This window comes from Photobacterium angustum (assembly GCF_002954615.1).
GTDB lineage: Bacteria > Pseudomonadota > Gammaproteobacteria > Enterobacterales > Vibrionaceae > Photobacterium > Photobacterium angustum_A.
On record NZ_MSCJ01000001.1, the window covers coordinates 1845488 to 1903158 of the forward strand.

Sequence of the window (57671 nt, forward strand, 5' to 3'; positions counted from 1 at the left end):
CATCTTTATCAACTTCCACAATAATTGGCGGAATATCGCTATCTTTATTCATCTCAGCCACCGTTTCTGCCGTGGTTGTTTGTGGTAGATCCACATCCACACCTTGACTCACAAACGGCGCTGTTACCATAAAGATAATAAGCAATACCAACATTACGTCGATATAGGGAACAACGTTAATTTCCGCTGTCATTTTGCGCTTTTTCGGTTGATAAGCCATTGCTTACTTCTCCTGATTAGCGGCAAATGCTTGGCGGTGTAAAATACTTGAAAATTCTTCCATGAACGTTGCGTATGTATGTTCTAGCTTTGATACTTTATTGGTTAAACGGTTGTAGAACATTACAGCAGGAATCGCAGCAAACAAGCCCATCGCCGTTGCAATCAATGCCCCAGCGATACCGGGTGCAACGGTTGCTAATGTTGGCTGTTTCATCGCACCAAGTGCAATAAATGCAGTCATGATACCTAGTACCGTACCAAATAAGCCGATATACGGACTAATTGAACCTACCGTTGCTAAAAACGGTAGATTGGTTTCTAATTCATCAACTTCTTTTGACAGAGATACACGCATTGCTCGACTTGTACCTTCCATCACCGCTTCTGGCACTTTATCGTTACTACGGTGTAGACGTGCAAACTCTTTGAAACCTGAATAGAAAATTTGTTCAGAACCTGTTAGGTCATCTTTACGTGCTTGTACTTCTTTATACAACTGAGATAAATCAATACCTGACCAAAAACGATCTTCAAATTGTGCTGCTTTACGGCTAGCCTCTGACAATACTTGAGAGCGCTTGATGATCATTGTCCATGATGCAATCGACATGCCTAACAAAATAAGCATCACCATAATTTCAAGCGCACCTGAATTTAGAATAATGTCTAAAACCGTCAACTCTGAGTTCACTTAATTTATCTCCAGCTTTAATTGTTCAGGAAGTGCAATAGGCTTCATCTTTGTCGGATCGACACAAGCAATTTTCACCAATGCCTTACACAGCACTTCGTTGTTATTGTTTACTAACTCTTGGCTAAACTCGATTGAAGCTCGTCGTGTATTTTGCACCACTGAATGTACCATTAACTGATCATCAAGTTTTGCACCACGAAGAAAATCAATATTTACGCTACGCACAACAAAACTCATATTTTGTGAAAGTAACTGTTGCTGATTTAGCCCAATTTTTCTCAAGTATTCTGTTCGTGCTCGCTCAAAAAACTTCAAATAGTTAGCGTGGTATACCACCCCACCAACATCGGTATCTTCATAGTAAATGGTTACTGGCCACTTAAAAACATTAAGTTGTGTCATTTTGTTACCATTGAGCCGTGGCTATCATCTATATATGCAAAAATATATTACCGCTACTGTACATCAACTTAATGTAAGTTTGTTACTAAGTGATGCTTTCAAGGCGTTATTTTATAGAAAATTAACGCTTACGTGTCCATTCTGACAATCAAATCACATTTCTGTTCACATACCATGCGCAACAAGCGAAATGAATGTAGTACATACCTAATTTTTATAAAAAAACGGCTTACTACCACAGTAGTAAGCCGTTTGATTATTCTACAAATCGTCTTCTATTAAAAAAAGTACAATTTAAGAACATAAATTAATATCGGAAGTGCGATGATTGGCGAGAAAAATAACTGCCAATACCAACGATGAGGCACAAAACTCATACCAAAAACCATGGCACTACATGTTGCCCAAATCATCAACGGCGCAATCACAGGACCAAAGCCACCAATTGCATCAGCAAACTGGTGTGGTTCCCACATAAGTAAGCCTGCAACAGTCACTGCCATTGCAATCGCTAATAACTTTAGTGGCAACATCATCAATGGCGCATGTATTGCTTTTATCGCACGATCCATATTACTCACTGTCGTTATCCATGTTTTCGGTCGTTTCAAGCCATAACGCGTTGACGATACCAAAAGAACAAGCCAGTAGAACACCTAAAATCCAAGCAAAATACCACATTGTTCGTCTACTCCTTAGTACAGTGAAGTTTTGTTGTCTTCGATATATTTAGTATCTAGACGACCAAACATTTTGTAGTAACACCATGAGGTGTAAGCCAAGATCACTGGAACCATAATAAAGGCAACTACAGTCATGATCTTCAATGTTAACTCAGAGGATGTTGCATCCCAAATCGTCAAGCTAATGTTTGGATCTAGGCTTGAAGGCATAATGAATGGGAATGTTGCAAAACCAAACGTTAAGATCACACCTACAACCGTAAGGCTTGAGAATAAGAAAGCAAAACCAGCACGGTTAGCACGTGAACAAAGCGCTGTCAGTAACGGCATCACTACAGCAAGGATTGGCGCAATCCATAGTGCAGGGTAGTTCGCATAGTTAATGAACAATGCACCTGTCTGACGCATTACTTCTTTCGTTGTTGGATCTGAAGGTGCATTTTTAATGATTTCAGATGTAATCACGTAACCATTAATGCTTTGAGATACAAAACCAGCAATAACAAATACAACAGCCATCGCTACAGCAGACATCGCAGCTACGTTACGAGAACGCGCGTGAATTGCATCTGTTGTTTTCATTTGTAGGAATGTCGCACCTTGCGTCACGATCATCAGCAAGCTAACCACACCACACAATAATGCGAATGGATTTAGCAGACCAAAGAATGAACCCTTATAAGTTGGGATCATGAACTCGTTTAGCTCAAATGGAACACCTTGCATTAGGTTACCGAATGCAACACCGAAGATCACAGGTGGTACAAAGCTACCTACGAAGATTGCTTTATCCCAAAGGCTACGCCATTTTGGATCTGTCAGCTTTGAACGGTAATCGAAGCCAAGAGGACGAAGCCAAAGTGCAGCTAGCGTCAGGATCATTGCAACATAGAAACCTGAAAATGCTGTTGCATAAACAAGTGGCCATGCTGCGAACAATGCACCACCAGCGGTGATTAACCATACTTGGTTACCATCCCAGTGAGGCGCGATCGAGTTGATCATTACTCGACGTTCATTATCTGTTTTACCAATAATATGAGATAGAATACCTACACCCATATCGAAACCATCAGTGATTGCAAAGCCGATGCATAATACACCGATTAATAACCACCAAATTAGTCGCAAGCTTTCATAATCAAACATTATTTGTTTCTCCCTGCTTACGCTTCAACCTGACGTGAAACCACATCTTGTTTTGTGTCATTTTGTTCGAAATGGTAGCGACCTGTTTTCAAGCTACTTGGACCAAGACGAGCGAATTTAACCATTAGGTAAACTTCAGCAACTAGGAATGCTGTATAAAGCGCTAAAATTGCTGCTAGTGAGAACCAAATATCAGATGGAGCCAAGTTAGAAGCTGCCATATGAACCGGTAAAATTTCACCTACTGCCCATGGTTGACGACCATACTCTGCAACAAACCAACCTGCTTCAATTGCAATCCAAGGTAGTGGAATACCAAATAGCGCAGCTTTTAGTACTAGTTTATTACCCGTGATCTTATGACGACAAGACTGGATGAATGCAGCACCAATAATGGCAAACATTAAGAAACCAGCACCAACCATGATACGGAAGCTAAAGAATAACGGCCATACTTGAGGGATTGAGTCATCTACTGCTTTTTGAATTTGTTCAGGTGTCGCATCAACAACTTTATCGGTGTAAGGCTTAAGTAGTAAACCGTAACCTAGGTCTTTTTTCACTTCATCGAAAGCTGCAATGTTTGCTGGTGTCTTATCACCCGCACGTAATTTCTCTAGTAGGCCGTATGCAACCATACCGTTACGAATACGTACTTCGTGCTCTTTCTTAAGATCACGGATACCCGTTACTTGAGTGTCAAGAGAACGCGTTGCAATAATACCCATTAGGTAAGGGATCTTAATTGCGTAATCGGTTTCCATTGTTTCTTGATTAGGGAAACCAAACGCAGTAAATGCCGCAGGTGCTGGCTCTGTGTGCCACTCTGCTTCAATCGCTGCAAGTTTTGTTTTCTGAACGTCGCCTAGCTCGTAACCTGACTCATCACCAAGGATCATTACAGAAACGATAGATGCCATACCGAACGCTGCTGCAATTGCAAATGAACGGCGAGCAAAAGCAATGTCACGGCCTTTCAGCATGTAGTATGCACTAACACCTAGAATAAACATTGAGCCACATACATAACCTGACGCTACAGTGTGAACGAACTTCACCTGTGCTACTGGGTTAAATATTACGTCTGCAAAGCTCACCATTTCCATACGCATTGTTTCAAAGTTGAAATCAGCGCCTACTGGGTTTTGCATCCAGCCGTTAGCAATAAGAATCCATAGTGCGGAGAAGTTTGAGCCAAGAGCTACTAGCCAAGTGACAGTAAGGTGCTGACGCTTGGATAGACGATCCCAACCAAAGAAGAACATGCCGACTAACGTTGATTCTAAGAAGAATGCCATTAGTGCTTCGATTGCCAACGGCGCACCGAAGATATCACCAACATAGTGAGAGTAGTATGCCCAGTTTGTACCAAACTGGAACTCCATAGATAGGCCAGTAGCCACACCAAGAGCAAAGTTAATCGCGAAAAGCTTACCCCAGAACTTAGTCATGTCCTTGTAGATTTGCTTTCCGGTCATTACATAAACGGACTCCATGATGGCTAGTAAAAAAGCCATACCTAGAGTTAGTGGAACGAACAAAAAGTGATACATCGCTGTTAGAGCGAACTGTAACCGCGATAGTTCGACGACATCAGTTAACATTGATAACTCCTTTATTCACCAGCTGACTGGTGACAGTACTACATACGTACCGATTATTGGGCTTAGCTTCGTATAGAACACTTATTGCAATCTTGCCGACCTTCCTGATCACTTGCTAATAATTACAAGCGTCCATGTTGTGTTGCAATATTGTTTAAATAAATTTAAATATACGTAATTCTATAGCTAATTTAGTCGTCGGTAATATTACAGATATTAATTGCAATCTTCAAAGAGTTTATTACGCGTTTTGCTTTGACAAATATCAAGAAAAAATGAGCTTGATAGCCAGTACGCCGATATTTTTGATTTAGATCAATTTACGAAAGATTTTGATAGGAAGAATGAATTTGGAAGGAGAAAACAATGAATTATAATTGTTCGTATTCTGAAATATTGTTCTTTTTCCTGTTCTTATTTAATCATGATAGCTAAACGAAGTGTATCAATATTTTGCTTTAAATTTGTTATAACTTGATAAATTTCATGAATAATCTACAAAGTTCACAAATCAACTTCTAGACTGTCATTCGTTGTCTTGTAAGGTGTCGTAACTGCCCCTCAAATATCTAAACTTACGAATGTATAAATATCTAAGTTAAACGAAACGTTTTTTATTTTTTACTAAATATCAGCCCGTTAATGTATAAAGTTAAACCGTCTAAACAATACAAATAAAAAGCAACGAATTTGAGATATTACCTCGTTTTATATTTCTGATTAGTTTTCACCTAATAAAAATGAAAACTATAATCATATTTTTGATAATAAGAAAAATATATAGATCCTATTTGAATCATGAATAAACAGTCTAATTGATATTTAAATTACCAACATGAAAAATAAATAACAATCAACCATAACAATAAATTTACAATATGACAAAATTATTAAACAAAAAAGCGTGGCTTTAATCACCACGCTTTATATTCTCGAATAGTTTTTGCTACTTCGTATTTTCAGGGAGGTCTAAACCAAAATGGAGATATGCGCGGTGTGTCGCAATACGCCCTCTTGGTGTCCGTTGCAGATAACCTTGCTGAATCAAATAAGGTTCAAGTACATCTTCAATTGTATCTTTCTCTTCACCAATAGCTGCAGCTAAGTTATCTAAACCGACAGGGCCACCCATAAATTTTTCAATAATAGCTAATAGAAGTTTACGGTCCATATAATCAAAACCGCTGCTATCAACATCGAGCATATCTAATGCTTTATTGGCAATATCAGGGCAAATATGTCCGTTACCTTTTACTTCAGCATAATCTCGCACACGCCGTAATAAACGATTAGCGATACGTGGCGTACCACGAGCACGCATGGCCATTTCCATCGCGCCGCCTTCTTCCATTGATAGCCCTAAACATTTAGCACTTCGGCCTACAATGTCTTTGAGATCTTCTACTTTGTAATACTCAAGGCGTTGTGTAATACCAAAACGATCACGTAGAGGTGAAGTTAATGAGCCCGCTCGTGTCGTTGCACCTATTAAAGTAAAGGGTGGCAAATCAATTTTAATTGAGCGTGCGGCTGGGCCTTCACCTATCATAATATCTAATTGGTAATCTTCCATCGCAGGATAAAGTACTTCTTCAACCTGAGGACTTAGACGATGTATTTCATCAATAAACAATACATCGTTTTCTTCAAGGTTTGTGAGTAGCGCAGCCAAATCACCGGCTTTTTCAAGTACAGGGCCTGAGGTTGTACGAATACTTACCCCCATTTCATTTGCCACTATATTTGCAAGCGTTGTTTTACCTAACCCCGGAGGGCCAAAGATCAATAAATGATCTAAGGCTTCATCACGCATCTTTGCCGCTTTAATAAATATTTCCATTTGATCGCGAACATGATCCTGCCCTTGATAATCATCAAGTAATTTAGGTCGTATTGCGCGATCAATTATATCGTCTTCACGGGTTGTTTCGAAATTACCAGAAACCAGTCGATCAGCTTCAATCATACTTTAATGCCTATACCCAACTTACAGGGTTATACCATTGAGCGTAGTGCATCACGAATAATCGCTTCACTACTCATCTCTGGTTGTGTGACTTGAGAAACCACTTTCGCGGCAATTTGTGGCTTATAACCTAGCGCAACCAATGCACTCACCGCTTCATCTTCAGCGCGAGCTTGATTTGATGGATCTTGGATCGGAGCGTTTGATGCCGCAGTATCAAGTGCAGGCGTAAATAAGTCACCTTCCCCCCACCCTTTCAAGCGATCTTTCATTTCAACAACTAAACGCTCTGCTGTTTTCTTTCCGACACCGGGAATTTTAACTAGCGTAGTAACATCTTCTAATTCAACGCTGCGAACAAATTGACTTGCAGTCATAGCAGATAAAATTGCTAAGCCTAATTTAGGCCCAACACCGTTAGCTTTAATTACTTCACGGAATAACTCACGTTCACTTTTCTTATTAAAGCCATACAGTAGTTGCGCATCTTCTCGTACCACAAAGTGAGTAAAGATAATGGCTTCTTGGCCGATCTGTGGTAACTCATAAAAACAGCTCATTGGCATCTGTACTTCATAACCAATGCCACCAACTTCAAGTAGTACTTCAGGTGGCTGCTTTTCAATTACAATTCCGCGTAGTCGACCAATCAAAACATCATCTCTATAGTGAATTTAAATTGGCACTAGAATAGTAAAGAACTGGATAGACATCCAGTTCTTTATCGAATTTACGAAGAGTGAGAAACAACCTGATCAAGTTGTTGTGTTAAATGACGAACGGCAACCACTTGCTGATTTAATTCCGTACCGTGCTGCGCAACGATTGCAGCCACATTTTGTGTATTCACCACACTATTAGCAACTTCACTGCTCGCTTCATCCAGCTCTTTTAATGCGGTTGATTGAGCAGTCATCAAACCCGATAACCCTTGCACATCTTGAGAAATCGTTGTGACTTGCTGAATAATGTTATTCATCCGTTCAGTACTGGCGTTAATCACCCCCTGACCGTGCCGCACTTCCTGCTCACTGCGATCCAATAGATGGCGGATCTCAACTGCGGATTCACTACTTTTCGCTGAAAGTTCCCGAACTTGATCTGCGACAACCGCAAACCCTCTTCCCTGATCGCCTGCACGCGCTGCTTCTATCGCGGCATTTAGTGCAAGCAAATTTGTTTGTTCAGCAACAGAGGTGATTAAGTCTGCCACTTTCATAATCTCATCGTGACTATTAATGATCTGACTGATCGCTTGCGTTGAATCTTCTAAATGCGTCGAACTTTTTTGCGCCAGTTCATGAACCACATCGCTTTTTTCGCGTAGCTCCTCAACAAACTGACTTGAGCTCTCAATGCCAAGGACCATTTGGTGTACTTGATGGCTCATTTGTTCAGCAGCGCTGGCTTGTGACTCACTATTAATATTAAGTTCATTGACTTGGCTATCTAGCTGCGAGGATTGATTCGCTAAGCTATAAGACACTTGCTTTAACTGTTCAGAATTATTATTCGCTTGAATTAATACATCAGATAGACGTAACTCACCTTCCGTTGCTTTACTGGCCTCTGATTCACTTTTTAGCTTAGCTTTTTCGGCACTATTAATTGCTATATCACGTTGTTTCGCCGTAAAAGCTAATGCAATACAAATAACAATCAATGGCAACACGATCCCAGACCAAACCTCAATTTGCTGTGCTGTTTGAGATAAAGAAAGCTGTGGAAATGAAACACCCTGAATATGTTGGTATGTCATGTAAGCCGAAACACAAATGATCAAGCTACTCCAAAGAATAGCCATAATGCGAGTTGCCGAGAGGAAGAAAGAAACAACTAACAAAGGCACCCAATAAGTCTGTGTTGAATCAACCACACCACCACTTTGATAAATGATATTCAGCGCGTGGATTGCCATACCAATAAAGCCTAAATTTAAAGACATTAAAGGCTGTTGAAGCCAACGCAGGCTAGAAATAGCAAGGAGCTCTAATACGATCAATATGACGGAGGTGAAAACAAGATTATCATGACCATGGTTTGACCATTTAATAAAACTATAGATACCAACGAGAAAAGCTATAAAAGTAAATAAAGAGAGGATATCGGCTTGGCGTTGTTGTGCAGTTGTCCATTGAGGTTGGCGCGGCATAAATATACTGCGCCATAAAGTGGCAGGGTTCATATTCACTTCCTTGCTTATTATCATCAGACCTCTGACCACTATAGATAATTAACATTTCTATAACAAATATCTTAAGAAATATATCCCTTAAGTGTCTCATCTTTAATAATAGTAAGCCTATTAACGATAACGCCCCTTTCGTGCTCCCGTTGCTTTCCCTGCCATAGCCACTAAGGTTTTATAGGTATGCGCGTGACAAATCGCAACAGCTAAAGCATCAGCAGCATCAGCTTGAGGCTTGCCTGCTAGCTTTAATACGGAACAAACCATATGTTGTACTTGCGCTTTATCTGCACCACCGTTTCCGACTACTGCCTGTTTAATCAATCGCGCAGCATATTCACTGACCGGCAAATCTGCATTTACTGCTGCAACAATTGCACTGCCTCGCGCCTGACCTAATTTAATCGCAGAGCTGGCATTTTTGCCCATGAACACTTCTTCAATGGCAAAAAAATCAGGCTGAAATTGCGTGATCACTTCAGACACGCCTGCATAGATTTGCTTTAATCGTCCAGGAATACCAGGCTCTGAAGTGCGAATACAGCCGCTTCCTAAATACTCTAAATTACGTCCAACCTGACGAATTACCCCGTACCCCGTAATACGAGAGCCGGGGTCTATACCTAAAATTATCGACATTTTTCACTACTATTAGTAGCAATTATTCAAGCGTAGCTGCTACTTCATCTGACATGTCACCGTTATGGTAGACTTCTTGAATGTCATCCAAATCTTCTAATGCATCAATTAAGCGTAATAATTTAGGTGCTGTTGTTGCATCTAACTCAGCTTTCGTTGATGGCACTAAGGTTACTTCTGCATTTTCTGCTGTAAAACCTGCGGCATCTAATGCATCTTTCACGCGACCGAAATCAGCAGGCGTAGTGTAAACATCGATTGAACCATCGTCATTAGTTTCAATATCATCAGCACCAGATTCTAACGCGACTTCCATAACAGCATCTTCATCTAAACCTGCAGCATAAGAAATCACGCCTTTTTTATCAAAAAGGTAACTTACACTACCATCCGTTCCAAGATTACCACCCGCTTTAGAGAAAGCATGACGTACGCCCGATACCGTTCGGTTTCGGTTATCAGTTAAACACTCAACCATTACCGCCGTACCCGCAGGACCATAGCCTTCATAGATAACAGTTTCTACCCCTTCGTCACCTTCACCACCAGCACCACGTGTCACTGCACGGTTAATGGTATCTCGAGTCATATTATTTGATAGTGCTTTATCAATGGCAGCACGTAAGCGTGGGTTATTTTCTGGTTCACTGCCACCTTCTTTAGCGGCTACGGTAATCTCACGAATTAACTTAGTAAAAATTTTACCGCGTTTAGCATCTTGAGCAGCTTTACGATGTTTTATATTGGCAAATTTACTGTGTCCAGCCATGTTATCTCCAATCAGGCAATGTTAATTTTTTTGCTTGCATGAAAACATAAACCAAATAAGAAGTTAAAGCGAACAAAACACTTTTACCAAATAAGATGTACAGCAGAAAGGAATAAACAAAAGACAAAAAAGCCGATGTCTTATAGGCGTTCACTAAAAAGTGGCAAATAAGTCATCGGCTTTTATTACAACAAATTAATCAGATCACTCTGCGTCTTTTGCTTCTTCGTCTTTCTTAGCAATTTTAACGGCAATAGATAATTCTTCTAATGCTGCTGGGTTTGCTAGGCTTGGCGCGTCAGTTAATAGACATGCTGCTGCTGTTGTTTTAGGGAACGCGATAACATCACGGATGTTGTCTGTACCACAAAGTAGCATTACAAGACGGTCAAGACCAAACGCAAGACCTGCGTGTGGTGGCGTACCGAACTTCAGAGCGTCAAGTAGGAAACCAAACTTCAAACGTTGCTCATCAGCAGAGATACCTAAGATATCAAATACTGTTGATTGCATATCAGAGTTATGGATACGTACTGAACCACCGCCCACTTCATAACCATTGATTACCATATCGTACGCGTTTGATAACGCTGCTGCAGGGTTAGCCGCTAGCTCTTCTGGTGTTAGGTTTAGTGGTGATGTGAATGGGTGGTGCATTGCAGATAGTGAACCATCTTCGTTCTCTTCGAACATTGGGAAATCAACAACCCAAAGTGGTTTCCATGCTGACTTGTCTGTTAGACCTAGATCTTCACCTAGTTTCAGACGAAGTGCACCCATCGCTTCTGTTACAACACGCTTGCTGTCTGCACCGAATAAGATGATGTCGCCAGATTCTGCTTGAGTGCGATCAAGAAGATTAGCAACCACTTCTTCGTTAAGGAACTTAGCAACAGGAGATTGAACACCTTCAAAACCTGCAGCGCGATCGTTAACTTTCATCCATGCTAGGCCTTTCGCGCCATAGATACCCACGAACTTAGTGTATTCGTCGATTTGCTTACGGCTTAGCTCTGCACCACCTGGTACACGGATAACCGCTACACGACCTTTTTCGTCGTTTGCAGGGCCTGAGAAGACTTTGAAATCAACATCTTTAACGATGTCTGCAACATCAACTAGCTCAAGTGGGTTACGTAGATCTGGCTTATCAGAACCGAAACGACGCGCTGCTTCTTCGAAAGACATGATTGGGAATGTGCCTAGATCTACGTTTAGTAGCTCTTTCCACATTTCAGTGATCATCTTTTCAGTTACAGCACGAACTTCTTCAGCTGTCATGAAAGACGTTTCGATATCGATCTGAGTAAATTCAGGTTGACGGTCAGCACGTAAGTCTTCATCACGGAAACACTTAACGATTTGGTAGTAACGATCAAAACCAGACATCATTAGCAGCTGCTTAAATAGCTGTGGTGATTGTGGTAATGCGTAGAAGTTACCTTTGTGAACACGACTTGGTACTAAGTAATCACGTGCGCCTTCTGGCGTAGCTTTTGTTAGTACTGGTGTTTCAATATCAAGGAATGCATTGTCATCTAAGAAACGACGAACGAAGCTTGATGCTTTTGCACGTAGCTTAATACGATCGCTCATTTCTGGGCGACGAAGATCTAAGTAACGGTACTTTAGACGCTGCTCTTCAGAGTTCTTTTGGTTGAAATCAAGCGGTAACGCGTCAGAACGGTTAATGATTTCAAGGCCAGTTGCATAAATCTCAACTTCACCTGTTGCCATCTCTTTATTACATTGACTTTCAGGGCGCTCACGCACTTCACCCGTAAGACGAATACAAAACTCGTTACGTAATTGGTTTGCTTGTGTGAAGATCTCAGTCATATCAGGATCAATAACAACCTGAACCACACCTTCGCGATCACGCATATCAATAAAGATAAGGCCGCCTAAATCACGACGACGGTTTACCCAGCCGCATAAATCGACTGTTTGTCCTGCAAGGGACTTGTTCAGGTGTCCACAATAATGGGTGCGCATAAGAAATTCCCAATCTATATACTTTACATTCCTGCGTTTAGTGTCGATAACGCTAAACGTCAGGCGAATTCAATCCCGACCGCTTGCTGTCTAATTTATCGTCTAAATTGGATAGCAAGAAGGCCAAGAGGCAAAAATAACGAGGCATTATACCCAAACAGCCTCAATAAGCGAAGTGATCCGACGGTAATTCATCACCAATTCGTTATGACGACTTTAAAGTCTTATTATGACCAAATATCTACGGCGATTTAGACTTTTACAAACAAAATCACGTAAGATAAATCATCACTCTCAACTTAATAAACCCAAGTATTATTATGTCTTCACCTTCTGATTTATCTTTACCGTTATATCTTGGGTTATCTCAATGGTCACATAATCATTGGCAGCAAAGCATATACGGTAAAGGCTGTAAAAATGGTGACCGTTTAGCTCGCTATGCTGAGGTATTTCATACTGTCGAGGGAAATACCACCTTCTATGCTATTCCAAGTATGACAACAGTAAAGAACTGGAACGATGCCACACCAGAATCGTTTCGTTTTACCTTTAAAATCCCACAAACCATCACCCACCAGCAGCAGTTACGTCATAGTAATCAGAGCCTTGTTGACTTTTTAAATACCATGTCTCCGGTAGAAGAAAAAACGGGCGTATGGATGATTCAGTTACCTGCGAGGTTTAGTCCTCACGATTTACCCTTGCTCGATGCCTTTTTAGATCAGTTTCCACGCCACTTTACTACAGGTGTCGAAGTTCGCCATCCTGCGTTCTTTGCCAAAGGCGAAGAGGAAAAAGCACTTAATCGAATGCTGTTAGAAAAAGGCAGTAACCGCATTATTATGGATAGCCGTCCCGTATTTTCAGCCATAGCGAATACAGAGGCGGTAATTGATGCACAAAAGAAGAAACCTCGCGTGCCTGTTCATGCAATCGCAACCGCTGATAACCCTGTGATCCGCTTTATTGGTCATCCTGATGATGCGTGTAACGATCCTTTTTTTAAAAACTGGCTACAACGACTGCCTTTATGGTTCAAAGAAGGTAAAACGCCCTATCTCTTTATTCATACCCCAGACAATAACGCTGCGCCTGAATCAGCCCGTCGGCTTTATAATGTGTTACGCGATCACCTTATCAGCGAAAACAACACTCTTTCGCCACTCCCCGAACTTGCTATACCCAGTGCAGCTGAAATAAGTACGCCACAAATCTCTTTGCTATAACGCAAATAATCAATCAAAGAACAAATCAGAAATCATTAAAGACAAATGCTGCTATTTTCTCTACAATACGCGACCTTTCAAAGGTGATGGATCGCCTGAGTATCAGCAAAGTTTGATGCTCAATACGTACAATGGATCCCTGTTCTTTATATATTATGAGGTTCGTGAGAAATGGCAGGCCACGACAATATTTTTGCTGCGCCAATTGAAAAACTCGGTGATTTTACGTTCGATGAGCGTGTTGCTGAAGTCTTCCCTGATATGATCCAACGCTCTGTGCCGGGTTACAGTAATATCATCTCAGCAATTGGCATGTTAGCTGAGCGCTTTGCCAAGCCTCATTCTAAAGTCTTTGATCTTGGTTGCTCTTTAGGGGCAGCCACTCTTTCTATGCGTCGCCATATTCAGCAAGAAGGTTGCGAAATATTAGCAATTGATAATTCTGCTGCTATGGTTGAACGATGCCGATTATTAGTGGACGCATATCGCTCTGACACACCAGTGCAAGTACTTGAAGCTGATATCCGTGATGTTGATATTCATGACGCTTCAGTCGTGGTTTTAAATTTCACTCTCCAATTCCTTGTACCTGAAGATCGCCAAGCATTATTAGAAAAAATCTATGCTGGCTTACGCCCTGGCGGTATTTTAATTTTGTCGGAGAAATATATTTTCGATGACGAACGTGCCAACGAATTATTGATTGATTTACACCACGATTTTAAACGAGCGAATGGTTATAGCGAACTAGAGATCAGCCAAAAACGGAGCGCAATAGAAAATGTGATGCGCCCTGACAGTATTGAAACCCACAAAACACGTTTCAAGAAAATCGGCTTTTCTAGTTCTGAAGTATGGTTCCAGTGCTTCAATTTCGGCTCAATGTTTGCGATTAAATAAGGTTTTTTGTTCCATATGTTTAGTTTTTCTGATTTTTATCAGCTTCTTGCCCAGCATGAAACATTACGTCCATGGCTAAATACTCTACCTAAACAATTAAGTGATTGGGAAAATAGAGAGCACGGTGATATGGCTCGTTGGGTTCGCGCATTGCAAAAGTTCCCAACCGATAAACCCGATATTATTGATTTAAAAAATGAAGTTAGTGTTCGTAATGAAGTCCCAATTGCCGATGGCGAGAAAAAACGTTTAGAAAGTCTATTACGTTTGCTTCACCCTTGGCGTAAAGGCCCATTCACCATGCACGATATTCATATCGATACTGAGTGGCGCTCAGATTGGAAATGGGATCGTGTACTGCCTCACATTACACCACTAAAAGGTCGTAGCGTATTAGATGTAGGCTGTGGTAATGGCTATCATATGTGGCGCATGTTGGGTGAAGGTGCAAAGCTTACCGTTGGTATCGACCCATCAAGCTTATTTTTAATTCAATTTGAAGCCATTAAACGATTAATGGGCAATGATAATCGCGCATTCTTATTACCATTAGGTATTGAAGAACTGCCAGAATTAAAAGCATTTGATACGGTATTTAGTATGGGGGTTCTGTACCACCGTCGTTCACCACTCGATCATATCATTCAGTTAAAAAATCAGCTGCGTAAAGGCGGTGAAGTCATTCTAGAAACATTGGTGATTGATGGTGATGAAAATGCGGTATTGGTTCCAACTCACCGTTACGCCCAAATGCACAATGTTTATTTCTTCCCATCAGCAAAAGCATTAAAAGTGTGGATGGAAAAATGTGGCTTTGTTGATGTGCGTATTGTTGATGAGAATATAACAACAACAGATGAGCAAAGAACGACAGATTGGATGACAAATAATTCCCTTCCAGAATACTTAGATCCAGAAAATCCGTCAAAAACTATCGAAGGATATCCAGCACCAAAACGTGCGGTTTTAATAGCCCGCAATCCTGACTAGTAACTGACACTGGGATGCTGTTCGCATCCCTTTTTGTAAGGTAAACTACGGTCGACATTAGAAAATAGACGCACATAGGAGATATGATGCTTCGCTTCAGCGTACCATTAATCACAATTGCAATACTGACAGGGTGTTCAACCACGCAGCCTCAAGATCATCAAGAAACCTTGGCTGCGATCAGCAACGTAGAACAGAACATTAATTCTCAATTCGATACTGTTTCTACTCGAATGGATTCACAACAGCAATATATTACCGAGCTAGAAAGTAAATTAGCGTCTATATCTAAAGATCTAAAGTTTATTAAGCAAAAAAGCTTAGAAAAGCCTAAAGTTATTGTTGAAAAACAAATTGTTCGAGTGCCTATTGAGCCTAAAATTGAAGAAAATCCAACACAAGCCAATGGTAAAGCTATCCTTGGTCAGGAAGAGTGGGTTTGGCTTGATTCGGTTAAATCATTCTTTAGAGCACGTGTCGATACAGGTGCAACCACCTCTTCTTTAAATGCTGTTGATGTACAAACTTTTGAACGAGATGGTAAAGAGTGGGTGCGTTTTAGCCTAAGCCATGATTCAGCAGAAGATACACCAGAAGAAAAAGCACAAAACGATAAAGCAACACCTGAAACTATCGAAGCACCTATTCTGCGTTGGGTTCGTATCCGCCAATCAACCTCAGAAGATGCGGTACGTCGCCCTGTAATTGAAGCTTGGATCACGCTTGGCAATTTACATGAAAAAGCGCAATTCACGCTTGCAGATCGAACTAAGATGGATTTCCCTGTTTTATTGGGTCGTGAGTTCTTTAAAGACATTGCACTCGTTGATGTGGGTAAAGAATTTGTTCAAGGAAAAACTGAGCCAAAACCAGAGCCAGTTAGTGCTAATAAATAAATGATGAGGATGTCATGACGTCTAGAGTACCTTTTTATATCCTTATTTCACTGCTTATTATTGCAGGTTTAGGGCTGAGCATGTATCGCCACGATGTCTACGGTGTGCCGTGGACACCAGGCGATGAGCGTGCAGTGTGGGAAGTTGAAGCACGTGTTCAATTCGATGCTGTTGGTGATCCTGTACAAGTTAAAATGGCGACGCCTGAAACACAGGAAGGCTTTACCTTAATTGATGAAAGTACGTCGTCTCCTCCTGGCTACTCTGTACTTATTCATGATACGAAAGAAGGTCACCAAGCTGACTGGGCTACGCGTACCGCAATGGGTAAGCAAGTGCTTTACTACAAAACTCAACTTCTTGTTGATGATCAAGCACAGTACAAAGAGATCCCACCTAAAGGTGAACCTGCAGCGGTTAGTTTAAGTAACCCACAACAAACAGCAGCAACAGCACTGTTAACACAGGCGCGTAATTTATCTGCGAACAACACCACGTTTACCCGTGAACTTATTCGCCAATTACAAGATAAACAAAACCAAAACGCATCTGTATTACTTGATTCTATGAGTCTGCAAGAAGCAATTACGAATTTACTTTCACTTGAAGGTATTCATTCGCGTATTGTTAGCGGCTTAAAACTTGAAGATGGTCGTCGTCGCCAAACAGTGATGCCGATGGTTGAAGTTTGGGATAACAATAGTTGGAAACTCTTCAACCTTACCACTGGTGAAGAAGGCAAACCATCTGATGTAATGATTTGGAACCAACAAGGCAGTGCGATGCTAGATGTTGTTGGTGGTCGAAATTCTAATATTAGTTTTTCTATCATTGCTCAAGACATCACACCACAGCGTGCTACGCAAGAGAAGATTAAAGCCGAAGATTTATTAAACTTCTCAATCCACTCATTACCGCTCGAAGAACAAGCAATGTTTAAAACCATTATGCTTGTTCCGATTGGCGCGCTAATTGTGGTATTCCTTCGCGTTATTATTGGCTTGAAAACCTCTGGTACTTTCATGCCAGTGTTAATCGCGGTTGCGTTTGTCCAAACACAATTATTAACGGGTATTGTCGGTTTCTTATTGATTGTTGGTACAGGTTTAATTATTCGAAGTTATTTATCGAAGTTGAACTTGCTCTTAGTCTCGCGAATATCCGCGGTGATTATTACCGTAATATTGATCATTTCAATATTCACAGTTGTCGCCTTTAAGATTGGTCTTATTGAAGGTCTAACCATTACCTTCTTCCCTATGATCATCTTGTCATGGACTATCGAACGTATGTCGATTCTATGGGAAGAAGAAGGGGCAAAAGAAGTATTTGTTCAAGGTGGTGGCTCGCTACTAACAGCAATTTTAGTTTACCTTGCAATGACTAACCCGATGATCCGTCATCTAACATTTAACTTTATTGGTGTTCAGTTCATTATCCTAGCGGTGATCCTAATGCTAGGTAACTACACAGGTTATCGTTTAAGTGAACTTCGTCGTTTTAAGCCGCTAACTGAGGATTAATCGATGAATTTACTTGCACGTTTTACTTCACCAAACAAGCTGAAAGAACGTGGCATCATGGGGATGAACAAGCGTAATCATAGCTACATTGGTCGCTATAATGATCGCAGCCTTTATCCTCTTGTTGATGATAAATTAAAAACAAAATTTATCGCCCAACAAGCAGGTGCAACCGTTCCTGATTTGATCGGTGTTATCGATAGCCAAGGCTCAGTAAAAAAAATCCACGATATGGTAAAAGATTGGCCTGGATTTGTGATTAAGCCCGCACAAGGCTCGGGCGGTAAAGGCATTTTAGTTATTGTTAAGCACAAAGATGGTATTTATGTAAAACCGTCTGGTGCTGAAATCAATAAACAAGATGTTGAACGTCATATTACCAATACCCTCGCGGGACTATTCTCGTTGGGTGGTAAAAATGATGTCGCCATGGTCGAAAACTTGATCCAATTTGATAATGTTTTTGATGGCTTTAGTTTTGAAGGTGTACCTGATGTTCGTGTCATCGTATTTAAAGGCTATCCTGTGATGGCGATGATGCGTTGTTCGACCTCTGCGTCCGATGGTAAAGCAAACTTGCACCAAGGTGCTGTCGGTGTAGGGATTGATATCGCGTCAGGTAAAGCAGTACGAGCAGTTCAATTTAATCAGCCAATTGAACACCATCCTGATACTGATCGTTTACTCAGCGAGCTTCAAGTACCTAATTGGAACAAGCTGCTAACGCTTGCTGCGAGTGCTTGGGAAATGACTGGCTTAGGCTACATGGGTACAGATATGGTGTTAGACAAAGTGAAAGGCCCTATGGTACTAGAGCTCAATGCTCGACCAGGATTGGCTATTCAAATTGCAAATGGTTGTGGTTTACTCCCTCGCCTTCGCCATATTGAAAATATCGGTACTTCAGCACATACGCCAACACCTGAAGAGCGTGTCGCTTATGCTGCTCACCAGTTCGGTGTCAAACCTAAGTTTTAATCTTCTCGGTTAATATCTTTTGAAAGCCCTGTCGTGTTATGACGACAGGGCTTTTTTATTTTTATTAATAGAATAAAAAAATTAAAGCTCTTGGTATTGATGTCGATATAAAGAGTATCAATATGATTAAGGCTTACTTTTCCATGCAACACATTTCTTTAGATAATATGCTGATCAATGAGATCCAGCTCGGTACAGGACTCAACCAAGCGGTTGAATCTGGTCGCCGTGCTGATTTCTCATTAATGCTTGCATTGCTATCTTCTGAATTAATGGAAAATACACCGCAAGATAACGAACCTGAGCAGATTCAAACAGAGCAACAACTGCGTGCTTATTTTGAGCTACCCTCTCCTCAACCGCTGACCACATCAGAGCATTGTTACCAACGCTCTGCGGATCAGGCAAAAGCTTTTCATGAATCAGGTATTGCGAGTACCCGTTTACTACACGGCCTACAACCAACAGCGTTAACATTCCCAGCCGAGAACACCAAAGGATTACCTGAAGATCTCTTTCATAACCTTTCTGTACACGAACGTCGCAAGCTTCCACCAGAAGAGCCTCGCCCTATCTCTGCGTCACCAAAAAACTTATATACTTCGCTTATTCATGCCAAGCGAACTTCTGAGCTTTTTCACGCTGCTTAATGTCCATATAACTATCTGCCAATCCAACAATGATACGCAATAGGTATCTTTGTGAGCGCAATCAAACATTGTCACATCTAATTATTCTATTGTGAAAGCGCTAACTAATATGGTTATTAACTACTTTAGGTCTGATCAGTTAATGCCATATTAATATGATAATTTTTGGATGATACTACTATGCGTATTGATCAATCTGTAATAGTCATCACTGCGGCAGGTACTCTCATCGGTAAAGCCATGGCTCTTCATTTCGCATCATTAGGGGCGAAACTTGCTCTCGTTGATAATGACATCAACAAGTTAGAGGCAACACAGGATGCTTGCTCTCAATTTTCTAGTCATATCAACATCTTTCATTTAGAAGACACCCAACCGCATTCTATTAAACAAGTCTTTACCCATATTCAGCGCCAACTAGGGACTTTTAATGTCCTGCTCAACACATGGCCCAAATGTACGAATACGCCTAGTATTCTTGAACCTAATGCAATTAATGAATTCAACGATGTAATGTGTAACAGCGCAACAACTTTTTTTAGCGTTGGACAAATAGCAGCAACAATAATGCAAGGCAACAAACAACCAGCCGTCATTATTAATTTAGCCCTACAACCATCTAGCCATCACACTCACCTTTCCGATACCAGTAAATCAGTAATACAAGGCTTAACTTTTGGCTGGTCTAAAGAATTATCTTCTTTGAATATCCGAGTAGGTGCCATTATTCCAATTACTTCAGATAAACAGACAATGGTCCATACACGATTACAAGAAGAGATAGTCAGTTGCACGGAATACATTATTACTAATGATTCCTTCAATGGCAGGATACTTGAAGCAGAGTGTTTGATATAAGCATCTATAAGATATAAAAAAGCCCGCTAAGTTAGCGGGCTTTTTTTCAATCAGTGCTCGATATTAAGCTTTTGCTTTTTTACCTTTAGTGGTTTTCACTGGCTCTGATTTTTTAATCACTGTTGTGCCTTCAAACGCTTCACCTTCAATGAAAGGCTTACCGTAGTAAGATGCCATTAGTACATCTTTAAGCTCAGAGATTAGAGGGTAACGAGGGTTTGCACCAGTACACTGGTCATCAAACGCTTCTACCGCTAGCTCATCAACTTTCGCAAGGAAATCAGCTTCTGCAACGCCTGCTTCTTGGATTGACATAGGGATCTGAAGATTCACTTTCAGTTCTTCTAACCAAGTTAATAGACGCTCAATTTTCTGTGCTGTACGGTCACCCGCATGTGATAGACCTAAGTGATCAGCAACTTCAGCATAACGACGACGCGCTTGTGGGCTTGCGTACTGTGAGAATGCTGTTTGCTTTGTTGGGTTATCATTCGCGTTGTAACGAACAACGTTAGAAATCAACAATGCGTTAGCAAGACCATGAGGTACGTGGAACTCAGCACCTAGTTTGTGCGCCATTGAGTGACAAACACCTAGGAATGCGTTAGCAAACGCGATACCTGCGATAGTTGCCGCATTGTGTACTTTCTCACGTGCGATTGGATCATTAGCACCATTTGCATAGCTTGATGGTAAGTACTCTTTTAGCATTCTTAGTGCTTGAAGTGCTTGACCATCAGAGTATTCATTAGCAAGAACAGATACATAAGCTTCTAATGCGTGAGTGACGGCATCGTAACCACCAAACGCTGTTAGCGACTTAGGCATGTTCATCACAAGGTTCGCATCAACGATAGCCATGTGAGGTGTTAATTCATAATCTGCTAGTGGGTACTTAGCACCTGTTTTATCATCAGTTACAACCGCAAATGGTGTTACTTCAGAACCTGTACCAGATGTAGTAGTAATACATACTAGCTCAGCTTTCTTACCCATTTTAGGGAACTTGTAAATACGCTTACGAATATCCATAAAGCGCATTGCTAGTTCTTCGAAATGCGTTTCAGGGTGCTCGTACATTACCCACATGATCTTCGCAGCATCCATTGGTGAACCACCACCGAGTGCAATAATCACATCAGGTTGGAAGCTCTTCATTGCTTCAGCGCCTTTCTCAACAACAGACAGTGTTGGATCCGCTTCTACATCAAAGAATGTTTGAACTTCGATACCTTGTGCTTTAAGCAAAGATACGATTTCATCTGCGTAACCGTTATTAAATAGGAAACGGTCTGTTACTAAGAACGCACGTTTCTTACCTTCTAAATCGCTAAGTGCAATTGGAAGGCTACCACGACGGAAGTAAATTGATTTAGGTAGTTTATGCCACAACATATTTTCAGCTCGCTTCGCTACTGTCTTCTTGTTGATAAGGTGCTTAGGACCTACGTTCTCAGAGATAGAGTTACCACCCCATGAACCACAACCTAGCGTTAGCGAAGGCGCAACGTTAAAGTTGTAAAGATCACCGATACCACCATGAGTTGTTGGGATATTTACAAGAATACGTGCGGTTTTCATTTTGTCGCCGAAGTACTTAATACGATCAGCGTTAGTATCTTGGTTAGTGTATAGGCCTGATGTATGGCCGATACCACCAATCTCTACCATTGTTACTGCTTGATCTACTGCATTTTCAAATGAAGACGCGCGGAACATACCTAATGTAGGAGATAATTTCTCATGTGCGAACTCGTCGTCGAAAGAAACTTGCTCACCTTCACCGATAAGGATCTTAGTATTAGCAGGAACAGTAACACCCGCCATTTCAGCGATCTTCGTTGCTGGCTGACCTACGATATCTGCATTAAGGTTACCGTTGATAAGCAGAATTTTACGAACTTTATTCGCTTCATCTTTTGATAAAACGTAGCCATTGTGAGAAGCAAAACGCTCTTTCACTTCATCATAGACTTCGTCCATAACGATTACTGCTTGCTCTGAGGCACAAACAACGCCGTTATCAAACGTTTTTGACATAAGAACAGATGCAACAGCACGCTTAACATCAGCCGTTTCATCGATAACAACAGGTACGTTACCCGCACCAACACCGATAGCTGGTTTACCAGAAGAGTAAGCCGCTTTAACCATGCCTGGACCACCAGTCGCAAGGATAAGGTTGATATCATCGTGCTTCATTAGTGCATTAGATAGTTCTACTGATGGTTGATCAATCCAGCCAATAATATCTTTTGGTGCACCCGCGGCAACAGCGGCATCTAATACTAATTTAGCAGCAGCGTTAGTTGAGTCTTTAGCACGTGGGTGTGGCGAGAAAATAATTGCGTTACGTGTTTTAAGAGAGATTAAAGATTTGAAGATAGCTGTAGATGTTGGGTTAGTCGTTGGAACGATACCACAAATAATACCTACAGGCTCAGCAATAGTCATGGTGCCGAACTCATCGTTCTCTTCCAAGATACCGCATGTCTTTTCGTCTTTGTATTTGTTGTAGATAAATTCAGAAGCGAAGTGGTTTTTAATAACCTTGTCTTCGATGATACCCATACCAGATTCAGCAACAGCTTGCTGAGCTAGAGGAATACGTGCGTTGTTTGCAGCAAGAGAAGCAGCGCGGAAAATTTTATCCACTTGCTCTTGAGAGAAAGTTGCAAATTCTTTTTGTGCCGCTTTAACGCGTGCAACCATTGCATCTAGTTCAGTGATATTTGTAACAGGCATAGTAGACTCCTACCTTAAGATTGAAAACTTTTTAGTAAGGATACGGCTCAATTCCTTTCATTCTTAAAATTGTCGAATTAAGAAAATCACACACTTAGTAAATTACTTTCAAAATTGATTATATTTATTCATATTACAAAAAGATTTGATTTAGATCAGTGTTAGCTCGGATGTTCAAATTACATCTAAAAACCATAAAAAACGAACAATAAATAAACAGATAATCTATAACATCAATGTTTTCACTAACATTTCACATATCAGCGACAATAACCACTCAATTCACAAGGATAAATATTACGTAATAAAAATACATTTACTAGCCCTATATTTATCCACTTGTGATAATTATCACCTTTTCATATGCCATTTGGTCAATATTGAGCCATTAGTCTTGATAAGCATTTCGTTTCAACATAGTAGTTCATCTTTTTAACAATGAAAGTTTATTAATATAAATGGAGAAATATTTCCCTAGAACTAAAAAAGCAGGCTTTTTTTTGTGGTTAGTCAAATAATTTAAGATTAAAATATCACCAAGTAATTAACTGACATTAGTTTTGACTGTCAAAAAACATCACGCATAACCTAACTGTTAAGTTAATAACTCCGCCTTTTTATACGAGGCTTTTTTACTCTGAGATCAACTGTATTGATGAATACTATTCTCATGACTTACACCTAGAAAAACCTAACCGAGAAAATCATGCAAGCCATTGAAATTGGAATATTTTTACACTTTTTTGTCGGGCTTTTTGCAACGGTAAACCCTGTTGGTATTATGCCTGTTTTCGTGTCATTAACAGGTTCAATGACACCTGAAGAGCGTAATAAAACAGCGCTAACAACCAATACCGCTGTTGTTATAATACTGGTAGTGGCTCTTGTTGCTGGCCAACACTTATTGGATCTCTTTAGTATCTCTATTGATTCATTCCGAGTCGCCGGCGGCTTGCTATTGCTGAGTATCGCTTTTTCAATGATGAGCGGTAAGATTGGTGAGGTGAAACAAAATAAAGAAGAGAAATCAGAGTCAGCCATTCGTGAACAAGTCGGTGTGGTTCCACTTGCAATGCCTTTAATGGCTGGACCAGGTGCCATCAGTTCAACCATTGTTTATGGTTCCAAGTATCCAACAATGACATCAACGATTGGCATTGCCATTACCATCGTTGTATTTGCTTTTGGCTGTTGGTTACTGTTTCGCTCTGCCCCATTAATTGTACGCTTCTTAGGTCAAACAGGGATTAACGTTATTACTCGAATCATGGGTTTGATCCTTGCCGCACTTGGTATTGAATTTATTATTAATGGATTAAAAGTGATGCTACCAGGCCTAGTTTAAGCGTCAAAACATAAACACCTCGCTAATAAAAGATAATAATTAAATATAAAGTCTCGATTTTTTCGGGACTTTTTATTATCAATTACCTACGCCCATCATTTACGCACTTACCTAATACTATTTTTGCTATACTAGTCCGCTGATTGATATGCCATACAAAATAATAACCTACTTCTGCGTAAGCTTACGGCTAACTAACACTTAATTATGATTAAACTGACTCTAAGACAACGTCTTTACCAAATTATTTTTGGTACCTCTACACGCGCTGGACAGCTATTCGATATTGGCTTAATAATCGCTATTGTTAGCTCTGAACTGATCCTAATCATTTCATCTGTTGCCAGTATTGAATCAAAATTCTCCACAGCGCTGTTAGGTGCTGAGTGGCTATTTACGATCTTATTTACCATAGAATATATTCTGCGCTTGTATTGTTCGCCACGCCCTCTTGCTTACGCGCGCAGTTTTTATGGCATCATTGATTTAATTGCCATTGTGCCTGCTTACATTTCTTTCTTTGTGCCAGGTTCAAACTATTTACTAATCGTACGTTTAATCCGTGTTTTACGTATTTTCCGTGTGCTAAAACTGGCTAGATTTTTACAAGACTCCAACATCCTTTTACGATCACTTCGCCATGCCCAGCGTAAAATCTTTGTTTTCTTTAGCTCTGTATTAATTCTAGTTACGGTATTTGGCTCGTTAATGTTCTTAATTGAAGGTCCTGAAAATGGCTTTACCAGTATCCCTAAAAGTATTTACTGGGCAGTCGTGACTATTACAACCGTTGGTTATGGCGATATTGTGCCGCAGACCGTGATGGGTAAGGCGTTAGCTTCATTAACCATGTTACTTGGTTATTCAATTCTTGCCGTTCCTACTGGTATTTTGACCGCAGAGCTCAATCAAGAAATGAAAACACACCGCAATCTAAGACGATGCCCGAATTGTGCGACCAGTGGTCATGAAGTAGATGCTGATTACTGTAAAAAGTGTGGAACACAACTCCCTGAAAACATCTAATTATCATTAAATTAAACCATTAGCTTTAATGATTAACCACTTGATCTTTAAGACGTGATCTAATTCTTACTTTTACAAGATAACAATTATTCTCGTCTTATTTGGTCTACCTTTATCTTCATCATTTAGGAAATATTAAAAATTAATGCGATTAACGATATACTCATTACTCTGTAGTTTCATTCTAATATTCAGTGCTTCAGCATCTGCTACGCTAACACTTTTTGAAACAGACCAGCCTGAATTAACCCAAGCAGCAATGAGCATAAATACTGCCATTAATCAGCTACCTGATCAGCATTTGTTCACTCATAACGATGTTAAAGAAGTTAATTCATTACTGTCTAAGACCCTCTCACAACAAAAGAAACATCAAAAGTTACTGGCAACAGCACTGAATGAATACCATAAAAGCGATAATAAAGAACAAGCGTGGGAAAAACTGTCATCGGTTTACAGTTCACTACTGAGCATTAGCCAAGATAAAGAGCGCCTTCTCAATTTAAGTTCATCTGCTATCCAAGATAAGGTGACAGGATTTGGACCTTTTGGCGTTCAACAATTTAAGTTAGAGCTATCAATCACAGCGCTTAACTTACAGTATATGGTCTTATATCAATTACGCAGTTTCCATGATTTGCTAAAAGATATGCTGATCTCACCAGTCCCCATTCTTGTAGTTGCCTTAAAAGTTTTCGGTATTTTATTTTTACTTTCTTGGTGGCAGCGTAATAGCGCACGTTTAATCGAACATTTTAGAGAAACACAGCTCGAACATAACCCGCACCCCAATCTTTTATTTCGTACAATTTGGTATATTAGTCGAGCACACCGTCCAATTGGTTGGTTAATTGCAATCACACTTTCACTCCGTGTTGTTTCACAATTACCAAGCTTGCACCACTTGACCTACTTGGAAATATTCACTTGGTGGATCCTTGGGGGCTCAATTGCAGTGCGATTTATACTCGAGTTTGCGCGTCGTAATAGCATCAATAATAGCGATGCTGAAGTTGTCGCATTACGTCTTTCAACTATTCGCCAATACGTATGGGGATTTATTGCCGCAGGCGTAATTCTACAAATTTCAGCGCGCACACTGGGGCAAGGCACCATCTATGCGTGGATTTGGTCAATTATCTTCTTTGGTTTTATCTTATTAACCTTAATTACGCTTCGTCGTTGGCGACATATCGTCTTTAAGCGTTTAGAAGGCGCGACACATCTGCCCCTTTCTATTAAATGGGCGCTCAATCATAAAGATAAATTATTACTTTCAATTCCAGCAACAGCACTAGGTGCAGCATGGCTTACCTTACGTCGCTTTCAACACACACTGGTTGCTAACTTATCAAAGTACATTTTCTTTCGTCATGCACTCGCCTATCTATTCCGTATTGAAGTTGCTAAACAAACAGAAACCTCTCGCGAACAACTCAATATGGTTCGTATCAAAGGTGCCGCTACTTATGAATATGTAAAGCCAGGTAGTGATGATAGCCAAATCATTGAAGACTATGCGTTAGAAGAAATTAAACAGCTTTCAGGCTACTTATTAACTGATAAACCCGCAGTTTGTGTTGTTTCTGGTGAGCGTGGCATTGGTACAACAACACTTCTTCGACGCTTGTTACACAAAGTTAAAAATGCAACACCGATATACATTAACTGTCCTTATGATGGCTACGCAGAATTACTACAACAGTTCTCTACCGCTCTTGGGCTTGCTAGTGACAGTTGTGAAGATGATATTCTTGAATACTTACGTAACAGTGAAACAACCTATTTAATTGCCATCGATAACGCCCAACGATTGGTGACGCCTAAAGTCGGTGGACTAAAAGATCTAATGAGTATCACTAATTTATTGCGTAAAACACGGAAAAGTCACCGTGCGATTATTGCGGTTGAGAAATCATGTTGGCGTTTTGTTGATCGTGCTCGTGGTGAGCGTTTACTGTTTGATTTAGTCACCTTCATGCCACGCTGGAGCGAACAGCAAATTGGCGACTTATTAAAAACCCGCACCTCTTCCGAAGGAGAATTTGCCATCAGCTTTGAAGGTCTAGTGCTGCCTCGCCAGTGGGATGAAGATGACATCACAGAAGAAGAACGTGCTCAACGAGGCTTCTATCGTATTCTGTGGGATTACTCTGATGGTAACCCTACGGTTGCTGTACGTTTCTTCCGTTTCTCTCTGCAGCGAGATAAAGACACAGATAAAGTACTGGTACGTTTATTTAAAGCACCACAATCTGAAGATTTAGAACAAATGCCAAAGCCGATGTTAGCAGTGCTACGTTCTATTGTGCAGTTAGAGGTCGCATCTCCGCAAGAGCTCTCTGAATGTACTCAGCTCAGCCTTGATGAAGTTATTGGTACGTTACGTTACTTCCAAAGTCGTGGTTTTATTGAATGGTCAGATGATAAAGCGAAAATCTCCGATCACTGGTTCCGCCATATAACTAATGTTCTCCACCGTCAGCACTTATTGGTGAAATAAATGAAGCGTTTATTCTGTCTCTTTAGCCTAATACTTCTTAGTTTTTCACCAGCCGTTTTTGCTGATGACATGCCAAATATTGAAAGCTTTCAACAATTTGCTAGTCTTATTCGTTGGAGTGGCGTGCTCTTTTCTGCATTAACGGTTTGTGCCGCTTGGATATTACTGCGATTCATTCAATCAATTGTTGATGGTATCAGTAGCCAATTTGCTCAACGTCGAATGTTGCTACAAAAGTTACAATCTTTCTTCCAATTCTTCATTTATATGTCGACGGGTATTGCCGTCTTTATGATGAGTTTCCGTGTTGATGATCGTATCTTAGCTTTGATTGGCGGTACTATTGCGGTATCTGTTGGTTTTGCCCTTAAAGACTTGGCAGCCTCGTTCATTGCAGGCTTAACCGTGATGATTGATAGGCCTTTCCAAGTTGGCGATCGTGTAACATTTGAAGGCAATTATGGTGACATTATTACTATCGGTTTGCGCTCTGTACGTATGCGCACCTTAAATGACGATATTATCACCATACCAAACAACAAATTCTTAAGTGAAGTCACCGTCAGTGGTAACTATGGTGCGCTGGATATGCAAGTGGTGATCCCCTTCTATATCAGTATGGATCAAGATATCCGTTTAGCCCGCGATTTAATCCAAGAAGCAGCGTCATCAAGCCGTTATATTCACCTACCAAAACCTGTGACGGTTTTAGTAAAGCAAACGATCACCGATAACTACCTAGCTATCATGTTGACTTGTAAAGCTTATGTGGTTGATACCAAATATGAAAAGTTATTTGAAACTGATATTACACTGCGTGTAATGGAAGAATTTGCACGTAACGGTATTAGGCCACCAGCGATCGCACTCAAAAGTGCCGATGCTTAATTCATATTTTTATTACTGATATAAAAAAACCGAGCACTTAGCTCGGTTTTTTCTTATGGGGATGTAATTACTTACGACGCCATGTTGTGCCTTGTGCACCATCTTCTAAGATAATGCCCATCGCTAATAACTTATCACGAGCGTCATCTGCTGCAGCCCAATCTTTTGCTGCACGTGCATCGAGACGTTGTTGAATCAATGCTTCAATTTCAGCCACATTATCATCTTCACCTGCGCCACCTTGTAAGAAAGCTTCAGGCTCTTGAGATAGAAGACCAAGTACATCAGCAAGCTCACGCATACGTGCACCTAATGCAGAAGCCGTAGCAACATCATCTGTTTTCAAACGGTTAATTTCACGCGCCATATCAAACAGTACTGAATAAGCTTCAGGTGTATTAAAGTCATCATCCATCGCTTCTTTAAAGCGAGTAACGAACTCTTCACCGCCAGCCGCTTCAACTGATGTGTCTAAACCACGAAGCGACGTGTATAGACGCTCAAGTGCAGAACGCGCTTGCTTCAAGTTATCTTCGCTGTAGTTAAGCTGGCTACGGTAGTGACCAGACATTAGGAAGTAACGTACCGTTTCAGGATCGTAGTGGTTTAATACATCACGAATCGTGAAGAAGTTACCTAATGACTTAGACATCTTCTCGCGATCAACCATTACCATGCCACTGTGCATCCAAGTATTTACATACTGGGTGTCGTGCGCACAGCAAGATTGTGCGATTTCGTTTTCATGGTGTGGGAACTGAAGATCTGAACCACCACCGTGAATATCAAAGTGATCGCCTAAGATTGCAGAGTTCATTGCTGAACATTCAATGTGCCAACCTGGACGGCCTGGGCCCCATGGCGATTCCCACGTAGGTTCACCTGGCTTAGACATTTTCCATAGTACAAAGTCTAATGGGCTACGTTTTGCCATATCGATATCAACACGTGCACCTGCTTGAAGTTGGTCAAGATCTTGCTTAGATAGACGACCGTAATCTTCATACTTGCTCACTTCAAACATGACATCGCCATTAGAAGCAACATAAGCAAAACCACGTTCAATTAATCGCTCACAAAGCGCGATAATTTCTGCGATAAACTGTGTCGCACGTGGTTCAACGTCTGGACGTTTCATACCTAACGCATCAAAATCCGCATGCATTTCACCGATCAAACGCTCAGTTAATGAATCACAACTTTCGCCATTTTCAGCGGCACGCTTAATGATTTTATCGTCGATATCAGTGATATTACGAACAAATGTTAAATCATAACCAGAATAGCGCAGGTAACGAGAAACCACGTCAAAAGATACAAACGTACGACCGTGTCCGATGTGACACAAATCGTAGATCGTTACTCCACAGACGTACATGCCTACTTTACCAGGCTGGATTGGGGTGAATGCCTCTTTCTGTCGTGTGAGCGAGTTATAGATCTTTAACATGTCTCTTCATTACTCATAGTAGTAGGATTACAAATTCGAAGGGTAATTACACCTTTTATGCCTTTTGTTGGCAAGGAAAATCCTTTAATGAATGCTATTTTAACCATTAGCCACCGATTAATCGGGTAATGTTTGTCTGAGCAGGCTATGGTAAGTTAATATTCAAGACTTAAAGAAAAATACTCCATTAAAGGAAAAGATCATGATTACCCTTCACACAAATTTTGGTGACATCAAAATTAACCTATTCGAAGACAAAGCACCTCAAACGTGTGCAAACTTCCTTCAATACTGCCGTGATGGTTTCTACAACGGTACTATTTTCCACCGTGTTATTGATGGTTTCATGGTTCAAGGTGGCGGCATGCTTCCTGGTATGGAAGAGAAAGAAACTCGCGCTCCAATTCAAAACGAAGCAAACAATGGCCTAAGCAACAAGACAGGCACACTTGCAATGGCGCGTACTAACGCTCCTCACTCTGCAAGCTCTCAGTTCTTCATCAACGTAAAAGACAACAACTTCCTTGATTTTACTGGTGAAAACATGAGCGGTTGGGGCTACTGTGTATTTGCAGCAGTGGTTGAAGGTATGGATGTAGTTAACAAGATTAAGGCTGTGAAAACAGGCCGTCACGGTTACCACTCTGATGTACCCGTTGAAGATGTTGTTATCGAAAGCGTAACTATCGAAGAATAAGTCTTCATTGATATTAAGGGTGGCATTAGCCGCCCTTTTTCTATTATGACAACACTATTTATTTCAGATCTGCACTTAAGTGCTGAGCGTCCCGATATGACAGCATGTTTTTTGCGATTTATGGCAGAAGACACAAAAGATATTGACGCCTTATACGTGCTCGGGGATTTGTTTGAAATGTGGATTGGGGATGATGAAAACTCGCCTTTTTTACAACAAATCAAACAGGCCTTTAAAGCCCTCACTGATTCGGGGACTCCTTGCTATTTTATCCATGGTAATCGCGACTTTTTAATTGGTAAACGTTTTAGCCAACAAACGGGGGTTCAGTTACTTCCTGAACATTGCGTTGTTGAGCTGTACGGAAAACCAACCTTAATCCTCCATGGTGATACTTTATGCATAGAAGACGAAGCGTATCAACGTTACCGTAAAAAAGTGCATAACAAGTTTATTCAATGGTTATTCTTCCGCATTCCTCTTTCTCGTCGTATTAAAATTGGTGAGAAGTTTAGAAGTAATAGTAGTAAAAATAATCAGATGAAGAGCCAATCCATCATGGACGTCACACAAAGTGAAGTGGTTCGATTGATGCAAGCTTTCCATGTTGATCAAATGATCCATGGTCACACCCATCGACCAAATATTCATTCACTCACTGTTGATAATAAGCCAGCCTCACGTATTGTCCTCGGTGATTGGTATGAACATGGTTCGGTATTAGTCGTTACGCCTGATGGCTATCAGCTAGAAACCCGTAATTTTGATACTAATCAGCAGCAATAAAAAAGGTACGCAATGCGTACCTTTCTTTTTATGCGATCTTTTCTTCGACATTAAATTGCTTGAGCTGTTTTCGGTCAGCCGCCCAAGAACGATACATCGTCAAAGAGGTATATAAAACAACCCCACAAACAAGCCAAGCCAACACTTTCATATCTAGCGATTTCACTAAATATGCTGCAATCACCACACCAATAGGTCCTGTTATTGCAACAGCCACTGACGCTCGACTATTAATTTTATCTCGACGTAAGAAACCACCAGCAGAAAAGAAGCCTAAAAATCCACATGAGCACATCATTACAGGGAACGCAGCAAGTGGATTCATACCTAACATGTAGATCATTGTCATACACGGAGCATATAAACCAATACCAACAGTCATCAGGGCACCAAATAAAAAGTTACCGGCAATACCAATCGCCAATTTCCAACCACTTAACCCTAAACTCGTACCACCTAGTGGAAATAGCTTTAATTGACCCGCAAGCATCAAACCTGCCACCACCAGTAGCGCACCACTCATCACAATACGTATATGTTGACGATCCCAATTAGAGACTAAACTCGCACCGACTGTTGCCCCTAAACACGCTGAAACGACAAGACTTAATAAGGTGACTGAATCTACATTTACTGCAGTCAGAAAAATAAGCGCTTGAACAACGGTAGCTAACACCGCTTGGCAATTCATTGTTCCGGGAAGAACTTGATCATCAATAAGCTTAAACTGTTTGTAGCCTGCCGTCATAATGGCAAAGCTTCCCACTCCTAAAGTGTCACAGAAGTTTGCAAACCCACCAATTAAGGCAATGGGAATAACTCGTGTATCTGCTTCCTGCTTTCGGTTTCTTCGCCATGCCATCACAAGCATAACAATAAAAACACTACCACCAACAAGCAATCCCGCTTGTATCAAGGTAAATATAGACATAAATAGTACAAATACGATTGATAGAAAGTTGAATAGATAGATCAAAAAATTCACGCAAATGGTGAATATTTAAAACTCTGCTATTATGAACTCAAAATATATTACACACCATTTTTATTACACTTAATAGCTTTATTGACTAATATATTGATAATTTGTGCATTTTTAAACCAAATGTAATTTCAATATACTTATGCTTCAATACTTTATTTAAATAGTGTTAAAAACATCACTTTGTGAATTATATAAATTTGATATGCTCTGCTAATAACAACAATACTTAAATAATTTAAATTTTATTTTTTTGGACTTTTCTGTAGATTTCAATGTTCTCATATATTGCTAGACAACCCATTTTAAACAGAAATAAGCAAACCGTTGGCTATGAACTTTTATTTAGGGATGGTCCAGATAACTGCTTTCCAAATATTGGTGATGAACAAGCCACAAACCGTTTGCTTAACGATAACTTTTTCAGTTCAGCTGGAGAAGCGCAATTAACATCTGGCAAACGTGCATTTGTTAATTTCCCTTATAGTTCAATAGTCTCTGGGACGCCTCTTCTTTTCCCAAAACAAAGTTTCATCATCGAAATCCTTGAAAATTGTGAACCTACTGATGAACTTTTTGAAGCAATAAAGAAACTTCATCAAAAAGGCTACACACTCGCACTTGATGATTTTATCCCTAATAAACAATGGACTCGATTTTTCCCCTATATCCATATTATTAAATTCGATATTCGTATTATCAGTATTGAAAAAGCTGCACGATTTATTCAATTCTATAAAGAAAAAACAAAACTACGTTTTTTAGCCGAAAAAGTAGAAACACAAGAAGAATACCAACAAGCTTATGATGCAGGCTTTGATCTTTTCCAAGGCTTCTTTTTTAGTAAGCCAGAAATGATCCAACGAAAATCATTAAAACCCTCATCTTTAACAACATTACGCTTGTTTAAAGAAATTTGTGTTACTGATGTCGATTTTGACAAAATTGAAGAAATTATTGCTACTGATTTAACCTTATCGTACAAATTACTTCGTCACGTCAATGCGTTAACATCAATGCGTTCAAAGCCTGTTACCTCTTTTAAACAAGCATTAATTTTTCTTGGTGAAGATCAGCTACGACGTTTTGTTACGTTTGTCGCGACATCTCATGCAGTAGAAAATAAACCTCAGTCTCTTTATAACTTATCACTCCAACGTGCACATTTTTGTGAGCAGTTATACCGAACACGAGTCCCCAAAGATAATGGTAATCAAGCCTTTCTTACTGGACTATTTTCCTTATTAGACTCTTTACTTGATCAACCATTAGAAGAGCTAATAGAGCTCCTTCCTTTAAGTGAGCAGGTTAAGTTAGCACTAACTAAACGTGCAGGTCCTTTAGGAGCAATATTAAACTTAACAGATGCTTACGATCAGGCTGATTGGTCATTAGTTAGAAAATACAGCACTGCATTAAAAATCAATGAATCAAGCATTGCAGACTACTATTTAGAGTCAGTAAAATGGTCTACTGAATATGAGCAAACCTCGGCTAAATAAACATGTCTAAACACACATCAATGTGTCCTTGTGGAAGTAATAAGCCCCTTATTGAGTGCTGTAAACCTATCCATCTTGATCATTCAAAAGCACAACACCCAGAACAACTGATGCGGGCACGTTACAGTGCCCATGTACTCGGATTAGTTGATTTTGTCGTCCAAACTTATCACTCAAGTTGTGAAGCGGAACAACACCGCGATGCCATTGCAGAATCAGTAAATTTATCATGGTTAGGATTAGATGTTCTAAACAGTGAAATCGCTGAAAGCGGTGAAGGTTTTGTTGAATTCAAAGCTATGTACAAAGAAGCAGGCAATGAATATATCCTGCAAGAACGTTCACGCTTCTTACAACAAGAAAAAGATAGCAAGCTATGTTGGTTTTATATTGATGGTGAATATCCAGAGCCAGCCCCTGTAGAACAATCAACTTCATCTGTTCCCGTAAAAAGTGCTAAAACTATTGGTCGTAATGACCCTTGCTTATGTGGTAGCGGCAAGAAATATAAAAAATGTTGTGGTTAATACCGCGTTAACATTCCTCTTTCTTAAACCGATCTTAGATCGGTTTTTCTTCTTTAAGTATGCTATCTCACATAAAACTATGTGTTGAGCCAATAATTAATCCCCTTCTTATTTCTTTCGACACAATTAATTTAACCATCTAAAACTCAACAAGTTAGGAAATTTCTTCTTACAATTGTGACATTACCTAAACTATTTTCGAAATGAAAAATAAATCAGATAAAAGGTTAAAATTAATGTTGCATTATCTAACACTCTTAGTTAGTGTGGATAACAAGAAAATAACACCATTATGTATTAACGAGATTTTATTATGCGTATCCAAATGACTAACAATCATATTCATCACCATCCTGACTAGTCTTTCGGGAGGATACGCCTCACCCTGGAAGACAACATACTCTTCCAGTGGTCACAAGGAATAATCAAATTCAGACCCTCGGAAGATACAAGCTTCCGAGGGTTTTTTAATACCAGATTTTGAATTAAGTGAATTAGGACAGGGAAATGACTATGCAAACACAACGATTACGCATTGCGATTCAGAAAAAAGGCCGTCTAAGTAAAGAGTGTCAAACACTGCTTAAACGCTGTGGTGTGAAATTTAACATGGTAGGCGAACGTCTTGTTGTTCACGCTGAAAACATGCCTATCGACTTGCTACTTGTTCGTGATGATGACATTCCTGGTCTTATCATGGATGGTGTGGTTGATTTAGGTGTAATTGGCGAAAATGAACTTGAAGAAGTCAGCCTTGAACGTGCGGCTCGCGGTGAACCATCAGATTACAAAAAACTGCGTCGTCTAGATTTCGGTGGTTGCCGCCTTTCTATCGCGATTGATAAAGATGCCGAATACAATGGTCCTCAAGATCTTAACGGCAAACGTATTGCGACGACTTATCCGCAATTAGTAAAACGTTATATGGATGAGCTAGGCGTTAAATTTAGCACTTGTATGCTAAACGGCTCTGTTGAAGTTGCTCCACGAGCAGGTCTTGCTGATGCTATCTGTGACTTGGTTTCAACCGGTGCGACACTTGAAGCAAATGGCCTTAAGGAAGCAGAAGTTATCCTGCGTTCAAAAGCGGTACTGATCCAATCAACAGAAACGTTAGATGCTGAAAAGCAAGCATTAATTGAACGCTTACTGACCCGTATGCAAGGCGTGATTCAAGCAAAAGAATCAAAATACATCATGCTACATGCACCAACAGATCGCCTAGATCAAATTAAACTCCTACTACCTGGTGCTGAAGATCCAACGGTACTTCCTCTTGCTGAGGACAAATCTCGTGTTGCTATCCATTTAGTGAGTTCTGAAAACCTATTTTGGGAAACAATGGAACAGCTAAAAGAATTAGGCGCAAGCTCTATTCTAGTATTGCCAATCGAGAAAATGATGGAGTAATCGATGAAGACAGTTGTATGGCAATCCTTAAGTGAAAGTCAGCGAGAAAATCTTCTTGCTCGACCAGCCGTCAATAATGGCGCTAATATTAGCGCTATTGTTTCTGGCATTATTAGTGATGTCCGTGAACGTGGCGATGAAGCTTTACTGGAACTGACAGAAAAATTTGATGGCATTCGTCCAGCATCTATCAAAGTCAGTGGCACAGAAATCGATGATGCATGTGCTCGATTAAGTACAGAGATGAAAGAAGCGCTACAACAAGCTTTTGACAATATCAGTACCTTCCACAAGGCACAGAAGCAACCGACACTCCGTGTAGAAACACAACCAGGTATCATCTGTGAGCAAATGACACGCCCTGTGAATTCAGTCGGTTTGTATATTCCAGGTGGCAGTGCACCACTACCATCAACCGTACTAATGCTAGGTGTGCCCGCTAAAATAGCGGGTTGCCAAAAAGTGGTGCTGTGCTCTCCACCGCCTATTGCTGATGAAATCTTATACGTTGCCAAATTATGTGGCATCGATGATGTTTACAATGTAGGTGGTTCACAAGCGGTTGCAGCGATGGCCTACGGCAGCGAAACCGTCACTAAAGTCGATAAGATTTTTGGCCCAGGCAATGCCTTTGTAACAGAAGCTAAACGCCAAGTAAGTAATGATTTTCGCGGTGCTGCTATTGATATGCCAGCAGGCCCTTCTGAAGTATTAGTGATTGCAGATAGCAATGCAGATCCTGACTTTATCGCAGCAGACCTACTTAGCCAAGCTGAGCATGGTCCTGACTCTCAGGTCATTTTGGTTACGCCCGATCCTGTAATCGCAGATAAAACAGCAGATGCTATTCAACGTCAACTAGCTGAATTATCACGTGCAGATATTGCTAAAGAAGCATTAGGCTCAAGCCTGTTAATTGTGGCAGAAACATTACCGCAGTGTATTGCGATTTCTAACAACTATGGGCCTGAACACTTAATTGTTCAAACCCGTACACCTCGAGATTTAGTGCCATTACTAGACAATGCTGGCTCTATTTTCTTAGGTAATTGGTCACCTGAATCTGTTGGTGATTATGCATCTGGTACTAACCACGTCTTACCAACCTATGGTTACACACGTACTTATTCAAGTTTAGGCTTAGCTGACTTTTCTAAGCGTATGACAGTACAAGAGTTATCTGCGGATGGTCTACTGGGTTTAGCAAAAACAGTAACTACGATTGCCGATGCTGAAGGTCTTGATGCCCACAAACGTGCAGTAACAATCCGCGTTGAAAAATTAACGGCTAAGCGTGAGGGATAAATCATGACGATGGCAAGACTAGCACGTAAAACAGTACGTGAATTAACCCCTTACCAATCAGCCCGTCGATTAGGCGGCAACGGAGACATTTGGTTAAATGCCAATGAATCGCCGTTTGACAACGAGTACAGCATTAGTCTTGCTCGATTAAACCGTTACAGCGAATGTCAGCCACCAGCATTAATCAATGCCTACGCAGACTATGCCAATGTAAAACCTGATCAGGTGCTAACCTCACGTGGTGCCGATGAAGGTATTGAACTTCTGATCCGCGCTTTTTGTGAGCCAAACCAAGACAGTATTTTATATTGTCCTCCGACATATGGCATGTATGCGATCAGCGCTGAAACTTACGATGTAAATGCGAAAGTTGTTCCGCTTACAAGCAAATGGCAATTGGATTTAGAGGCCATTTCACAAAACCTTGATGGCGTGAAAATTGTTTTCGTCTGTAGCCCGAATAACCCAACAGGTAACTTGTTAGCACGTAAAGACATTGAAGCCCTGTTAGATATGACAGCAAACTCAGCCCTAGTGGTAGTTGATGAAGCCTATATCGATTTCTGCTTAGAAGAAAGCGCCAGCGATTTACTGTCAAGCTACCCTAATTTAGTCATTCTTCGTACGCTATCAAAAGCGTTTGCACTAGCGGGTTTACGCTGTGGCTTTACGATTGCTAACAGCGATATTATCGATGTTTTGCTTAAAGTGATTGCCCCCTACCCAGTACCTGTACCTGTCACTGAAATTGCAGTCCAAGCCCTATCAGAAGCAGGTCGAGCACGAACAAAATTCCAAGTGCTTGATATCAGTGCTAACCGCGCTTACTTACAAGCGGGTTTAAGCATGTTAGATGGCGTAACCGTATTTGATGGCTACGGTAATTACCTACTGGTTAAATTCCCTAATGCAGATCAACTCTTTAAAGCATTATGGGATAACGGCATTATTTTACGCCGCTCTCCGATTGAAAACTGTATTCGAATCAGTGTAGGTAGCCGTGATGAGTGTGAAAAAACTCTCGCCTTTATTCGTAGCCAATTAGAACAACAATAAGGACGTTGATTGTGAGCAAGGAAAAGATTTTATTTATTGACCGTGACGGCACCTTAATTGTTGAGCCGCCAGTAGACTTTCAAGTAGACCGTTTAGATAAACTTAAATTTGAACCGAATGTGATTCCTGCCCTACTTGCTTTGCAAAGTGCAGGCTACAAACTAGTTATGGTGACAAACCAAGATGGTTTAGGTACAGATAGCTACCCACAGTCGGATTTCGACGCGCCACATAATATGATGATGGAAATCTTCGAATCACAAGGTGTAGTATTTAGCGATGTGCTGATTTGTCCTCACTTTGATAACGAAGGTTGTAGTTGTCGTAAGCCTAAGCTTGGACTTGTCAAAGAGTATCTCCAGCAAGGTCGTGTAGATTTTGAAACATCAGCAGTCATTGGCGATCGGATTACTGATCTACAACTGGCTGAAAACATGGCGATTCGTGGTATCCAGTACAACCCTGAAACCATGAATTGGATGCAGATCTTAACTGATTTAACCACCCAACCTCGTATTGCTGAAGTTGTAAGAACCACCAAAGAAACTGACATTCGCGTTAAAGTGAATTTAGATCAAACGGGCGGTAATACGATTTCAACTGGCCTTGGCTTTTTTGATCACATGCTAGATCAAATCGCCACGCACGGCGGTTTTCAAATGACCTTAACCGTTGATGGTGATTTACACATCGACGATCACCACAGTGTTGAAGATGCCGCACTTGCGTTAGGCGAAGCGTTGAAAAAAGCCTTAGGTGATAAACGTGGAATTGGTCGCTTTGGCTTTAGCCTACCGATGGATGAGTGTTTAGCACAATGCGCGTTAGATCTATCTGGTCGTCCATATTTGAAATTTGATGCACAATTTAGTCGTGATCAAGTTGGTGATTTATCAACGGAAATGGTGCCACACTTCTTCCGATCTTTAACTGATACGCTCGCTTGTACCCTGCACTTATCATCAACAGGTAATAACGATCACCACATCGTTGAAAGCCTATTTAAAGCTTTCGGCCGCACATTGCGCCAAGCGATTAAAGTAGAAGGTAACGAACTACCAAGCAGTAAAGGAGTGTTGTAATGACAGCAACCAATACTCAACAGCGCGTAGTCATTATTGATACTGGTTGTGCCAATGTATCTTCTGTTCGCTTTGCTATTGAACGTCTTGGCTATCAAGTGGAAGTCAGCAAAGATCCAGCAGTTGTACTTGCTGCCGATAAGCTCTTTCTTCCAGGTGTTGGTACCGCCAGTGAAGCAATGCAGAACCTACAACAGCGTGATTTAGTTAGCTTAGTAAAGCAAGTGACTAAACCGTTGTTAGGGATCTGTTTGGGTATGCAGCTACTGGGTAAAGCGTCGCAGGAGCACGGGCAAAATGGCAGTGAAATTATTCCCTGCTTAGATTTGTGTGATGCTTCTGTAGAGAAAATCCAAGCCGAGGGGTTACCGCTGCCACATATGGGTTGGAACACCATTACACCGGAAGATAATCACCCGCTATTTAATGGCATCCCTGCGGGAAGCTATTTTTATTTCGTGCATAGTTACGCCATGCCTGTATTTGATCATACCGCGCAGCAAGGTGGTAAAACCATCGCCAGCGCGCAATATGGTCAAAGCTTTACCGCAGCAGTGCAAAATGGCAATTACTACGGGGTGCAATTTCACCCAGAGCGTTCAAGTAAAGCTGGCGCGATACTCATTCAAAACTTCCTCGAACTATAACGATAACAAAAGGACTTGTTATGATTATTCCTGCATTAGATCTGATTGAAGGCCAAGTCGTTCGTCTATTCCAAGGCGACTATGGTCAAGTAACAGAATACAAAGTCGATCCCGCAGAGCAATTTAATCTTTACCACCAAGCTGGCGCTAACTGGCTCCACTTGGTTGATTTAACGGGCGCAAAAGATACACAAGCCCGTCAGTTATCCCTTATTGAAAAACTACTCAAAAGCACACCAGCCAATGTACAAATTGGTGGTGGCGTACGCACAGAACAAGACGTCGCAGATCTGCTTAACGCAGGTGCTAAACGCGTAGTGATCGGTTCAACGGCAGTTAAACAACCAGAGATGGTTAAAGGCTGGATGGAAAAATACGGTGCTGAACACATTGTATTAGCACTAGATATCAATATTGATGACAACGGTAACCGCATTGTCGCTGTATCTGGTTGGCAAGAAGATTCAGGCGTTACTATTGAGGCGCTATTAGAAGATTTCTTAAAAGTGGGTTTAAAACACGTGCTGTGTACTGACATTTCTCGCGATGGCACATTGGCTGGTTCAAATGTCGAACTGTATGTCGATCTTTGTCGCCAATACCCACAAGTACAATTTCAATCATCTGGCGGCATTGGCTCGCTTGATGATATTGCAGCATTAAAAGGCTCAGGTGTGGCTGGCGTTATTGTAGGTCGCGCCCTACTTGATGGTAAGTTTACTGCCGAGCAAGCCTTTACATGCTGGAACAATTAAGGAGACCACAATGTTAGCTAAACGTATTATTCCTTGTTTAGACGTACGTGATGGTCAGGTTGTAAAAGGTGTCCAATTTCGTAACCACGAAATCATTGGCGACATTGTACCACTGGCAAAACGTTACGCTGAAGAAGGCGCAGATGAACTGGTTTTCTACGATATTACCGCATCAAGTGACGGTCGTGTTGTTGATAAAAGCTGGGTATCTCGCGTTGCAGAAGTGATTGATATTCCGTTCTGTGTCGCAGGTGGTATTAAATCTGCTGACGATGCGAGCCGTATTCTTCAATTTGGTGCAGATAAAGTCTCTATCAATTCACCAGCTCTAGCAGATCCAACATTAATCACCACATTGGCGGATAAGTTCGGTGTGCAATGTATCGTTGTCGGTATTGATTCCTATTTTGATGCTGAAACAGGTCAATATCAGGTATACCAATTTACTGGTGATGAAAAGCGTACCAAAGCAACCCAATGGCAAACACGTGATTGGGTTGAAGAAGTTCAACGTCGTGGCGCGGGTGAAATCGTACTGAACATGATGAACCAAGATGGCGTACGTAATGGTTACGACTTAGAGCAACTCAACATGGTACGCAATGTATGTGACGTACCTTTAATTGCTTCTGGTGGTGCGGGTGAAATGCAGCACTTTAGCGATGCCTTTAAGCTTGCGAATGTAGACGGCGCCTTAGCTGCCTCTGTTTTCCATAAACAAATCATCAACATCGGTGAGTTAAAGCAATTTCTGAAAACGCAAAATGTGGAGATCCGACTATGAGTTTATTAACCAAAATCAATTGGGAAAAAGTAGCCGGACTGATCCCTGCTATTGTTCAAGATAATGCCAGTGGTCAAGTGCTAATGCTTGGCTACATGAACGAAGATGCGCTTCAAAAGACACTTGATACTAAACAAGTCACTTTCTGGTCTCGCACCAAAGAGCGCCTGTGGACGAAAGGTGAAACATCAGGCAATGTACTGCAACTTAAAAGTATTCAGCTTGATTGTGACAAAGACACCTTATTAGTACAAGTCGATCCAATTGGTCCAACGTGCCACTTAAACACGACCACCTGTTTTGATTCTGATGAAAGTGATGCTCAGCCACCGTCACTGGTTTTCCTTCATCAACTTGAGCAGCTCTTGGCTAGTCGTAAAGGTGCAGATCCTGAGTCGTCCTACACAGCCAGCCTCTACGCCCGTGGCACCAAGCGTATATCGCAAAAAGTGGGCGAAGAAGGCGTTGAAGTCGCGCTTGCGGCAACGTCGGGTGACAAAGCGGAATTAGTATGTGAATCAGCGGATTTGATCTATCACCTGCTTGTACTGCTTCAAGATCAAGGTTTATCACTGTCTGATGTGACGAATAAACTGCAAGAGCGTCATAATAAGAAATAATTCAATTGTCAGTTACGATGAAAAAGCCAGCTAAATAAGCTGGCTTTTTGTTTCGCAATAATTACGTATTACTGGATAAAATAAAGAGGACTATCCCTATTATCATTAAATGATTAACGACCTAATGCCTCTTTATAATGTAATCGACATACCGATACGTAACGAGCATTGCCACCAATTTCAACTTGTTCACCATCAGCAATAGCACGACCGGTTTCATCTTGACGGATCACCATGTTAGCCTTGCGACCACAGTGACAAATTGTTTTTAGTTCAACTAACTTATCCGCCCACGATAATAAGTAACGACTACCTTCAAAAAGTTCACCTAAGAAGTCTGTACGTAAACCGTAACATAAAACTGGAATATCGAGTTTATCGACCACTTCCGTTAATTGATAAACCTGCGCTTTAGATAAGAACTGGCATTCATCAATTAATACGCAATCAATTTTACCTTTATCCGATAACGCTTTTAATCGTTCGAATAAATCATCTTCTGCATTAAATAGCTCAGCCTCTTCTTCTAAACCAATGCGAGAGCTGACTTTACCCACACCAAAACGATCATCAATCGCAGCAGTAAAAATAACGGGGGTCATTCCTCTTTCGCGATAATTAAATGAGGATTGCAATAATGTGGTCGATTTCCCTGCATTCATAGCAGAGTAATAGAAATACATTTGGGCCATGAGGATTCCCTAGTAATACGATTGGTTTAAAAAAACTGCGCCGATGCTACAGAAATTCACTCACAATGAAAAGTGATAGACTTAACAAGTACAAATTAGTTACAAAAAAGCCCATACTCTTTTTTATGAAAAGTGTATGGGCTTAAAAGAGCAGAGATAAAATCAGCTTTTTACTGTTGGGACATAAGTACGTCGTGATAACCAAGCAAACAACACACAAACCATAATAAAAGTAATTATAGCCGCGATGAAGGCTACGGGTAATGAATCAGTAATACCTAGCACAAGGAAGCCAATAGTAGAAACAAAGGCGACAGAAACTGCGTAAGGAAGTTGCGTTGCGACATGATCAATATGATGGCAACGAGCACCCGTTGAAGACAATATTGTAGTATCTGAAATCGGTGAACAGTGATCACCAAATACAGAACCTGCTAATACCCCCGCTAGCATTGGTAGCATCAAGGTAATATCGGTTGCCCCAGCTAAATCACCAGCAATAGGTAACATAATGCCAAACGTGCCCCATGAGGTACCTGTAGAAAATGCCATCACGCCTGATAATAAAAATAAGATCATCGGTAATAACATAGGGTTAATATTCCCTTGTACGAGGGTTGATAAATATTGCCCCGTTTTCATATCACCAATAACGCTACCAATACTCCAAGCAAATAATAAAATTAAAATCGCACCAAACATGGATTTAGCACCAATCCATAATGTGCGAATAACTTCATTAAATGCAATACGCTGTCGAATAACAGGAATAATCGCGGCAATTAAGCCAAATAAACCACCAAGACAAAGTGACTTACCGACATCAGTATTTTCAAACGCACCTAGCAGAGCAAAAGATTTACCGTCTGCTGCTAATGCTTGATAGCCTGTAAAAATCATAAAAAAGAACGTGGCAAATATTAAAATAATAATCGGCCAAATTAAATCACCAACTTTACCTTTCGTACTTTCAACAATTTCTAATTCGTCAGTTAAATCTTTTGCTTGTTCATCAACATCACTGCCTTCATCAAATCCACGACAATGCATTGCTGCCATCTCATGTTTTTTCATTGGTCCAATATCCCATTGGAACCAAGACACAACAAAAACCATAGCTAAAGCAAAAATAGCATAGAAGTTCATTGGCGCTAACGTTAAAAAGGCACTTAAAGGTGTATATTCTGTTACCCCATGAGTAACTAAAATACCGCCAATTAATGTAATTATATACGCCCCCCAACTCGATGCAGGCATTAGAACGCACATTGGAGCGGCTGTTGAATCCAATATATAAGCCAATTTAGAACGAGATACATAATAGCGATCCGTTACAGGACGAGCGATAGAACCCACCGCTAAACTATTAAAGTAATCATCAACAAAAATAAACACGCCTAAAAAGGCAGCAAGCAGTTTCGCGCCCCTTTTCGTTTTAATTTTTGTTTGTGCCCATGCAGCAAATGCACGAGTACCACCAGACAATGTTAACAATGCTGTCGTCATGCCTAATATAATGAGGAATAAAACAATACTCATATTCCAGGTGTTAATGCCACCATCAGATATGAATAAGTTTTGTATTGTGTCTCCTAAATAAGAAGCTGAATGATTAAATGAAAAATCATTTAAATAAAGTGCTCCTAATACGATACCCGCACCAAGAGAAACTAACACACGCCGAGAAAGTATCGCTAACCCTAACGCAACAATAGGAGGAATAATGGATACTAATGAATGGGAGTAATCTACTAAATTCATGATCTCAAAGACAACCGAATTAGGTTGGAGATCTACTGGATAACATGGTGGTTAACCATATTTGAAGAACATCTTAGCTCTTCTCTTTCACAGTAGCGCTCCATAGTGAATATGATTATATACTATGGCAGTGTTGCACTTATTCAATACAACCCCAGAAAAAGGATTTGACGTCACTCTTACTTCGGCATTAGCTCCTTTCATTAACCGTCATTGGTTTCACCCTCTTGTTAATTACTATTAGATAACGCGCCTCTACCTTACATCAAGGTTGCGATTATTCTACGTAATGTTTCATTATTTGCAACAACATCACGTGAAACATTTAACAACACATCAAATGGCATTGTTTTATAAATAAATCTTATCTAAGTATAGCTTCACCCATTAAATAGTATGAACCTACGAGCAGATATGTTTCATTTTGTAACTATGTAAACATCTATTAAGCATAAATCCGATATTCGTTTTTTTATAAAGATACGAATATCGCTATTATTAACAATTAACAATAAAGAACGTTTAAAGTGTTTTGACATAAAGAATAAAAGCATTACTATTGTAATAAATGATTCGACACTGCTATTATTATTTACAGTTAGTTAAAAATAACAGGAAATATAAAAATGTCTGATGCAATGAAAGCACTTTTAAACCTTCGTAGTCTTCGTGCGCTTTCTCGTGAATATACTTTAGAGCAACTTGAAGAAGCTTTAGAGAAATTAACTACCGTTGTTCAAGAACGTGCTGAAGCTGAAGAAGAAGAACAAGCAAAAGAAAATGAGCGTAATGAAAAATTAGCTCAATATCGTGAAATGCTATTAGCTGATGGTATCGACCCTGAAGAATTGTTAGCAAGCCTTTCAAAAGCACCAAAAGCAAAACGTGCTGCACGTCCAGCTAAATATAAATTCATCGATGAAAACGGTGAAGAAAAAACGTGGACAGGCCAAGGCCGTACACCAAGCGCGCTTAAGCAAGCACTTGAAAATGGTAAATCTTTAGAAGAATTTGAAATCTAATTTCCTGCCATATATTTAAAAAGCTCAACTTAGTTGGGCTTTTTTTATACTTCCATAAACCCAAAATTATAGACACCTATCTAAAAAATATGTTTTAACATTGCTTAAAGGTATATCTAAGTAAACCTTTATTAGTTTTGAAATATATAAAGCACATATCAAAATAAAAAGTCAGGCAGTAGAGCCTGACTTTCAATACAGATAACCTATTATTATGGCTATAACTATTAAATACGATCAGCAAGATGGCTGACAGCTAAAGCAAAATAATGAGAACGGTTCCATTTCATTAATGTTTGATAATTACCGTACACAAGGTAAGTGCGTCCATGTTCATCATCAGGTTGAATTAACCACGCATCAATGTCTTCTTTTGGTAAATTCCCACCACTCATTGTGCGAACACCCAATGTTTGCCATTGCGCCAGTGTTTTTGTCTTTTCTACACCCGTACCTTTTAAATCAGCCGATAATGATGATGGGACCTTAACTTGACGTCCCCAAGTATATTTATCATTCCAACCTGATTTTTTTAGATAATTCGCTGCAGATGCAAAAACATCCGCTTTTGTATTCCAAATATCTGCTTTGCCGTCATTATTACCATCAACCGCAAAGGTTAAATAAGATGTTGGCATAAATTGGCATTGACCCATCGCCCCTGCCCATGATCCTTTCATCTCATCAATTGTAATATGACCTTCTTGAAGAATTTGTAATGCTGCCATTACTTGTTTACGGAATAAGGCTTCACGACGGCCTTCATAAGCCAACGTGGTTAATGCTTCGACAACATGGTAATTACCTTGTAATTTACCAAAATTACTTTCAACTCCCCACAACGCGACAATAAAACGTGGCTGTACGCCGTATTCTTTACCTATACGATCTAACGTTGTTTTATTCTCTTGATATAAACGACGTGCTTGTTTGACTTTCCAATCAGGTACAGCGCGTGGAATATATTGATCTAATGTTAACTTTTTCTCAGGTTGGTTTTTATCCGCCTTTACTGCACGATGAGTAAATGTAATGTCTTTAAAAGCAGAATCGAGAATAGGCTCAGAAATACCATTACTACGCGCCTCTGCTTTTAGCTTATTTATATATGCGTTAAACCCTTCATCAGCAGCAAAAGCTGTTGAGGAAATCCCTAATCCTAAGGCCACAACGGCCGATATAAAACGCTTATGCATAATAACCTTAATTAACTCTGCCGGCTTTCTCGGCTTTATATTGATCCAATAAATTTGTTACTGGCGGTGGAACCTGAAGATAGAAGCCAACGGTCTTTAATGCTTCTTTTACTTTTTCAACATCGGCCAAGGCTAACTTTCTACCTTCTAACTTTATCACCATAACAAATTGCGGTTTACCAAAAGTATTCATTAATACTTCAGGCACATCGGAGAAATCATCTTTCTTATTTACATATAAATATGTGTTATCTTTTTTTAAGCTTTTATAGATTGCACACAACATTTCAATTCACCTATTTGTTAAAGCTTATTCTTTCAGACAGCTATTTTAACGTATCATTCCCCGCTGGTTTATTTTTCACCATACAGGATGAGACTTTTGTCTGAATTTCCAATGTCAAAGCAAGGATAACTTGCCCCTAACTGCTAGGGAATATACCATGCTAGTACCTTTGTGATAATCAACAAGAATGGTTAATTTAAGTATTACCCATAATAATGCCATGACCAAGACAACTGAACTTAAAGGGAGCTCATTTACGCTCTCTGCACTTCATTTAATTGATGGTGATATCAAAAAAGCGACCGATCACCTTAAAGAAAAAATTGAACTCGCACCTAATTTCTTTGCATCAGCTCCCGTTGTTATCGATATCTCTAATGCAGGCAAAGATATTAATTTTGAGCAATTAAAAGTAGCAATTGTCGACGCGGGCATGATCCCTGTAGGTATCAGCGGTTGTAAAGAACAAGCGTTACAAAATCAAGCAAAATCTGCTGGATTTGCTATTATGAATGCCGCACGCACGGTGAAAGAAAAAACAACAGCAGAATCTACTGAAGCAGAGCCATCTTCTCAGCCAGTTCAAGGCCGAGAGTCCGCACTTATCATTCGCACTCCTGTTCGTTCTGGTCAACAGATTTACGCTAAAAATCGTGACCTTATCATTCTCAACCATGTGAGTGCGGGCGCTGAAATTATTGCTGATGGTTGTATTCATATTTACGGTACGTTACGTGGTCGAGCATTAGCTGGAGCGAACGGAGACCTAGAAGCGACAATTTTCTGTCAGAACTTGCAATCTGAACTAATTTCAGTTGCAGGAAACTACTGGCTAAGTGATAACATTCAGGATGAGTTCTGGGGCAACGGTGTTGTAATTTCAATTGCTGATAATACGCTTAGCATCGAGCACCTTGCTTTATAAAAGTTTTAATAAGGAATTTAGTAAATGGCACGAATTATCGTTGTTACTTCAGGTAAAGGCGGCGTTGGTAAAACAACTTCAAGCGCAGCCATTGCATCTGGTCTAGCATTATGCGGTAAAAAAACGGCGGTTATTGATTTTGATATTGGTCTACGTAACCTTGATCTCATTATGGGTTGTGAGCGACGTGTCGTTTATGACTTCGTAAACGTTATCAACGGCGAAGCGAATCTGAACCAAGCATTAATTAAAGATAAGCGTGTTGACAACCTTTTTGTTTTACCTGCATCTCAGACTCGTGATAAAGACGCACTCTCTCGTGAAGGCGTTGAGCGTGTTTTAAATGACTTGGATAAAATGAATTTTGATTTCATTATCTGTGATTCTCCAGCAGGTATTGAAACCGGTGCTTTAATGGCACTTTACTTTGCTGATGAAGCTATTGTAACAACGAATCCTGAAGTCTCTTCTGTTCGCGACTCTGATCGTATTTTAGGTATTCTAGATTCTAAATCTCGTCGAGCAGAACAAGGTAAAGACGCAGTTAAACAACACCTTCTTCTTACACGTTATAACCCAACACGTGTAACTCAAGGTGAGATGCTAAGTGTTCAAGATGTTGAAGAAATTTTACACATCCCTCTTTTAGGTGTTATTCCTGAAAGCCAAGCAGTACTAAATGCATCGAACAAAGGTGAACCCGTTATTTTCGATAAAGAATCTGACGCAGGTATTGCTTATGAAGATACTGTTGCTCGTTTATTGGGTGAGGATCGCCCATTTAAATTCTTAGAGGAAGAGAAGAAAGGCTTCCTAAAACGTTTATTTGGAGGCTAATGTAATATGGCACTGCTTGAGTTTTTCCGCCCGAAAAAGACAACCACAGCGAATGTAGCAAAGGAAAGGTTACAGATTATCGTCGCTGAACGTCGTAGTGCTGGACAACCGGCTCCAGCCTACTTGCCTCAATTAAAGCAAGACATTTTAGATGTGATCAGTAAGTACGTTCAAATCGACCCGAATCAAGTGTCTGTAAACCTTGATCATAAAGAGGAAGATTTATCAGTACTCGAACTTAACGTAACGTTACCAGACGAAGAACGTTAATAAAGAAAAACCCGCAACAGCGGGTTTTTTCTTTTCTAATGCATCGTAATAAATCAATTAGGCTTTTTCGTCTAATAGCGCTAATACACGTTGCTCAAATAAATCACGACGCCAGTTTTTCAACATCTCAGGACGTTTTTCATCTTGACGCTGATATTTCCATGCCCAAGATAACACTTGGTGGATCTGCTTTTTAGAAGCTAAAAACTCAGGCGCTAAGCCGGTCTCTTTTTCAACATCTGTTACAACATCTTTGATGTATTTTACCATCTGCTTATAATGTGGAAAATCAACCAAACGCTCTATTTTCGCGGGATAATCTTGCGCTGCAATACGATCGCAATCGTGCACCATTTTCAATAAACGGTTACCGTGACGTTGGATCTCCATTGGCTCAAAATCTTCTTTCTCAAGCCCAGCTCGTGATTTGATATTAAAACGCGCTAATTTCCATAAATGTAATTCTTTGACAATGAAATTTAATGCAATATCGCGTTTCTGCGCTTCACGTACTCGCCACGCTGCAACTTTTTGCAAAACTGAGAGTTGTTGTGGAGTTAACTGCCATGCGTTTTTAATATCAAGATACGCTTTTTCAGGATCAACGGGCTTAATACGACGTTGCATGACAGATTCGCATTCTTGTTGTAATGCTTCCATGTAACCTCGTTCCTCTACCTTAGCTAATAAGGTTTCAAACAACGGCTTTAGGTAATAAACATCTGCAGCAGCATAATCAAGTTGCTTTGCCGTTAAAGGACGGGCAAGCCAATTCGTTCGAGCTTCACCTTTATCAAGTTCAACACCAACGTATTCTTTCACTAATGCGCCAAAGCCCGTTGAAATGCCATGCCCAAGGAAGGCTGCCATTAACTGAGTATCAAACATTGGTGTTGGTAAGCAACCTGCATGATGCTGGAATACTTCTAAATCTTCACCACAGGCGTGAAGCACTTTAATCACCGATTGATCACGTAACAGTGCCCACAATGGCTCCATGTCTTCCATTTCTAATGGATCAATTAATGATAACTGTTCACCATCAAATAATTGGATTAAACCTAATCGAGGATAAAGTGTACGGGTACGAACAAACTCCGTATCCAGCATGACAGCAGAGTGCGCTCTAGCGGATTCACAACGCAGTTCTAATTGTTCTGTTGTTGTAATTATATCGAAGTTCACATAATACCTTTTAGGAAAAGAGCGGTTACCACGCTCATAAAATAGAGTTAATAAAATGCCGGCTAGTCGCCGGCATTTATAATATCGTGCTGTACTGTTCAAGCAACCTTATCATCACTCAATGACAAGGTTTTTTACTTAACAGTGATTAACAACGCTTATTGTTGTGCTTTTTTATCAGACTCTTCACGCAATACACGGCGTAAAATCTTACCTACATTAGTTTTTGGTAAGTCGTCCATAAATTCAACAATTTTAGGTATCTTATAGCCTGTTAAATGTTGACGACAATGTGCTATCAACTCATCTTTTGTTAGGCTCTGATCGCGTTTCACCACACATATCTTAACCACTTCACCAGACACTTCATGAGCCTGACCGATGGCAGCAACTTCGAGCACTTTGTCGTGCAATGCAACGACATCTTCAATCTCATTTGGGTAAACGTTGAAACCTGACACCAAGATCATATCTTTCTTACGATCAACAATGTGCAAAAAGCCTTCGTCATCAAATTTAACGATATCACCCGTCGATAGCCAACCATCTTCTGTTAACACTTCTTTAGTGGCTTCAGGACGCTGCCAGTAACCTTTCATGACTTGAGGACCACGAACTTGTAATTCACCAACTTCGTCGATACCCACAATATTACCTTCATCATCAACCATACGCACTTCAGTTGAAGGTACAGGCAGACCAATTGAACCGTTATATTGGGTCAAATCATAAGGGTATGCTGCAACCAGTGGTGAACACTCTGTCAAACCGTACCCTTCTAGTAAGTAGTTACCGGTAATTTTCTGCCACTTTTCAGCAACAGCGCGTTGAACCGCCATACCACCGCCAACAGACAGGCGTAAATTACTAAAATCGAGTTCTTGGAAATCTTCATTATTGATCAGCGCATTAAATAAGGTGTTTACACCTGTAATTGCGGTAAATTGGTAACGTTGAAGCTCTTTGACAAAAGTGGGAATATCACGTGGATTCGTGATCAGTAAATTCTGACCGCCCATTTCCATTAATAATAAGCAGTTTACTGTCAATGCAAATACATGATAAAGCGGTAAAGCGGTAACAATGAGCTCACGTCCCTCTGTTAGTACAGGACCATATGCACCTTTCGCCTGCATGACATTAGACACCATATTATGATGCGTTAATATCGCGCCCTTAGCGACACCTGTTGTGCCACCTGTATATTGAAGAAAGGCCATGTCATCGCCAGTAATAAACGGCTTAACATATTGCATACGACGGCCTTTACGCAGTGCGATACGCATTGAAGTCGCATGTGGCAAATGGTACTTAGGCACCATCTTTTTAATGTACTTAACAACGAAGTTAACCAAGGTACCTTTTGGACGAGATAATTGATCGCCAAGGCTAGTTAAAATTACATTTTTAACACCTGTATTTTTAACAACGGCTTCAAGGGTATGAGCGAAGTTTGAAACGATAACAATAGCTTTTGCGCCAGAGTCATTTAATTGGTGCTCTAACTCACGTGGGGTGTATAACGGGTTCACGTTAACCACAACACAACCTGCACGTAAAATACCGAATAGCGCGATAGGATATTGCAGTAAGTTTGGCATCATTACAGCAACACGGTCACCTTTTTGTAGCTTCAATTCATTTTGAAGGTAAGCTGCAAAGGCACGGCTACGCTCTTCCAATTTACGGAAGGTCATAACTTGTCCCATGTTGATGAAAGCAGTTTGATCAGCATATTTACGTACTGATTGTTCAAACATATCAACTAATGATGAATATGCATCCGGATTAATTTCTGCCGGTACATCATTCGGATAGCGGCTAAGCCAAACCTTATCCACTCGCATTCTCCTTATTATTAGACTGCTTTAATACCCATAATAGTGATACAGGTAAATACTGTACGTATAAATCAAACAAGCGTTTATATCTCAACACAGTATATTTAACTTATAATTAACATCTTGCCAAATTAGCTGAGTAGAAACTTTGAACCTACTCATTGAAAAGCGAAGATTAATCTCTCTCGAGGGAAAGAAAAGCCCTAATACAATTCGATACTGTATCTGGCTGTTCTAAATGGCAATGATGTCCCCCGACAACCACTACCTGTGAAAACTGTTGAAACTTAAATTTACCCTGTGGGTCATCACGCAGTTGAGGAAATCCATGACTTCCTACAATTGAATAAATGGGTGCTTCTATCGACGACATAATTGCTTGTGCTTGTTGTTGTGTCATTCTATAGAGTGATTCACAACGAAGGCGATGGTCATGTCGCCAGTACCACAACCCATCACGCTGAACCGTTGCCCGCTTAACAACGGGCTCTAAACATGCCATGGGTAAATCATTAACATTGGCACGTAATTGTAATGCTTCAGTGAAAGAGCTCATTGTTCTTGCTTTACGACGTTCACAACTTTTACGGTATTGCTGTCGGCTTTTAATCCCACGCTTTAACCGCTCAACCGTTTGTTCGGCCTCTTCCACTAATGGCGACAAGCCTTCAATTAATACCAACTTGTCTATTAATTGAGGATAAGCAGCACTATAACAACTGGCAATAATCGCACCTAATGAGTGACCAACAAGACACACGCGCGTGGCGGGAAGCTGCGTTATGACTTGGTGTAAATCATCAAGATAATCGAAAAAATGATAATAGTTATCCCCACTTCGGGCTTGCGATAAACCATGTCCTGGCAAATCAATGGCTACAAGATTAAAATCAGCCTCTAACCGTTGCCAAAGTGATGAAAACGTTGCGGCATTATCTTGCCAACCATGAATAAATAATAAGACAGGTTTGTCATTATCTAATGGTGACGATAATGAGAAATTAGACAATCCCGCTAACTCTAATTCAGCAAGCTTAAATGTTATAGCTTCCATAACTTACATTATCACTCTATCAACCACACGTCCTTGAATACCAAACGGTGGCATAAAGTAATCATCGCCCCAAAACCCACAGTTAATGCCAATACAACGATTAAATCGCATTGGTGTTTCCATTTGAATTTGTTGCTGTACCTGCCAAATTTGCTCACCTGAAACATTTACCACAGGAAAAGTATAATAGTACTGTCCAACTTTTCCTTTTTGCATTCCAGTAAATTGACCTACGACTGTCAGTAAACGTCCTTTGGCATACTCCATAGGATCAAGAAAGCCAGGTACATTCGCAATAAATCTACCTTGGGGTTTACTGTGCAATATTGGTCTACCGTCAGAGGTTAACGGCAATGCGACAATTTCAACGCGTGTTTGCTTTGCTTCATTTTTAATTGAAGCAATGATGCCACCTAACCTGACTTCCTGATGTTGCATTACAGTAGGATGCTCGGCGATAACACGTAAATCCGTGATAGGATTTTTCGTATTGGTCTGCAAGCTGGCTGGAACACTGGCGCAGCCTACCATAAAGATTAATATCAGCCCAAGAAATAGCGTGCGAAACATATAAAACCTCGACATAACTGTTCAATATAACAGCAAAAGTAATTATTTATGCGTAGTCTGCTGACACGTTAAATTAACGCGTTAATGATGAGAATAATAAGGAAAGTATTAGTCGGTTTAAACAACCATATTGATACCGATCAGATCGGAAAGTTGTTCTTTTCTATCATGCAGCATGACATCCATATACATAGATAATGCTTTCTGATGTTTACCATCAGGGCGATCATACTGTAATTGACGATATTCTTGACTCGCCCACTCTGCGTGTTGTGTTGTCGATAACGATGATAAAACAGACGTTGATGAAACCGTATCACTTGAAGTGCTCGCTTTCGTACTAGAGGTCTGTGAGGCTGAACTGAATGGTTTTGATGGTAATGATATAACACCATGATTGATAGTAACCATAATCTCCTCTCATCATCCATTTAAAAAGTTAGGATAAAGAAAAAGTAGCAGCACCTGCCACTACTCTTTATTTAATTATTCGCGACCTGGTAATTTTTTCCATGTCACGGTATCACGTAAATACACAGGACTAGCTACTTCTGCGCTAACACTTTCACCACGAGCAAAAGCAAATTTCGCTAGGTGTACCATGTCTTGTGAATCAGGATATAACACCGAGCCCTGCTGCATTTCAAAAGGCAGCTTACCTAGAGTATCAACATACACTTCCCAAGCTGTACCCGCTGTTAACCAAATTCCTGATTCGGTCTGAACAGATTCAACTAGAGCCTCAGGTACAATCACCTGCTCTGCACCGATAATTTGCCAGTCACCATCTGTTTTACGCTGATACTGACCCCAATAGATTTCGCCCATACGAGCATCAATAGCAGATAATACATTGTCAGCTTGATGGACACGGAAAGTACCTTGCGCCATTGCAGCTAATGTTGACACGCCCACCATAGGTAAATCGGCACCAAACGCTAAACCTTGCGCAATACCAATGCCGATACGAACACCAGTAAAGCTACCAGGGCCTTGGCCGTAAGCCAATGCATCGAGTTGGTTTAGCTTGATACCGGCTTCAGCCAGAACAGTATCTACCATAGGCAAAATTTTTGTTGTGTGCTCACGTGGCGCATATTCACAACGAGAGATAACTTCGTCACCCATTAATAGGGCAACAGAACAATTTTCAGTTGCAGTATCAACTGCCAAAATTTTGGTGCTCATTCAAGCCTCTGAATGTTGGTTGTCATCTTCAATAACGTTATTGTTATTAATAGTAGACAAAAAGTCACTAACCCCTTCAACACTACGTGTACGAGGGATAGGTGGTAAACTTCGTAAAAATACAGCGCCATAATGCCTTGTTACTAATCGGTTATCACAAATGATCAATGCGCCTTTGTCTTTAGTATCACGGATCAAACGCCCAACACCCTGCTTTAAAGTGATCACCGCATCAGGTACTTGGACATCGGCAAAAGGATCACCACCACGCATACGACAATCTTCAATACGTGCTTTTAATAATGGATCATCTGGTGCTGTAAACGGTAATTTATCAATGATAACACAGCTAAGGGCTTGCCCTCTAACATCAATCCCTTCCCAGAACGCCCCCGTTGCCACTAATAATGCATTACCATGAGCCAAATACTCATTAAGTAGCTTTTGTTTCGTTGTTTCACCTTGCGCTAACACGGGTAAACTCAGCTTCTCACGAAACCCTTCTGCAAGATCGCGTACCATTTGATGTGAAGTACACAAGAAGAAACAACGACCATTATTCGCTTCAATCACAGGCGCCAACATCTCAACCAATTTGTTAGCGAGACCATAACTATTAGGCTCTGGCAAATGGCGAGGTACACATAATAGCGCTTGCTCGCTGTAATCAAACGGACTTTCAAGCGAGAATTGTTGCTTTGGCTCTAACCCTAAGCGATGACTAAAGTGGGTGAAATTCTCATCAACTGCTAAGGTTGCTGAAGTGAAGATCCATGCCCCTTTTTGCTCAGCCATTTGCTCTTTAAATTTATCTGCAACAGAGAGCGGCGTGATATTTAAACTAAACTGGCGCGGTGTACATTCATACCAATAGGAATAGCCTGTAATTGCAGTATCTGATACTCGTTTTAGTTTGGCTTTTAGCGTTGCTGCACGTTCAAAGGCAGTATCTAATAACTGGCTTCGACCTAACGCCAGCTTAAGTACATCGTAGGTAAGATCTAATGCATCTGATAATCGAGTTAATTCCCGTTGAACAGCGGGTGTTTGCGATGCTTCTCGCCAATTTCCTCGAAACCCGGGATCACCTAAAATAATCCGCATTTCAAACGCAGCTTGCTGTAACCTGTCTGCCGTTTTTTGCAGTTGGCGCATATCACGTGCTTCTGTGCGATAACCAATATCAATATCTTTCGCGAGTTCAATTAATTGTCGACTGGTTAGGCTCTGACCAAAGTACTGACTGGCAATATCAGGCATTTGGTGGGCTTCATCAAAGATAAATACTTCAGCTTCAGGAATTAATTCACCAAAGCCGTTTTCTTTAATGGCTAAATCTGCCAAGAATAAATGGTGATTAACAACAACTACATCAGCTTCCATTGCTTTGCGGCGAGCCTTAACGACAAAACAATCATCATACGAGGGGCACTCACGGCCTAAGCAGTTATCATTGGTCGAGGTAATTAATGGGATGACAGGGCTATCTTCTGCAACATCTTCACATTCACCAAAATCGCCGCTTTTCGATGATGAGGACCATTGTCGAATTTTAACCAACTGTGTTAACAACGTAGGATCAGATTCCACATCATGGCTTTCTATCACTTGGCGATTCAAACGATCCACACACAGATAATTTGCTCGCCCTTTCAGCAATGCGACACGCCCCGTAAAGCCAATCGCATCAGCCATTAATGGCAAATCACGGTGAAATAATTGCTCTTGAAGGTTTTTAGAGCCTGTACTAATAATGGTTTTTTTGCCACTCAATAGTGCTGGGATAACATAAGCAAATGTTTTTCCTGTCCCCGTTCCCGCTTCAACCACCAGCTGAGATTCACTCTTGATCGCATCAGCCACTGCATTAGCCATATCAATTTGAGGTTGGCGAGCCTGAAAACCAGGGATGGCTTTATCTAATGCGCCACCAGAGGCAAAAAACTTCGTTATCATTTATTTCGCACTATTGGTTATATATACAGTATTCATTATGCCAATTATCCTAGTACTCGACTAGTCTTCTATCCATCGATTACAAAAATTAACGGCATCACTTTCTTATTAATAACATCACCTAACAAATAAATACTTTGACCATAAGGTTAAATCTAGGTAATAGTTAATTAAGATCTTTGTAACACGCAATGTATTATATGCGTGAATCGCAGTCAGGAAACGACATGGAAAAGAAAACACTCCTCACGGAATGCCCAGATGAAATGGGACTAATCGCCAAAATTACCAACATTTGTCATAAGCACCAACTAAATATTATCAACAATAAGGAATATGTTGATAATACGCATAATCAATTTTTCATGCGTACTGAGCTTGAAGGCTATTTTAATGATACAACCTTTCTCGCAGATATTGATCATGCTTTACCCAAAGGTAGC

At 40.5% G+C, this 57671-nt stretch carries 56 protein-coding genes, 1 riboswitch and 1 other annotated feature (2 of these 58 running past the window's edge); of the genes, 29 read left to right on the forward strand and 27 right to left on the reverse strand.

The features are described from left to right. From tolR to aspS, 13 genes are all read right to left on the reverse strand, one after another. Nucleotides 1-220 carry the 5' portion of a protein TolR gene (gene tolR / locus BTO08_RS07935; RefSeq protein WP_105060582.1) on the reverse strand. It extends 224 nt beyond the left edge of the window, so 220 of the gene's 444 nt are visible here — the first part of the coding sequence; it begins with the start codon at nucleotides 218-220; its stop codon lies beyond the left edge, outside the window. A gap of 3 nt (nucleotides 221-223) precedes the next feature. Next, on the reverse strand, nucleotides 224-913 hold the full coding sequence (tolQ, locus tag BTO08_RS07940) for a protein TolQ (protein WP_105060583.1): 690 nt from the start codon (nucleotides 911-913) through the stop codon (nucleotides 224-226). Next, nucleotides 914-1318: a tol-pal system-associated acyl-CoA thioesterase gene (gene ybgC / locus BTO08_RS07945; protein WP_105060584.1), complete on the reverse strand. Its 405-nt coding sequence runs from the start codon at nucleotides 1316-1318 to the stop codon at nucleotides 914-916. A gap of 278 nt (nucleotides 1319-1596) precedes the next feature. After that, nucleotides 1597-1890, reverse strand: coding sequence for a cyd operon protein YbgE (gene ybgE / locus BTO08_RS07950; RefSeq protein ID WP_105060585.1), 294 nt, complete (start codon nucleotides 1888-1890; stop codon nucleotides 1597-1599). A 1-nt stretch (nucleotide 1891) separates the two neighbouring features. Continuing rightward, nucleotides 1892-1999: a cytochrome bd-I oxidase subunit CydX gene (cydX, locus tag BTO08_RS07955; RefSeq protein WP_005370675.1), complete on the reverse strand. Its 108-nt coding sequence runs from the start codon at nucleotides 1997-1999 to the stop codon at nucleotides 1892-1894. A gap of 14 nt (nucleotides 2000-2013) precedes the next feature. After that, complete coding sequence (cydB, locus tag BTO08_RS07960) at nucleotides 2014-3150, reverse strand: cytochrome d ubiquinol oxidase subunit II (protein ID WP_105060586.1); 1137 nt, start codon at nucleotides 3148-3150, stop codon at nucleotides 2014-2016. 17 nt (nucleotides 3151-3167) lie between these two features. Beyond that, a complete protein-coding gene (cydA, locus tag BTO08_RS07965; protein WP_105060587.1) occupies nucleotides 3168-4754 on the reverse strand; it encodes a cytochrome ubiquinol oxidase subunit I in 1587 nt (528 codons plus the stop codon). A 946-nt stretch (nucleotides 4755-5700) separates the two neighbouring features. Then, on the reverse strand, nucleotides 5701-6720 hold the full coding sequence (ruvB, locus tag BTO08_RS07970; protein WP_105060588.1) for a Holliday junction branch migration DNA helicase RuvB: 1020 nt from the start codon (nucleotides 6718-6720) through the stop codon (nucleotides 5701-5703). Nucleotides 6721-6749: 29 nt separating this feature from the next. Continuing rightward, complete coding sequence (gene ruvA, locus BTO08_RS07975) at nucleotides 6750-7373, reverse strand: Holliday junction branch migration protein RuvA (RefSeq protein ID WP_005370666.1); 624 nt, start codon at nucleotides 7371-7373, stop codon at nucleotides 6750-6752. A 77-nt stretch (nucleotides 7374-7450) separates the two neighbouring features. Beyond that, complete coding sequence (locus BTO08_RS07980) at nucleotides 7451-8905, reverse strand: methyl-accepting chemotaxis protein (RefSeq protein WP_105060589.1); 1455 nt, start codon at nucleotides 8903-8905, stop codon at nucleotides 7451-7453. A 120-nt stretch (nucleotides 8906-9025) separates the two neighbouring features. After that, nucleotides 9026-9547: a crossover junction endodeoxyribonuclease RuvC gene (ruvC, locus tag BTO08_RS07985; RefSeq protein ID WP_005370662.1), complete on the reverse strand. Its 522-nt coding sequence runs from the start codon at nucleotides 9545-9547 to the stop codon at nucleotides 9026-9028. A 22-nt stretch (nucleotides 9548-9569) separates the two neighbouring features. Beyond that, nucleotides 9570-10316 (reverse strand): YebC/PmpR family DNA-binding transcriptional regulator, encoded by a 747-nt coding sequence (locus BTO08_RS07990; RefSeq protein ID WP_105060590.1) that lies wholly within the window; start codon nucleotides 10314-10316, stop codon nucleotides 9570-9572. Between the two features lie 204 nt (nucleotides 10317-10520). After that, nucleotides 10521-12311, reverse strand: coding sequence for an aspartate--tRNA ligase (gene aspS / locus BTO08_RS07995; protein WP_105060591.1), 1791 nt, complete (start codon nucleotides 12309-12311; stop codon nucleotides 10521-10523). A 320-nt stretch (nucleotides 12312-12631) separates the two neighbouring features. Between aspS and BTO08_RS08005 the strand changes: the two genes are divergently transcribed. The 8 genes from BTO08_RS08005 (at nucleotide 12632) to BTO08_RS08040 (ending at nucleotide 20335) form a co-directional block, all read left to right on the forward strand. Continuing rightward, complete coding sequence (locus tag BTO08_RS08005; RefSeq protein WP_105060592.1) at nucleotides 12632-13540, forward strand: DUF72 domain-containing protein; 909 nt, start codon at nucleotides 12632-12634, stop codon at nucleotides 13538-13540. A gap of 171 nt (nucleotides 13541-13711) precedes the next feature. Next, entirely contained in the window at nucleotides 13712-14440 is a 729-nt protein-coding gene (gene cmoA, locus BTO08_RS08010; RefSeq protein WP_005370656.1) for a carboxy-S-adenosyl-L-methionine synthase CmoA, read from the forward strand. A gap of 15 nt (nucleotides 14441-14455) precedes the next feature. Next, a complete protein-coding gene (gene cmoB / locus BTO08_RS08015; RefSeq protein ID WP_105060593.1) occupies nucleotides 14456-15430 on the forward strand; it encodes a tRNA 5-methoxyuridine(34)/uridine 5-oxyacetic acid(34) synthase CmoB in 975 nt (324 codons plus the stop codon). A gap of 86 nt (nucleotides 15431-15516) precedes the next feature. Continuing rightward, nucleotides 15517-16326 carry an ATP-dependent zinc protease family protein gene (locus BTO08_RS08020; RefSeq protein WP_105060594.1) on the forward strand — a complete coding sequence of 270 codons (810 nt, stop codon included), beginning with the start codon at nucleotides 15517-15519 and terminating at the stop codon, nucleotides 16324-16326. A 14-nt stretch (nucleotides 16327-16340) separates the two neighbouring features. Then, on the forward strand, nucleotides 16341-17849 hold the full coding sequence (locus BTO08_RS08025; RefSeq protein WP_005370650.1) for an inactive transglutaminase family protein: 1509 nt from the start codon (nucleotides 16341-16343) through the stop codon (nucleotides 17847-17849). 3 nt (nucleotides 17850-17852) lie between these two features. Beyond that, nucleotides 17853-18827, forward strand: a complete 975-nt coding sequence (locus BTO08_RS08030) for an alpha-L-glutamate ligase-like protein (protein WP_105060595.1) — start codon at nucleotides 17853-17855, stop codon at nucleotides 18825-18827. Between the two features lie 143 nt (nucleotides 18828-18970). Next, entirely contained in the window at nucleotides 18971-19477 is a 507-nt protein-coding gene (locus BTO08_RS08035) for a VC2046/SO_2500 family protein (protein WP_105061326.1), read from the forward strand. Nucleotides 19478-19657: 180 nt separating this feature from the next. Continuing rightward, nucleotides 19658-20335 (forward strand): SDR family NAD(P)-dependent oxidoreductase, encoded by a 678-nt coding sequence (locus tag BTO08_RS08040; protein ID WP_105060596.1) that lies wholly within the window; start codon nucleotides 19658-19660, stop codon nucleotides 20333-20335. Nucleotides 20336-20398: 63 nt separating this feature from the next. On the opposite strand, the gene adhE is transcribed toward BTO08_RS08040, so the two are convergent. Continuing rightward, nucleotides 20399-23080 carry a bifunctional acetaldehyde-CoA/alcohol dehydrogenase gene (adhE, locus tag BTO08_RS08045; RefSeq protein WP_105060597.1) on the reverse strand — a complete coding sequence of 894 codons (2682 nt, stop codon included), beginning with the start codon at nucleotides 23078-23080 and terminating at the stop codon, nucleotides 20399-20401. 706 nt (nucleotides 23081-23786) lie between these two features. On the opposite strand from adhE, the gene BTO08_RS08050 reads away from it, so the two are divergent. From BTO08_RS08050 to BTO08_RS08065, 4 genes are all read left to right on the forward strand, one after another. After that, nucleotides 23787-24425, forward strand: coding sequence for a YchE family NAAT transporter (locus BTO08_RS08050; protein WP_045127240.1), 639 nt, complete (start codon nucleotides 23787-23789; stop codon nucleotides 24423-24425). Between the two features lie 207 nt (nucleotides 24426-24632). Continuing rightward, nucleotides 24633-25451 carry an ion transporter gene (locus tag BTO08_RS08055; RefSeq protein ID WP_005370644.1) on the forward strand — a complete coding sequence of 273 codons (819 nt, stop codon included), beginning with the start codon at nucleotides 24633-24635 and terminating at the stop codon, nucleotides 25449-25451. Between the two features lie 145 nt (nucleotides 25452-25596). Next, nucleotides 25597-27954 carry an AAA family ATPase gene (locus tag BTO08_RS08060; protein WP_105060598.1) on the forward strand — a complete coding sequence of 786 codons (2358 nt, stop codon included), beginning with the start codon at nucleotides 25597-25599 and terminating at the stop codon, nucleotides 27952-27954. Beyond that, on the forward strand, nucleotides 27955-28842 hold the full coding sequence (locus BTO08_RS08065) for a mechanosensitive ion channel family protein (RefSeq protein WP_105060599.1): 888 nt from the start codon (nucleotides 27955-27957) through the stop codon (nucleotides 28840-28842). Nucleotides 28843-28909: 67 nt separating this feature from the next. Here the strand turns inward: BTO08_RS08065 and cysS are convergent, their stop codons facing one another. Further along, nucleotides 28910-30292 (reverse strand): cysteine--tRNA ligase, encoded by a 1383-nt coding sequence (gene cysS / locus BTO08_RS08070; protein WP_105060600.1) that lies wholly within the window; start codon nucleotides 30290-30292, stop codon nucleotides 28910-28912. Between the two features lie 202 nt (nucleotides 30293-30494). Here cysS and BTO08_RS08075 point away from each other — a divergent pair, with 202 nt between their 5' ends. Together BTO08_RS08075 and lpxH are read left to right on the forward strand one after the other, a co-directional pair. Then, complete coding sequence (locus BTO08_RS08075; protein WP_005370640.1) at nucleotides 30495-30989, forward strand: peptidylprolyl isomerase; 495 nt, start codon at nucleotides 30495-30497, stop codon at nucleotides 30987-30989. A 45-nt stretch (nucleotides 30990-31034) separates the two neighbouring features. Continuing rightward, entirely contained in the window at nucleotides 31035-31775 is a 741-nt protein-coding gene (lpxH, locus tag BTO08_RS08080; RefSeq protein WP_105060601.1) for a UDP-2,3-diacylglucosamine diphosphatase, read from the forward strand. A gap of 28 nt (nucleotides 31776-31803) precedes the next feature. On the opposite strand, the gene BTO08_RS08085 is transcribed toward lpxH, so the two are convergent. Further along, entirely contained in the window at nucleotides 31804-32706 is a 903-nt protein-coding gene (locus BTO08_RS08085) for a sulfite exporter TauE/SafE family protein (protein WP_105060602.1), read from the reverse strand. A 326-nt stretch (nucleotides 32707-33032) separates the two neighbouring features. Between BTO08_RS08085 and BTO08_RS08090 the strand changes: the two genes are divergently transcribed. The 10 genes from BTO08_RS08090 (at nucleotide 33033) to hisIE (ending at nucleotide 42445) form a co-directional block, all read left to right on the forward strand. Then, entirely contained in the window at nucleotides 33033-34259 is a 1227-nt protein-coding gene (locus BTO08_RS08090; RefSeq protein ID WP_105060603.1) for an EAL and HDOD domain-containing protein, read from the forward strand. Nucleotides 34260-34261: 2 nt separating this feature from the next. Further along, the gene (locus BTO08_RS08095) at nucleotides 34262-34786 is read left to right on the forward strand and encodes a YchJ family metal-binding protein (protein WP_105060604.1); all 525 of its coding nucleotides are present in this window, start codon (nucleotides 34262-34264) and stop codon (nucleotides 34784-34786) included. A 336-nt stretch (nucleotides 34787-35122) separates the two neighbouring features. Then, nucleotides 35123-35258: a sequence feature (His leader region), on the forward strand. A 41-nt stretch (nucleotides 35259-35299) separates the two neighbouring features. Continuing rightward, nucleotides 35300-36196 carry an ATP phosphoribosyltransferase gene (gene hisG, locus BTO08_RS08100; protein ID WP_105060605.1) on the forward strand — a complete coding sequence of 299 codons (897 nt, stop codon included), beginning with the start codon at nucleotides 35300-35302 and terminating at the stop codon, nucleotides 36194-36196. Between the two features lie 3 nt (nucleotides 36197-36199). Beyond that, on the forward strand, nucleotides 36200-37501 hold the full coding sequence (gene hisD, locus BTO08_RS08105; protein ID WP_105060606.1) for a histidinol dehydrogenase: 1302 nt from the start codon (nucleotides 36200-36202) through the stop codon (nucleotides 37499-37501). A gap of 9 nt (nucleotides 37502-37510) precedes the next feature. Further along, nucleotides 37511-38557: a histidinol-phosphate transaminase gene (gene hisC / locus BTO08_RS08110; RefSeq protein ID WP_045127360.1), complete on the forward strand. Its 1047-nt coding sequence runs from the start codon at nucleotides 37511-37513 to the stop codon at nucleotides 38555-38557. Nucleotides 38558-38568: 11 nt separating this feature from the next. Further along, on the forward strand, nucleotides 38569-39639 hold the full coding sequence (hisB, locus tag BTO08_RS08115; RefSeq protein ID WP_431356667.1) for a bifunctional histidinol-phosphatase/imidazoleglycerol-phosphate dehydratase HisB: 1071 nt from the start codon (nucleotides 38569-38571) through the stop codon (nucleotides 39637-39639). After that, nucleotides 39639-40286: an imidazole glycerol phosphate synthase subunit HisH gene (hisH, locus tag BTO08_RS08120; RefSeq protein ID WP_105060607.1), complete on the forward strand. Its 648-nt coding sequence runs from the start codon at nucleotides 39639-39641 to the stop codon at nucleotides 40284-40286. The genes hisB and hisH overlap by 1 nt, the downstream gene beginning before the upstream one ends. A gap of 20 nt (nucleotides 40287-40306) precedes the next feature. Then, nucleotides 40307-41041, forward strand: a complete 735-nt coding sequence (gene hisA / locus BTO08_RS08125; RefSeq protein ID WP_005370613.1) for a 1-(5-phosphoribosyl)-5-[(5-phosphoribosylamino)methylideneamino]imidazole-4-carboxamide isomerase — start codon at nucleotides 40307-40309, stop codon at nucleotides 41039-41041. Between the two features lie 10 nt (nucleotides 41042-41051). Continuing rightward, nucleotides 41052-41825: an imidazole glycerol phosphate synthase subunit HisF gene (gene hisF / locus BTO08_RS08130; protein WP_105060608.1), complete on the forward strand. Its 774-nt coding sequence runs from the start codon at nucleotides 41052-41054 to the stop codon at nucleotides 41823-41825. After that, on the forward strand, nucleotides 41822-42445 hold the full coding sequence (hisIE, locus tag BTO08_RS08135) for a bifunctional phosphoribosyl-AMP cyclohydrolase/phosphoribosyl-ATP diphosphatase HisIE (RefSeq protein ID WP_105060609.1): 624 nt from the start codon (nucleotides 41822-41824) through the stop codon (nucleotides 42443-42445). Before hisF ends, hisIE begins: the two co-directional genes overlap by 4 nt. Before the next feature lie 113 nt (nucleotides 42446-42558). On the opposite strand, the gene BTO08_RS08140 is transcribed toward hisIE, so the two are convergent. Further along, nucleotides 42559-43137, reverse strand: coding sequence for a thymidine kinase (locus BTO08_RS08140; RefSeq protein ID WP_005370610.1), 579 nt, complete (start codon nucleotides 43135-43137; stop codon nucleotides 42559-42561). 162 nt (nucleotides 43138-43299) lie between these two features. Beyond that, entirely contained in the window at nucleotides 43300-44898 is a 1599-nt protein-coding gene (locus tag BTO08_RS08145; RefSeq protein WP_105060610.1) for a Na+/H+ antiporter NhaC family protein, read from the reverse strand. A gap of 85 nt (nucleotides 44899-44983) precedes the next feature. Then, nucleotides 44984-45164, reverse strand: a riboswitch (Lysine riboswitch). A gap of 360 nt (nucleotides 45165-45524) precedes the next feature. Here BTO08_RS08145 and BTO08_RS08150 point away from each other — a divergent pair. Then, nucleotides 45525-45920 (forward strand): H-NS family nucleoid-associated regulatory protein, encoded by a 396-nt coding sequence (locus BTO08_RS08150; protein ID WP_045183993.1) that lies wholly within the window; start codon nucleotides 45525-45527, stop codon nucleotides 45918-45920. Nucleotides 45921-46147: 227 nt separating this feature from the next. Here the strand turns inward: BTO08_RS08150 and BTO08_RS08155 are convergent, their stop codons facing one another. Both BTO08_RS08155 and BTO08_RS08160 read right to left on the reverse strand, forming a co-directional pair. Further along, entirely contained in the window at nucleotides 46148-47116 is a 969-nt protein-coding gene (locus tag BTO08_RS08155) for a lytic murein transglycosylase (RefSeq protein ID WP_105060611.1), read from the reverse strand. A 7-nt stretch (nucleotides 47117-47123) separates the two neighbouring features. After that, entirely contained in the window at nucleotides 47124-47402 is a 279-nt protein-coding gene (locus BTO08_RS08160) for a YcgL domain-containing protein (protein ID WP_105060612.1), read from the reverse strand. A 220-nt stretch (nucleotides 47403-47622) separates the two neighbouring features. Between BTO08_RS08160 and minC the strand changes: the two genes are divergently transcribed. Genes minC through minE form a run of 3 tightly spaced genes read left to right on the forward strand, consistent with a single transcriptional unit; the run spans nucleotide 47623 to nucleotide 49434 of the window. Beyond that, the gene (gene minC / locus BTO08_RS08165; protein WP_198038426.1) at nucleotides 47623-48327 is read left to right on the forward strand and encodes a septum site-determining protein MinC; all 705 of its coding nucleotides are present in this window, start codon (nucleotides 47623-47625) and stop codon (nucleotides 48325-48327) included. Between the two features lie 24 nt (nucleotides 48328-48351). Beyond that, entirely contained in the window at nucleotides 48352-49164 is an 813-nt protein-coding gene (gene minD, locus BTO08_RS08170; protein WP_105060614.1) for a septum site-determining protein MinD, read from the forward strand. Nucleotides 49165-49170: 6 nt separating this feature from the next. After that, nucleotides 49171-49434, forward strand: a complete 264-nt coding sequence (minE, locus tag BTO08_RS08175) for a cell division topological specificity factor MinE (protein ID WP_105060615.1) — start codon at nucleotides 49171-49173, stop codon at nucleotides 49432-49434. Between the two features lie 57 nt (nucleotides 49435-49491). On the opposite strand, the gene rnd is transcribed toward minE, so the two are convergent. The 7 genes from rnd to BTO08_RS08210 form a co-directional block, all read right to left on the reverse strand. After that, nucleotides 49492-50619 carry a ribonuclease D gene (gene rnd / locus BTO08_RS08180; RefSeq protein ID WP_105060616.1) on the reverse strand — a complete coding sequence of 376 codons (1128 nt, stop codon included), beginning with the start codon at nucleotides 50617-50619 and terminating at the stop codon, nucleotides 49492-49494. A gap of 158 nt (nucleotides 50620-50777) precedes the next feature. Then, nucleotides 50778-52460 (reverse strand): long-chain-fatty-acid--CoA ligase FadD, encoded by a 1683-nt coding sequence (fadD, locus tag BTO08_RS08185; protein ID WP_105060617.1) that lies wholly within the window; start codon nucleotides 52458-52460, stop codon nucleotides 50778-50780. Between the two features lie 175 nt (nucleotides 52461-52635). After that, nucleotides 52636-53514: an alpha/beta fold hydrolase gene (locus tag BTO08_RS08190; RefSeq protein WP_105060618.1), complete on the reverse strand. Its 879-nt coding sequence runs from the start codon at nucleotides 53512-53514 to the stop codon at nucleotides 52636-52638. 3 nt (nucleotides 53515-53517) lie between these two features. Beyond that, complete coding sequence (locus BTO08_RS08195; RefSeq protein ID WP_105060619.1) at nucleotides 53518-54084, reverse strand: Slp family lipoprotein; 567 nt, start codon at nucleotides 54082-54084, stop codon at nucleotides 53518-53520. Between the two features lie 117 nt (nucleotides 54085-54201). Beyond that, nucleotides 54202-54495, reverse strand: a complete 294-nt coding sequence (locus tag BTO08_RS08200; protein ID WP_105060620.1) for a hypothetical protein — start codon at nucleotides 54493-54495, stop codon at nucleotides 54202-54204. 75 nt (nucleotides 54496-54570) lie between these two features. Next, entirely contained in the window at nucleotides 54571-55272 is a 702-nt protein-coding gene (gene tsaB, locus BTO08_RS08205) for a tRNA (adenosine(37)-N6)-threonylcarbamoyltransferase complex dimerization subunit type 1 TsaB (RefSeq protein WP_105060621.1), read from the reverse strand. Beyond that, nucleotides 55273-57228 (reverse strand): ATP-dependent DNA helicase, encoded by a 1956-nt coding sequence (locus BTO08_RS08210; RefSeq protein ID WP_105060622.1) that lies wholly within the window; start codon nucleotides 57226-57228, stop codon nucleotides 55273-55275. A 227-nt stretch (nucleotides 57229-57455) separates the two neighbouring features. On the opposite strand from BTO08_RS08210, the gene purU reads away from it, so the two are divergent. Continuing rightward, nucleotides 57456-57671: the 5' portion of a formyltetrahydrofolate deformylase gene (purU, locus tag BTO08_RS08215; protein WP_105060623.1), read on the forward strand. Its footprint extends 618 nt past the window's final position; 216 of the gene's 834 nt are visible here — the first part of the coding sequence; the start codon lies at nucleotides 57456-57458; the stop codon falls past the right edge of the window.

Bases quoted from the DNA above. Each gene is read 5' to 3' on its own strand.
- ruvB (WP_105060588.1), bottom strand. From the start codon at position 6,720: ATGATTGAAGCTGATCGACTGGTTTCTGGTAATTTCGAAACAACCCGT.
- BTO08_RS08075 (WP_005370640.1), top strand. From the start codon at position 30,495: ATGATTACCCTTCACACAAATTTTGGTGACATCAAAATTAACCTATTC.
- BTO08_RS08025 (WP_005370650.1), top strand. From the start codon at position 16,341: ATGACGTCTAGAGTACCTTTTTATATCCTTATTTCACTGCTTATTATT.
- BTO08_RS08140 (WP_005370610.1), bottom strand. From the start codon at position 43,137: ATGGCCCAAATGTATTTCTATTACTCTGCTATGAATGCAGGGAAATCG.
- BTO08_RS08145 (WP_105060610.1), bottom strand. From the start codon at position 44,898: ATGAATTTAGTAGATTACTCCCATTCATTAGTATCCATTATTCCTCCT.
- adhE (WP_105060597.1), bottom strand. From the start codon at position 23,080: ATGCCTGTTACAAATATCACTGAACTAGATGCAATGGTTGCACGCGTT.
- aspS (WP_105060591.1), bottom strand. From the start codon at position 12,311: ATGCGCACCCATTATTGTGGACACCTGAACAAGTCCCTTGCAGGACAA.
- BTO08_RS07980 (WP_105060589.1), bottom strand. From the start codon at position 8,905: ATGAACCCTGCCACTTTATGGCGCAGTATATTTATGCCGCGCCAACCT.
- minD (WP_105060614.1), top strand. From the start codon at position 48,352: ATGGCACGAATTATCGTTGTTACTTCAGGTAAAGGCGGCGTTGGTAAA.
- hisIE (WP_105060609.1), top strand. From the start codon at position 41,822: ATGAGTTTATTAACCAAAATCAATTGGGAAAAAGTAGCCGGACTGATC.
- cydA (WP_105060587.1), bottom strand. From the start codon at position 4,754: ATGTTAACTGATGTCGTCGAACTATCGCGGTTACAGTTCGCTCTAACA.
- cysS (WP_105060600.1), bottom strand. From the start codon at position 30,292: ATGTTAAAGATCTATAACTCGCTCACACGACAGAAAGAGGCATTCACC.
- BTO08_RS08035 (WP_105061326.1), top strand. From the start codon at position 18,971: ATGCAACACATTTCTTTAGATAATATGCTGATCAATGAGATCCAGCTC.
- BTO08_RS08040 (WP_105060596.1), top strand. From the start codon at position 19,658: ATGCGTATTGATCAATCTGTAATAGTCATCACTGCGGCAGGTACTCTC.
- cydB (WP_105060586.1), bottom strand. From the start codon at position 3,150: ATGTTTGATTATGAAAGCTTGCGACTAATTTGGTGGTTATTAATCGGT.
- BTO08_RS08150 (WP_045183993.1), top strand. From the start codon at position 45,525: ATGTCTGATGCAATGAAAGCACTTTTAAACCTTCGTAGTCTTCGTGCG.
- BTO08_RS08200 (WP_105060620.1), bottom strand. From the start codon at position 54,495: ATGGTTACTATCAATCATGGTGTTATATCATTACCATCAAAACCATTC.
- BTO08_RS08065 (WP_105060599.1), top strand. From the start codon at position 27,955: ATGAAGCGTTTATTCTGTCTCTTTAGCCTAATACTTCTTAGTTTTTCA.
- BTO08_RS08090 (WP_105060603.1), top strand. From the start codon at position 33,033: ATGTTCTCATATATTGCTAGACAACCCATTTTAAACAGAAATAAGCAA.
- ybgC (WP_105060584.1), bottom strand. From the start codon at position 1,318: ATGACACAACTTAATGTTTTTAAGTGGCCAGTAACCATTTACTATGAA.
- hisA (WP_005370613.1), top strand. From the start codon at position 40,307: ATGATTATTCCTGCATTAGATCTGATTGAAGGCCAAGTCGTTCGTCTA.
- hisG (WP_105060605.1), top strand. From the start codon at position 35,300: ATGCAAACACAACGATTACGCATTGCGATTCAGAAAAAAGGCCGTCTA.
- cmoA (WP_005370656.1), top strand. From the start codon at position 13,712: ATGGCAGGCCACGACAATATTTTTGCTGCGCCAATTGAAAAACTCGGT.
- BTO08_RS08195 (WP_105060619.1), bottom strand. From the start codon at position 54,084: ATGTTTCGCACGCTATTTCTTGGGCTGATATTAATCTTTATGGTAGGC.
- BTO08_RS08060 (WP_105060598.1), top strand. From the start codon at position 25,597: ATGCGATTAACGATATACTCATTACTCTGTAGTTTCATTCTAATATTC.
- BTO08_RS08005 (WP_105060592.1), top strand. From the start codon at position 12,632: ATGTCTTCACCTTCTGATTTATCTTTACCGTTATATCTTGGGTTATCT.
- hisC (WP_045127360.1), top strand. From the start codon at position 37,511: ATGGCAAGACTAGCACGTAAAACAGTACGTGAATTAACCCCTTACCAA.
- lpxH (WP_105060601.1), top strand. From the start codon at position 31,035: ATGACAACACTATTTATTTCAGATCTGCACTTAAGTGCTGAGCGTCCC.
- hisF (WP_105060608.1), top strand. From the start codon at position 41,052: ATGTTAGCTAAACGTATTATTCCTTGTTTAGACGTACGTGATGGTCAG.
- BTO08_RS08055 (WP_005370644.1), top strand. From the start codon at position 24,633: ATGATTAAACTGACTCTAAGACAACGTCTTTACCAAATTATTTTTGGT.
- cmoB (WP_105060593.1), top strand. From the start codon at position 14,456: ATGTTTAGTTTTTCTGATTTTTATCAGCTTCTTGCCCAGCATGAAACA.
- hisH (WP_105060607.1), top strand. From the start codon at position 39,639: ATGACAGCAACCAATACTCAACAGCGCGTAGTCATTATTGATACTGGT.
- minE (WP_105060615.1), top strand. From the start codon at position 49,171: ATGGCACTGCTTGAGTTTTTCCGCCCGAAAAAGACAACCACAGCGAAT.
- BTO08_RS08050 (WP_045127240.1), top strand. From the start codon at position 23,787: ATGCAAGCCATTGAAATTGGAATATTTTTACACTTTTTTGTCGGGCTT.
- BTO08_RS08030 (WP_105060595.1), top strand. From the start codon at position 17,853: ATGAATTTACTTGCACGTTTTACTTCACCAAACAAGCTGAAAGAACGT.
- BTO08_RS08210 (WP_105060622.1), bottom strand. From the start codon at position 57,228: ATGATAACGAAGTTTTTTGCCTCTGGTGGCGCATTAGATAAAGCCATC.
- minC (WP_198038426.1), top strand. From the start codon at position 47,623: ATGACCAAGACAACTGAACTTAAAGGGAGCTCATTTACGCTCTCTGCA.
- BTO08_RS08155 (WP_105060611.1), bottom strand. From the start codon at position 47,116: ATGCATAAGCGTTTTATATCGGCCGTTGTGGCCTTAGGATTAGGGATT.
- BTO08_RS08020 (WP_105060594.1), top strand. From the start codon at position 15,517: ATGCTTCGCTTCAGCGTACCATTAATCACAATTGCAATACTGACAGGG.
- BTO08_RS07990 (WP_105060590.1), bottom strand. From the start codon at position 10,316: ATGGCTGGACACAGTAAATTTGCCAATATAAAACATCGTAAAGCTGCT.
- cydX (WP_005370675.1), bottom strand. From the start codon at position 1,999: ATGTGGTATTTTGCTTGGATTTTAGGTGTTCTACTGGCTTGTTCTTTT.
- hisD (WP_105060606.1), top strand. From the start codon at position 36,200: ATGAAGACAGTTGTATGGCAATCCTTAAGTGAAAGTCAGCGAGAAAAT.
- BTO08_RS08095 (WP_105060604.1), top strand. From the start codon at position 34,262: ATGTCTAAACACACATCAATGTGTCCTTGTGGAAGTAATAAGCCCCTT.
- BTO08_RS08190 (WP_105060618.1), bottom strand. From the start codon at position 53,514: ATGGAAGCTATAACATTTAAGCTTGCTGAATTAGAGTTAGCGGGATTG.
- tsaB (WP_105060621.1), bottom strand. From the start codon at position 55,272: ATGAGCACCAAAATTTTGGCAGTTGATACTGCAACTGAAAATTGTTCT.
- ruvC (WP_005370662.1), bottom strand. From the start codon at position 9,547: ATGTCGATAATTTTAGGTATAGACCCCGGCTCTCGTATTACGGGGTAC.
- ybgE (WP_105060585.1), bottom strand. From the start codon at position 1,890: ATGGATCGTGCGATAAAAGCAATACATGCGCCATTGATGATGTTGCCA.
- BTO08_RS08160 (WP_105060612.1), bottom strand. From the start codon at position 47,402: ATGTTGTGTGCAATCTATAAAAGCTTAAAAAAAGATAACACATATTTA.
- BTO08_RS08085 (WP_105060602.1), bottom strand. From the start codon at position 32,706: ATGTCTATATTTACCTTGATACAAGCGGGATTGCTTGTTGGTGGTAGT.